Below are 57,671 nucleotides of genomic sequence, written 5' to 3'. Positions count from 1 at the left end.
CGCATGTCACCTTTGCTGAAGTAGAGTCCGAGATGATGGATGTGCTGAATCGGATCGCTGAACGGAATCGGGTCCGGATCGGATTGGATTTGAAAAAGGTAAGAGACGGTTACCGGATTGATCCGAACGATCCCGCCGTAGCTTCCTTGACCCGCGCCATAAGCAAGATAAGAAGCATCAATCCGCCATTGGCCGGAAAAAAGCTCGTTACCGATGCGAGCATTTTCGTCAATGCTCTCGGTATCTCCACGTTATGCTACGGGCCTGACCAGCGTTCTGCGCATGGGGATGTTGAATTTGTCGAAATAAGCGAGCTGGAGCTTACGGCCAAAGTGTATTTGCAGTTTATTCACGAATTTACATCATAGCGTAATAATCTCATCAAGTCGGGGAGAATACGGAGAAAATAGATTGATTGTTCATGGGATAGATATACTTTTTCACGAGGCCGCCTCATTTCGGTTGTTTGTAAGGTACAAACAACCGAAACGAGGCGGCTTTGTTGAGAGTAAAGAAAGTATAATTTCACTAAAACGCTAAACATAGTGGAGCAGCATAGCTGTTTACTTTACTTTTGTTACTTCTGATTTTTGTGCCAAATGTGTTTCGAACGGGGCAAGCCTGATTTTCAAAGGAAGAAGACATCAACGACCGTAATCTCACACTTCATTCCCTCCCACGCACAAACGTATGGATTGCATAATATCATGAATCGTGGTCTTTATTTCTATTTACCCAATATTTAGGGGTTCCACCATTCATGACATTGATTATATTTTGAACGGCTTTTACCCGGAGCTCAATCATCGACTGTTCAGAATACCAGGCAATGTGCGGGGTAAGAATGACATTATCTAGCTGCAAAAAGGGATGATCCGGATGTATCGGTTCTTCCGTTAAAACATCCAGGTAGGCTCCACCAATTCGCTCGTTAGTCAAGGCATCAATCAAGTCGTCTTCATGAATAATGGGTCCGCGAGAAGTATTAACAATAACTGCATTTTTCTTCATCTTGGATATGTTTTCTTTGTTAACCAGGTTTTGTGTTTCGGCGGTCAATGGAACATGAATTGTAATATAATCGGATTGAGTAAAAATCTGCTCAATGGAAGCCGGCTCCACCCCCGTTATTCTCATTTCGTATTCCGACACGTAAGGATCGTAAACCAATATGCGAAATCCAAAAGGTTTCGCTTTGTTCACCAGACTCCTAGGGATGCGGCCATAGCCCAAAACACCCAGTGTTTGTTCGGAATAACGGTACATCGGAACAGACGACTCAAAATCCCATATTCCGGTTTTAACCTTTCGGTTGAGATGTACAATTTTCCGTGCGCTGCTGAATAGTAACGCGAGCGCATGATTAGAGACCTCTTCAACTCCATAATCGGGGACATTGGCAACCATAATTCCTTTCTCTGTGGCAGCTGTTACATCAATGGCATCTACTCCGACTCCATAACTGGATATGATTTTGCATTTTTTCAGAGTTTGAATGGCCCTTCTTCCTATAGGAGCATATTGATTCAGCAGTCCATCTGCATCTTTCGCCAGATCGATAACTTCATCTTCCGAACGGCATTGACCGTATATAAACTTCACGTTGAATTCTGACAAACATTTTTCTTCTATTTCCAAGTTGCTGAACTCGTAATCCGTAACTGCAATTTTCCAACAGCTCATCATAAGACTCCTTTCTTGAAAAAACAAAATTTCTCATTTAATAAATCCCGGTAAAAACAAGGACAATGAAGGTATAAATGCGACCACGAAAATCATGAGTGTTAACAAGATAGCATAGGGGAGTGCGGCTTTGCTCACTTTTTCAAAACTTAACTTGCTGATCGCTGAAACGACATTAAGATTATCTCCAACCGGTGGAGTCAGAAATCCGACTTCCGAAGCAACCACGATAATGATTCCGAACTGAATGGGATCCATACCATAATGCTGAACGACAGGTAAAAGAATGGGGGTCAAAAGAATAATGGCTGAGAGCGTTTCCATAAACATGCCGATAAATACTAATAACAAAATGATCAAAGTTATGACAATCCATTCGTGTTGCGTGACGGATAGCAAAAATAAGGCAATTTTATCAGGAATATGTTCGATGACTAATATTCTTCCGTAAGTTGATGCTGTACAAACAATGATCAGAACAGTTCCTGAAATCAAAGTGACTCTCTTGAAAACATCTTTCATTTCTTTCCATTTGATTTCTTTGTACACAAATAAGCCTAAAAATAAGCTGCACGCCAACGCAACGCCCGCCGCTTCAGTCGGTGTGAAGATTCCGCCATAAATCCCGCCCAAGACCACAACTGGCATGAGTAATGTAAACTTGCCTTCATTAATATACTGTAACCGTTCTTTCCAACTGGCTTTTTGTTGCGTACCTTTATAACCCCGCTTTTTGGCAATTCCATAGCTTAGGGCAAATAAGGCGAGTGCAATAAGTATTCCGGGGATGACCCCAGCAATAAATAATTTGGCAATGGACGTATTAGCAACGATGCCATAAATCACAAGCGGTATGCTCGGAGGTATAATAATTCCCAATGTGCCGGCAGAGGCCACGACTCCGCAGCTATATCCGGTATCGTATTTTTCTTTCACCATAGCAGGTATCATAATCCCTCCGATTGCAGCTACGGTGGCCGGGCCCGAACCGCTTAAAGCGGCAAAAAAAGCGCAAGCGACAATGGATACACTAGCCAGTCCTCCATAATAATGTCCAACGAAAGACTTGGCGATATTGATTAAACGCCTTGATAGTCCCCCATATTCCATGACTAGACCGGCAAATATAAACAACGGGACTGCCAGCAACGTGAACCCATCTATGGTGGTGAACATACCTCGGGCAATAATATCCAGAGGCATTTTTTCAGTATAAAGCAACGTAACAACGGATGATATGCCAAGGGCAAAGGCAACCGGAACGTTAATCAGCAAGAGGATGATGAACGTTCCAAACAGGACGAGCATACTCAAAGATTTCACCCCCCTATAAAAATATTATTCTTCAGCACTTCTTCTGACGGTTTTCCTCCAAAAATCAACAATATGCTGTATTACCCTGATCGTCATTAAAAATGATCCTATCGGAAGTACAAGGTATATCATGTACATCGGAATACGGTTAGCCGGCGACAACTGCATCGTATTAAAAAGTTGGATCGTAATTTTAGAACTGTAAATCAATAAAAAAACCAGGAATGAGAGCCAGCAAAGCAAGGCCAAAAACTTCAAAACATTTTGCAGTTTCGTTGGCACGGCATCCACTAAAAACTGAAAACGAACATGAGTCCGATTTTTAACTGCGTAACTGGCACTAAGATAAACAAACCATATAAAAGCGTATCGGGAAATTTCTTCCGACCAAGTAAGTGACACGTTAAAAATAAACCGTGTTAATATTTGCAATACCGTTAACGACGAAAACAAAACCAGAAAAAAAGAAGCCAGCCAGGTTTCGATATTATTAAAAAAAGTTTTGATCATAACAGCCACATCATCTCCAAAAGCGGGATTTGGTCTGGAAATCGGAATTTCTAAAAAGAAACTGGACCTAAGTCAGTTTCTTTATAGAAAAACCATATATTTTACTGATTCATGTAGTCCAACAACGTGCTGTTCCCGGCCGCTTTCAAGACGGCTTTGATATCATTACTCCCAATAGTATTGGCATATTGCTTGTAAATAGGTTTGACCTTATCGACCCACACCTGGCGTTGTTCAGGGGATAAGTCAGCAACGACTGCTCCTTTTTCGCCCAATTTTTTCCGAATATCCGATTCAGAATTTTGATTTAAAGTTCTTTCAAGAGTAATTACCTCTTTTGCGGCATCTTGAATGATTTTTTGATTCTGAGGAGACAAAGAATCAAAAAACTTTTTGTTGATTATTATAGGCTCCGGGTCGTAAATGTGACCAGTTAAAGTAACATATTTATTGACTTCATACAATTTCATACTGTATATGATCTGCAACGGATTTTCCTGCCCATCGATCGTACCTTGCGATAATGACGTGAAAACTTCTGTAAAAGACATCGGAGTAACATTAGCGCCTAATTGTTTCCAAGCGGTGATATGTATCGGAGAATTCATTGTCCTTATCTTTAATCCGTTCAACTGATCAGGAGAAGTAATCGATTTTTTCGAATTTGTCAATTGCCTCCATCCGTTTTCGGAAAATCCTAGGCCTACGAGTCCTTTATCCTCCAATTTTTTCAAGAGATTACTGCCAACATCTCCATCCAACGTTTGATGTGCGGTTTTGGAGTCTTTAAAAATAAATGGCAGGTCAAACACCTGCAGAGCAGGTGAAAAGTTTCCAAGAAGCGCAGCGGAAGGGGCGGAAATAGTGATATTGCCTTGTTGAGTGCTCGCAACCGCCTCATCGTCCCCGCCTAATTGAGCATTGGGAAATATTTCTACATCAAATTTCCCGTTGGAATTTTTCTCAACCAGCTCCTTAAATTTTTGAAACATTGTATGCTTGGTCATGTCTTCCGATACTTCATGGGAAATGGTTATTTTCGACTTCTTGTTATCGGCTTGGTTTTTATTTTGTTCCTCTGTCGATTTCAAGCCTGTTTTATTACTACAAGAACTTAGCAGGAAAAGAATCAAGATAAAAACGACCAAATATTGTTTTTTCATAGTAATCCTCCTGAAAAATCTCATATTTTTTCTTCTAGAGAACCCCGTATTTCTCGTATACATCCTTCAATAACTTTCCATCCAGAAGTTCCTGCCTAGTATGATTTTCACTTTCCACTTTACTTAGCGCTCTATTGACAGTTTCCTCAAACACTCCAAAAGGAATCACCGCAACTCCATCATCATCCCCGAAAATAACGTCTCCAGGATGAACCAGTACACCGCCTACTTCGACGGGACAATCGTAATCGATTACTATCCCTCTGCCCTTTGAATCCACTGGCTTAAATCCGGTGCAATAAACGGGAAAACCTAGTTCAATAATTTTTTGAGTATCCCGAATCAATCCGTCAATAATAGCGCCGTTTGCCCCCCTCATCTTTGAAGCGGTAGACAGCAGCTCTCCCCACATTCCATTTCGCTTGGAGTGATTGGTCCCTGCCACTACCACTTCATCCGGTTTTATACTGTCGATAGCAGCAATCTCTTTTTCATAGGGATTGTCATGTATATGATAAACATCCGCTGCCAAAATGGTTTTGGCATACCCTATCACGATTCCCCCCAATTCTAACGGTCGTATGTCTTCCCGCATAGCTTGATTGAAGTACCCCAATTCGTCGAGTGTATCGCAAATTACTGCTGAATATAAGTTTTGTCTCATCAATTCGAACATTTTGTTTTGGTTAGTCATTTGATCTTCCTCCTAATAAAATGGTTTGGTTTAAAATCGAGAAGTCGCCGTCCGGTTCTAAATGTATGCGCTATCATATTTGTCTGTCGTAATCACCACGGCCTTGGATTTCTCTCAATTACATGCTTTTCATCCGCAGTAGGTAAACCCAATTTCTTCAATACTGTTCTAGTTGCATCGTACATGTTCCAAGCTCCTTCCATAAGTAAAGTGGTTTGTAATATCAAACAATGTTTGTGATTACGATTTTATAAAACAATTCAGCTTCTGTCAACATACTTATGCGATATATAATTACAGATTGGGAAGTTGTTCAAGACCCGTTTTAAACTACCACGCCTCCAACCCAAATAAAATAGACTTGGCCCGGTTGGAATAGGGCCAAGTCTGTTTATACATTTTTTATAATATCAGACTTTATAAGTTTTCAGCGGAGCTGAACAATTCTGATATTGCAAGAAAAGCTACCGCTAAGACACGAATGTATCTTCCTCGAAAGGGCTTCGATCAGAAGCTTTTCTTATTCCTTCAATTTTTGTGAGTAGCCCAATTTGCTTGCAATGAAATCTCCCGTTTTCTTTACCTTCATCGCAATGGAGTGTATGGAATCTGTCGGAAGCTCGGAAATGATTCCCGTTACACTCACGGCCCCGACTATACTCCCTGATGCGTTAAAAATCGGCGCACCTACGCAACGCACTCCCATTTCTTCTTCTTGGTCTTCAATGGCGTAACCTTGTTCACGGACGGTGATAAGCTCTTTATTTAAAGTTGCTATATTGTTAATGGTGTTCGATGTAAATGATTGAAATTGTTTGTCGGGAAATAACGCTCCTAGTTTTTCAGAGCTCAAATAAGCAAGTATCGCTTTACCCGAGCTCGTGGCATGAAACGCCTGACGTTTTCCTTCGAAAGTCGAAAACTGGATGAACCCGGGACCATTGACTTTACTGATGATTACATTCTCGTCATCCTGCAGTGCGCTTAAGTGCACAGTTAACTTCACATCTTCAGCGAGTCTTTCGAGATGGCTCTGGGCAAGCTCTTTCAAACTGAGACCTTTCGACCCGAGTTCAAGCAGCTTCGTTGATAATTGGTATTTGCCATCCTCTGTTTTTAAAACATATCCGAGGTTTTCCAGAGTTATCAGAATCATAAGCGCCGTTGTTTTCGGAATTTTCAAATCGGCACTTAAATCGGAGAGCCGTTCTGGGCCGTCTGACCCGGCAAGGCATTCAATAATTCGAAATGCCCGATCTATCGCGGGCACGTGGTATCGATTATTCATAAAATCCTCCCTTAACAATCATAAAAGAAGGTGCAGAGGTTGTACCTTATTAATGCATGCTTCATTTTGTAATTTTACGATTTTGCTTTAAAAAAGCAAGCACTTTTTATTGACAACCTAGTTGAGTAGGGAGTGTACACTTCAATGAGCACCAGGGCGGATAAGGCCAAATAATCGTTGGGGTCGACCAACCGTCCCGTATTGCAGGAACTCATTCGCTATTCCATGTTCAATTAAATATTCTAAGTAAGAGCGCGCTGTCGAGCGGCTGACTCCGGATAAATGAGCAATTTGCTCAGCGCTGCACGGATTCTCGGTTTGCATCATGCATTGCTTGATTCGTTCTAATGTTCTCAGATCGATTCCTTTTTGCTGCTGCTGTGCGGTCATCGGCTTGGCGGATCTGAACTTTTTTAACCCTTCCACAAATTGTTGATCCGGTTTGGCAGGGGATAGCAAATGATTTTTAAATAATCTGTATTTCTCTAATGTTCCCTTCAATAAATCGAGGTCAAATGGTTTTATCAAATAATCAAAAATCCCCAGTTGAAACGCTTCCTCAATAATATCAATTTCCTTGGCGGCGGTAATTAGTATCACATCGCAAGAAATTTTTTCAGACCGGAGGGCTCTTAATACCTCAATGCCTGAGCGGTCGGGCAAATAGACGTCGAGGACGAGCAGCTCCGGCTTCAGCCTTCTGGCCAGCTCCATTGTTTGTTCGTAATTGCCGGCAATTCCCGCGAGCTCGTAGCCTTCCTGCTGCTCAATATAGCTGGCATGTACTTTGGCGATCATAAAGTCGTCATCGATGACCAAGACTGGCAGATTGGGTTGCTTCATTGTACATTCCTCCTAATCGGCAAGCTTATGCGAATCATCGTTCCGTCCGAGGAGCTGTCGCAGGTGAGAAACCCACCCTGATTCGATACTAACCGGAATACATAGGCCAGCCCAAACCCGCGTCCTTCTCCTTTTGTTGTTGTCCCATCGTTGAAAAGTGTATCTTTAATAGCCGGATCGACACCGGGGCCGTTGTCCTTCACATGTATAAGCAGATCGTCATCTTCCTCTTTGAGAAATACCGTTACTGTTGGTGATTGTATTTTGATCGAGGACATCTGGATCGCTTCAAAAGAGTTTTCTATTGTATTCCCCAAAATGGTAACGATAATTTCGCGATGCGGGCACTTTTCAGGTATATACGATTCCGGACTGACGAGCAGCTGTATCCCGAGTTCTCTCGCCCGATGAGTTTTACCGATTAAAATCCCGACAACGGCTGAATCCCGAATTCTGGCTAAATAAAAGTGGATGGCGTCCTGATGTTCCTCGTTGATTTGATGAATAACCGCTTTAGCTTGATCATACTCGGATATTTGGATCAGACCGGCAATTAAATGCAGCTTGTTCATAAACTCATGTCTTTGGCTTCGCAAGGTATCTACGTACCTGCCAATGTCAGCAAGCCGCTCATCAATTTGCTCCAGCTGCATTTTATCCCGGAAGGTGCTTACCGCACCGATCACTCGCCCGGACAAGGTAACCGGAACGCGGTTAGCGATAACAAGCGTATTGCCGATGATGGTAGGCTGATCTCTCTGTGAAATCCCATTTTCAAGCACCTCAGGTAATCGGGTTATCGGGATGATGTCGGAAATATGCTTGCCGATCAGTCCATTGTCTTCCTTGCCCAGCATTTTTTTAGCTTCCCGATTGCAGGTTACGATGTTTCCTTCCTTGTTGACGGCGATAATCCCTTCGCAAATCGCATCCAGAATAGCGGATTGCTCTTGGGTTACGAAAGCGATTTCATGAGGCTCCATATTAAAAATCTGCTTTTTGATATGACCGGATAACAGGTAAGCGCCGATCAGGCCGAAGATGAGAGCGGCTGCTCCAATGACCAGTACTTTTTCAAACAAAACAAATAATTGGCTCCAAACGCTGTCAAGCAAAAAAACGACGGATACGAGACCGATTTGCTTATGGTTGCCATCAAAGATAGGGGCTTTTCCTCGAACGGAGTAGCCAAGACTCCCTTTGGCTTGAGTAATGCTTTCACGACCCTTTAAAACCGCTTCATTATCGTCTCCGACCATATGCTTGCCAATCTCGGCAGGGTTGGAGTGGCTGTATCGGATCAAGTTCATATTACTAACGACAATTACATCGGCCCCGACATTTTTCCATATTTGCTCTGTGATCGGCTGGATTGTCAACGAAGGATTGGCTTGTTCGAACGCTTCCACAATTTGCGGAAGTCCGGCTACGGTTTTGGCTACCCCCAACGCCTGCTCGCCCGTTTCCTTAAATTGTTTGTCCACGACAATATAGAACATGGCGGAAATGACCAGGATTAGCACAAACAAAATATTTAAGGTAACCAGCGCATTAATTTTACTTCTAAGCGTCATTTTCCTGAAACGGCTCATAAACGCGGCTCCCTCTGCAGAATATAAAAACGGAAATCATAACATTAGTTTAATGGGTATGGCGGATAGACGTAAAGACATAAATGCTTTCCATCGCGTTAACAATATCGCCAAAATAGTTAAAAACCGTCAATATTCATAATATAGCTAAAATATTTCAAATCCAAACGGGATGTATTATGATTTGTTGCAAGCGCTACCATTACACATCTGCAAAGGAGACACCATAATGAATCAAATGGGCTCACCGTTGACCGATAAGCCAATGATTGATCTGCAAGGGGTCACTAAAGAGTTTCTAAAGCCTTCGGGCGAGGTTCACACCGTTCTAAGCAATATTAATCTTCGTGTGCAAAAGGGTGAGTTCTGTTCTATTGTCGGGCCAACGGGATGTGGAAAATCAACGACGTTAAGCCTGATTGCCGGTTTTGAGAAGCCATCGCTTGGGAAAGTTCGAATTCATGGAGAGCAGCTGGAAGGGATTAATCGTCATGCTGCTTGTGTATTTCAAACGGAGAACGCATTTCCATGGAAAACGGTCATTGACAATGTGTCGCTCGGCTTAAGGCTAAAGGGTATGCACAAAAACGAGGCTTATCAGGAGGCAAGACGATGGATCGAGAAGGTGGGGCTGAAAGGCTTCGAAGGCCATTATCCTCATCAGCTCTCAGGCGGAATGAGAAAGCGTGTTGCTTTGGCGCAATGCTTGATCACCCAACCGGAGATATTGCTCATGGACGAATCATTTTCTGCGCTTGACGTGCATACACGGCATTTGATGGAAAACGAGCTTCTGAAAATTTGGGAAGAAACGTCTGCATCGGTTTTTTTTATTACGCATGATCTGGAGGAAGCGATTGCTCTGAGCGACCGTGTTATTGTACTAACCGCGGGCCCCGGCGCAACCATCAAGGGAGATTACAAAATTAACCTGGATCGGCCGAGAAATGTGGCGGAAATTCGTTTTGACCGACAGTTCGCGGAGCTGCATGAGCAAATTTGGAATGATTTAAGGGATGAGGTGATGGCAAGTTATGCAAGCGCAAACCATGCTTAATTCGCAGGAAGAGATTATGTCTCGGAAAAAGGAAATGAGAGCCAAAGCAGCAAAGATAAAAATGCGAAATTTGGCTTTGCAAATTATTGTTTTCATTGCCATATTCGGCTCCTGGGAAATTTTATCGGTTAAGAAAATCATCGATCCCTTCTTTTTCTCCAGTCCTTACTCCATTCTTAAGCAAATTGTGGAGTGGTTTATAAGCGGCACGAGCCAAGGTCCTATTTATGTACATTTTGTCGTTACTTTTGAGGAAACCATTATTGCATTTATTGTAGGAGTGCTGTTGGGAGTGATCGCCGGCTATGCCTTAGGCAGAAACGATATCCTCTCGGTTATTTTCGGGCCATATATCCAAATGTTGAATGCGCTTCCAAGGGTTGTGCTGGCGCCGATTTTTATCATCTGGTTCGGACTTGGCATGCCTTCGAAAATCGCTCTCGGCGTAACGCTTACCTTTTTCATCGTATTTTTCAACGCTTTTCAGGGCGTACGTGAAGTGGACAAAAATTTGCTGAATAATGCGCGTTTGCTTGGAGCTAACAAGAGACAGCTGGCTCAGCACGTCATTCTCCCTTCGGCGTTAACCTGGATTTTATCCAGCTTGCATTCCAGCTTCGGCTTTGCACTCGTAGGCGCGGTTGTTGGCGAATTTATTGGATCTACTAAGGGACTTGGTTTTCTTATCGCTCAAGCCCAGGGTGCTTTCAACACAACCGGGGTATTTGCGGGCATGGTTCTCTTATCGGTTACGGCTTTGGCAGCTAACTGGGCAGTTTCCAAACTGGAGAAACGTTTTATTGCATGGAGGCATATTCGTCAATAGTTATGGTTTTTCAAATTTAATTTATAATATAAAGGGGTAATGGCGATGAAATTCGGTAAAAGCACCAAGCTTGGTGCAGCAATGCTCATGTCACTTGGTTTGATTTTAACGGGATGTGGTACAGCGGATAAGCCAGCTTCCCAACCGGCCCCAAAAGGGAATGATCAGCAGGCTTCTGCTCCTGCTCCTGCTCCTGCTCCGGCACCGGTAAAGCTTCCCAAGGTAAATATTATGGTGGGTGGTTTGGAAAAAATTATTTACCTCCCGGCAAAGCTGACAGAAAGCTTAGGCTATTTCAAAGAAGAAGGACTTGAAGTAGAGCTTACGAGCCAGGCATCCGGGGTCAATGCGGAGCAGGCGCTTATTGCTGGTGAAGTACAGGGGGTTGTCGGTTTTTACGACCATACGATCGATATGCAGGCGAAGGGGAAATTTCTTCAAGAGGTAGTACAGCTGGCCACGAATCCTGGAGCGAAATTGATGGTTACGAATAAAGCGAAGGATCAGTACAAAACCTTGGCTGATTTGAAGGGTAAAAACATTGGTATTACCAGCTCTGGGGCTTCATCGCACTTTCTCGTCAACTATTTGGTGACCAAAGGCGGTAACTCGACAAAGGATTTTGTACCTTTGGCTGTAGGAGCAGGCGGAACTTTGGTCGCTGCCATGGAACAAGGGAAGGTGGATATAGCATGGGCCACTCAGCCTACTACAGCATTGCTTGAGCAAAGAGGCATTGCTACTACGTTCGTTGACATGGAGAGTCAGGAAGGCTCCAAACAAACACTTGGCGGTACCTATCCAGCCCCAAGCTTGTATATGGATGCGGATTACGTAAAGAAAAATCCGGAAGTGGTACAGCGTTTGGCGAATGCTTTTGTCAAAACATTGAGATACATGAGCACGCATAAAGCGGAGGAAATTGCCGAAAAATTACCGAAGGAATATTATGCAGGCGATAAAGATTTATATGTGAAGTCGCTCCAAGCGAGCCTAGCCATGTTCACTACTGACGGAAAGATGCCTGCAGGCGGACCGGAGAAGGTATTGGAAGTTTTAAACATATCTACTCCACAGCTTAAAGACGCCAAAATCGACCTTAGCAAAACGTTCACCAACGAGTTTGTAGATAAGGTAAAAAAATAATAGAAGAATCGTTTGATTCAAAGGCTACTACGCGATAGATTTATTAGAAAGGGGCGTTGTTGGCGCCTCTTTCTGCTTGTGGAAATACAGGTTTAATTAAGGGAGAGTGACGTTGTGAGCCGTATAATATCGCCCGGCTCCCGGTTGCGGGAAGCCATAACAACAGAAAAACCGCTGCAGGTAGTTGGAACCATTAATGCTTATACGGCCATGATGGCTGAGCGTGTAGGCTATCGTGCCATTTATTTATCCGGGGGTGGTGTGGCCAATGCTTCCTTCGGTCTGCCTGATCTTGGCATTACTTCTTTGAATGACGTTCTTGAGGATGTTAGAAGAATTACGAACGCGTCCTCATTGCCGCTGTTGGTCGATGCGGATACCGGCTTCGGAGGCGCCTTTAATATCGGTCGAACGGTAAGCTTGATGATTCAGGCCGGTGCGGCGGGAATTCACATCGAAGACCAAGTATCGGCCAAACGATGCGGCCACCGTCCGAATAAAGCGATTGTCAGCTCTTCGGAGACGGTAGACAGAATCAAAGCGGCTGTGGATGCCAAGACGGATTCAGCGTTTGTCATCATGGCGCGTACGGATGCACTTGCGGTCGAAGGATTGGATGCGGCGATCGAAAGAGCATGCGCTTGCGTGGAAGCCGGCGCTGATATGATATTCCCTGAAGCCGTGCTTACTTTGGACCAATACGATAAGTTCGTGAAGGCGGTCGGAGTGCCGGTATTAGCGAATATTACCGAGTTCGGACAGACCCCTCTTTTTACAGTCAATGAACTGGAGCAAGCGGGTGTTAGTTTGGTATTGTACCCATTATCCGCTTTTCGAGCTATGAATGCTGCTGCTTTGAATGTCTATCAGTCGATTCGCAGCGACGGGACGCAAAAAAACGTGGTGGAGCTTATGCAAACGCGTATGGAGCTATACGATTTTCTCGATTATCATGAATATGAGCAAAAGCTTGACCGGCTGTATAAGCAAAAAGACGAAGAAAAGCTATTATAATGAGTGTCGTTCAAAGGTACGCTGCTCGGATCAAGCTTACACGGAGGTAATTCTATGGCATTTCATATCAGCAACGATAGACCAGAACCGGATCAGGTTTTGCTGGATTTAGCCGACTATGTTTACGACTACGGGATAAATAGCCCAGAAGCCTATCGAACGGCACGATTATGCTTGATGGACACGCTCGGCTGCGGCCTTCTTGCATTAAGGTATCCCGAGTGCGCGAAGCACCTTGGACCCATTGTTCCGGGAACCGTGGTGCCTCACGGGGCAAAGGTTCCCGGAACCCAATATCAACTGGATCCCGTAACGGCAGCATTTAATATCGGCTGCATGATCCGTTGGCTGGATTATAACGATACATGGCTTGCCGCCGAATGGGGGCATCCTTCCGATAATCTTGGAGGAATTCTTGCCGTTGCCGATTATATCAGCAGAAACAATGTTGCCGAAGGGCTGGCCCCTCTGACGATGAAGGATGTACTCACCTTGATGATCAAAGCCCATGAAATTCAAGGCGTTATTGCCCTTGATAACAGCTTTAACCGCGTAGGGCTGGATCATGTGTTGCTTGTGAAGGTCGCTTCAACGGCGGTTGTAACGAAGCTGCTCGGCGGATCGAAGGAGGAGATGATCAATGCGGTCTCCAACGCATGGTTGGACGGTCAAGCGCTTCGCACATACCGTCATGCTCCGAATACGGGATCCCGTAAATCCTGGGCTGCCGGAGATGCCACCAGCCGGGCCGTCCGTCTCTCCATGATGGCTCTAAAAGGCGAGATGGGCTATCCTTCGGCGCTTACCGCTAAAACATGGGGCTTCTATGACGTGTTATTCAAGGGAAACGAATTCAAGTTTCAACGCTCTTATGGTTCCTATGTGATGGAAAACGTGCTGTTTAAGATTTCCTATCCAGCGGAATTTCATGCGCAAACTGCAGTGGAATGCGCGATAGCGCTGTATCCCGAGATAAAGGGCAGATGGGAGGATATCGATCATATCGTCTTGACCACACACGAGTCTGCCATTCGCATTATCGATAAGCAGGGACCGCTGCATAATCCGGCAGACCGCGATCACTGCTTGCAGTATATGGTGGCTATAGGCCTCATTTATGGTGAATTAACATCGGATCATTACGAGGATAAGGTCGCAGGCGATCCGCGAATTGATTGGCTTAGAGCCAAGATGATCACGCAGGAGGATGCCCGTTATACCCGCGAGTACCATGAGCCTGACATACGTTCGATAGCTAATGCTGTGCAAATTTTCTTCAAGGACGGCAGTAGTACGGAGAAGGTGGAAGTGGAGTTTCCGATCGGCCATAAGGGGAGACGTGCGGAGGGGATTCCGCTGCTGGAACAGAAATATGAGGCGAACCTGGCAACTCGTTTTCCGCGCAAGCAATCGCAAGCCATTATGGAGCTGTGCTTAAATCAACAGGAGTTGGAGCAAACGCCAGTCCATCAATTTATGGATCGGTTCGTGATATAAATGGATGATAGGGATTGGACGATTTTAAAGGTGCTTTACGAGCAGCGCAATATTACCAAAACGGCTCAGCTTCTTTTTATTTCACAGCCTGCTTTGACAAACCGTTTGCAGCAAATGGAAAAGGAATTTGGCGTTCAAATCGTTCAACGGAAAAGCAGAGGCATTGAATTTACACCTGAAGGTGAATACTTAGCCAAGTGCGCAGACGAGATGCTTTTAAAGACCAATAAAATAAAAGATCATGTTCTCAATTTACGCAATAAGGTCTCAGGAACGTTGAGGCTGGGAGTTTCAAATTATTTTACGCGAAACAAATTGCCGGGAATTTTAGAGTTGTTTAAAAATCAATATCCTGATGTGGAATTCAAAGTTGTCACAGGCTGGAGCCGGGATGTACTTAATTTGATCTATAATCAGCATGTTCATATCGGTTTTGTCAGGGGGGACTACCCTTGGGGAGACCGGAAGCAGCTTATATTTGAAGAGACCGTCTGTATTGCATCCAGAGAAGAAATAAATATGGATGATCTTCCTAACTTATCAAGGATAGATTATCAAACAGACTATTGGTTTAAATCGCTGGTAAACGATTGGTGGATAGAAAATTTCACGCATCCTCCAGTGATTGGCATGGAAGTGGATAAAGTCGAAACATGCCGGGAAATGGTTATTAGAGGGTTAGGTTATGCTATTATGCCCAGCCTCGTTCTTGAAGGCATCCCGAATATTAACAAAATCAATATTAGAGATAAAAATGGCAATCCAATATTAAGAAGAACGTGGATGTATTATCACGAAGAAGCGTTGGAGTTAAATCTGGTAAAAGCTTTTGTTCAATTTATGGAAGCTGTGGATTTGAGCGAACCGTTGTAGACGGCGATAAAAAATGGGGAAGGGATGATTCCTTTACCCATTTTTTTGTTTATAAATGTCCATTAATTATGAAGGGTAGAGGGCTGTTTACTTTCATTGGGCTGTGCCAATAATCTCATCGAGATATTGAATGATTTTCTCCGGATTCCCCGAATATTGCGCCGCACGCATGTTGTCCTTGTCCAGCTTGGCCAGCGCATTTCTAAGTACCTCCTGCTCCAGCGCCTGGGACACGACAACTACTCCATCGGCGTCACCGACGACGATATCGCCCGGATGTACGGGAGCGCCGCCGCATGAAATCGGAATGTTAATTTCTCCTCCACCAGCCTTGCCGCTGGCAACAGCAGTAGTTCCTCTGGAGAAAACAGGGAAATGGAGCTTCTTAATGCCTAGAATATCCCTAATGGTCCCGTCAACGATAATGCCTTTAATTCCTAACGATTGGGCCATCCCTACAACAAAATCCCCTGCAATGGCGCGGTATTCATCCCCTTTGGCATCCACAACCAGAATGTCCCCGGGCTTGGCTTCCCTGATCGCTCTCAGCACCGCCATGTTATCACCAACAGGCATTTGTACGGTCAAGGCTCTGCCGGCAATCCGGTATTCCTCCGTTAAAGGTTTAACTCGGGGATCCAAATTATTCATTCCCTGCATAGCATCGGAAATACAGGTTGTTGGAATTTGTTGAAATTGATCAATGATGTTGTGTTTCAAAGTAATCCCCTCCATAGAATAAACTCTCCCTTTGATTTTTAAGCCTCTATATAACTATATATTTTGTCTCCGATTAAATGAAATTCAAAATCTTGATGGCCAGCAATAAAGAATAAGTATTATTTTTTCTCTGCGGCTTGCTCTAAACTGAAACCAGCTTGAGCTTTCAATAACTATCTGGAGGTCGTTGATATGTCCCAATTTTCCATTCCATGCACAGTTTATAGAGGCGGTACTAGCCGAGGAATATTTTTTGTGAAAAGCAGCTTGCCCGAGGATGCGCAATTGCAGAAAAAGATTTTTCTTCATGGGATCGACGCTTATAACGTTAATCAAATTAATGGGCTAGGCAGCGGGACCTCCCACACAAGTAAAGTATGTGTCATCTCCCAGTCACTTTTGGACGGAGTGGATGTGGATTATACGTTTTATCAAATCGGAATCGGTGAAGAAATAATAGACGACAAGGGGACATGCGGTAATTTGATGGCTGCCGTCGGCGCTTTTGCTGTAGATGAAGGATTAGTTATAGCGAACCCATCCACTGACTATGTGAACGTGTCGGTATTTAACACCAATATCAAGAAAAAGCTTCAGCTGAAGGTGCCGGTTGTGAATGGCAGAGCGAGAGTGTCAGGCGACTATGTCATGCCTGGGGTATCGGGTACCGGAGCCCAATTTGCCGTCGATATTTTGAACCCTGGCGGTGCAAAAACGGGAAAGACTTTGCCGATCGATGTTCTATTCAGCATGGAAACGGACAGAAGAGCTTATGAGGTATCATTCGTCGATGTGGTTAATCCTTTTGTGTACGTAGCCGCTAACGATTTGGGTGTAAAAGGAACGGAGCCGAGCAGCGAGCTGACGATGAACGAAGGGCTGCTGGTAGAAATCGAAGCCATCCGCAGTCGGATGGCGATTCATGCGGGAATGGCCAAGTCCCCGGAAGAAGTCGCAGGCTCTGTTCCCAAAATCGCGTTGGTAGCGGAGCCGCAGGACTACGTCACTTCTGCCGGCAAGCTGATCAGGAAAGAAGAAGTCGATATTGTAGCCAGGATGCTCTCGATGGGGAAATTCCATCGAACTTTCGCCGGGAGCGGACTTTATAACCTTGCGGCTGCCGCCTTGCTGCAGGGGACCATACCCAATCGTTTTGCAGTTGAGAAGGACGGGGTTCAGGGCCAAATCATTCGAATCGGTCATCCGGAGGGGATTGCGGAGGTTCGCGTTTCATTGACGGAGGATGGCAAGGACGTTGTCTCCATTGGGCTAGACCGAACGGCAAGGAGAATTATGAAGGGTGACCTGTACATTCCTGAATAAACATTAAGGCATTAAGAGACGGAGGAAGCCAACCATGACATCAATACGAAATGATATTTATGCAGCCCGTTCCAATTTCACATTAAACGGGAAAACCTATTATTACTACCGTCTTCAGGCTTTGGAGGAAGCGGGTGCAGGCGCTATTTCCAGGCTTCCTTACTCTATTAAAATCATATTGGAATCCGTTCTGCGCCAATATGACGGGAAGACGATTACTATAGAGCATATTGAAAACCTTGCTCAATGGGGGACAGCGCAGATGAAGGAGAACGTTGACGTTCCCTTTAAGCCTGCGCGGATTGTACTGCAGGATTTTACCGGAATCCCTGTCGTCGTGGATCTGGCTTCTTTGAGAACAGCAATGAGCGATATGGGAGGGGACCCGGCGCTGATTAACCCTGAAATTCCTGTCGACCTTGTTATCGACCACGCGGAGCAAGTGGATCAATTCGGCACGCCGGATGCGCTTCAATATAATGTGGACCGGGGCTTTGAACTGAATTATGAGCGGTATAAGTTTTTCAAATGGGCAACGAATTCCATCGACAAATTCCGTGCTGTGCCGCCTTCAACGGCAATTATCCACCAAGCGAATCTTGAATATTTGACTCCTGTCGTTTATAGCGTTGAAGAAGAAAACGGTGAATATCTTGCTTACCCCGATACCTGTTTCGGTACGGATTCCCATACACCCATGATCAATGGCATCGGTGTGGTTGGCTGGGGAGTCGGCGGCATTGAAGCTGAAGCTGGCATGCTCGGTCAGCCCTCCTGCTTTCCAGCTCCTGAAGTGATAGGAATCCGCTTGAGCGGTAAGCTGCCTGCCGGTACCACGGGCACCGATTTGGCTTTGTACGTAACGAATCTTCTGCGCAAGAAAAAAGTAGTCGGCAAATTCGTCGAGTTTTGCGGTGAAGGAGTTGCTCACTTATCCTTGGCCGATAGAGCGACGGTTTCGAACATGTCTCCGGAGAATGGAGCTACGATGACGATGTTTCCAGTCGATCAGGAGACATTGAATTACATGCGTTTATCGGGACGGGAGGAGGAGCAGGTTCAGCTTGTCGAAGCTTACTGCAAAGCCAACGGTTTGTTTTATACGCCTGAATCTGAGGAAGCCGCCTATACAGAAATTATTGATCTTGACCTTTCAGTGATTGAAACAAGCCTGGCCGGTCCCAAACGGCCGCAAGACATCATCCGACTCTCGGAAGTGAAGGAGACGTTTACAAAAACATTGACCCACGAAACGGGGAATAACGGATATGGTCTGCCCAAAGACGAGACTGACAAAGAAGTGCTAGTTCACCATTCAGGCGGAGCGACGTCGAAGCTCCAAACAGGTTCTATCGTGCTTGCGGCCATAACGAGCTGCACCAACACATCGAACCCGAATGTGATGATCGGCGCAGGGCTTCTCGCTAAAAAGGCAGTGGAGAAAGGGTTGACCGTTCCCCCTTATGTGAAAACCAGCCTTTCACCGGGCTCAAAAGTAGTTACCGATTACTTGCGGAAAGCAGGCTTGCTGACGTTCTTGGAACAGCTCGGATTCTATCTCGTAGGCTACGGCTGTACGACTTGTGTGGGCAATTCCGGACCTCTTCCGGAAGAAATTGCAGACGCGATTGTCCATAATGATTTGATCGTATGCGGCGTTCTTTCCGGGAATCGTAACTTTGAAGGACGCATTCATCCTCTTATTAAAGCCAATTTCCTTGCTTCCCCACCGCTTGTAGTTGCCTACGCTATTGCGGGTACGGTAGATATAAATCTTCGAAACGAACCGATAGGCAAGGACCAGGAAGGGAAGAATGTATATTTGGCAGATCTATGGCCATCTGAAGCGGAGGTTCAAAAGATAATCGCCGAGTCCGTAACTCCAGAGCTGTTTAAATATCGCAACGAGCGGATTTTTACGGGAAATAGAGATTGGAATCATTTGGAAACCACCGAAGGTTTGCTGTATGAATGGGATGAGCAGTCAACGTATTTGCAAAACCCGCCCTTTTTTGAAAACATGCCCCTGGACCCTAGGGGAATCCGCCAGCTTCAAGGGTTACGGGTGCTGGCCAAGCTGGGAGATTCGATTACTACGGATCATATTTCCCCGGCAGGCGGTACGATCCCGCCTAATAGTGTCGCCGGGAAATATTTGATGGATCATGGCGTCCCAACAGGAGACCTGAGCTCTTACGGAGCTAGGCGTGGGAATCATCATGTCATGATGCGCGGGGGTTTTGCCAACATCAGGCTTCGCAATCAGGTAGCAGCGGGCACTGAGGGAGGCTTGACGACGTATTTTCCAAGCGGGGCGGTTATGCCGATCTACGATGCAGCCATGAAGTATCGACAGGATGACACGGGATTGATCATTATTTCCGGAAATGATTACGGTATGGGGAGTTCACGCGATTGGGCGGCGAAAGCTACTTATCTTCTTGGTGTTAAAGCGGTTATTGCACAAGGCTTTGAACGTATTCATAGAAGTAATCTTGCCTTGATGGGAGTTCTCCCTCTTCAGTTCAAGGAAGGAGAAAATGCCGATTCGATAGGTCTTACCGGCACAGAGGTTTTTGAAATTGAAATCGATGAAAGTATCAGGCCGCGACAAATAGTAGCTGTATCCGCGGTGGATGAGAAGGGAAACCAAAAGCGATTCGAGGCATTGGTGAGATTTGATAGCGAAGCGGAGATCGATTATTACCGCCATGGCGGAGTATTGCAAATGGTGCTTCGCAGCAAGCTGGCGCGGGCGAATAATCATTCCGACTAGTGGCATTTGATAAATCTTCGAGACCGTAGGCAGTAACGTGACCCTAACCTAAAAAAAATAAGACTCTAAAACCACTACTAATGTGGTTCTGGAGTCTTTTTTGAGCTTTCAATTGGTTGGAAAGTCGAAGGTCACCGTGCTCTATTGCAACATTTACCTGGAAGAAGCTTTATTGCAGATGATTATCATATGATAATCATATATTATATTAATTACTTGATGGTAGTATAATATATGATTATTTTAAGTAATTGCCCAATAAACCGAAAATATTGCCAAATATACATAATTTTCAAATAACTCATTGACAAATAATATATGATTATATACTATTGCTATATTATCATTTTGCGAATGAGAACTATTGGATTTTCTTTCAACGAAAGGGAAGGCGGAAGTGAATGAATAAGGAAAAAGAAAAAGGAGTCACTACGGAGTATATTTATAATTTGTTAAAGGAGCAGATTTTTGAGTGGAAATTATCTCCCGGACAAAAGATTAATATTGATCACCTGTCAAAGGAGTTAAATATTAGCCCAATCCCTTTAAGAGAAGTTCTTTCCCGTTTTCATTCCGAGAAGTTGGTCATACTTGAGCCTTATAAGGGATATCGGGTCAGTGGCATTTTGGACGATCAAAGTATGACGGATATGCTGGAAGCTCGAATTTTGATTGAGACGCACGCGATTCGCAATATAATCCGATTTAATCGTCTACATATATTGGATGGAATGACCCGTTTAATGGAGCAAATCGCTTCGATAAAGATGGGATCATCTTATAAGGAAGTTCTTGAGTTTAATCAATTAGATCATCTGTTTCACTTAACTATGGTAAAGGCAACGGAAAATTCATTTCTAACGGATGCGTACGGGGGCATGCATTGTCATCTGCACATCGCTCGTTTTTATCACGTAAGAGGTGAAGTGGATCAGTACGAGGCTTCAGCCGAGCATGAGGAAATTGTGGAGGCTATTCGATCCCGTGATATATATCGTGCTGAGGAAGCCGTAACTAACCACATCTGGGATGCCAAAAATCGTTTATTGCAAAAAAGGGATAAGGATTTAAAGAAGCTTTGATTTTCTTAGGAGAGAGTTTAATTATCTTGGATTCAGTTTGGATGGCCCAAGGATTATCTCTCTTTTATTACATAGAGTTTTGTAAGCGCTATCTTTGGGTTGGCTTGATTACTAGCTGGAGGTGATCGAGGAATTCACATGAGTTGTGGGACAAAGTGGTAAGCCATGTATTAGCCAAAATCAGGAGGGGTTAAGAAATGAAGAATACCAAAGCTATAGCTCTGATCGCAATATCAGCAGTTGCTTTAAGTGCTTGCAGTTCAACCAGTCCAGCGCCAGTTGCAAGTACGCCAGCTCCAGGCACATCGGCACCGACAGCGGCAGTACCCAAATTTGATCCTAATAAAAAAGTGTCTATTAAATATTCTTTCTGGGGCGATACAGATACAAAAGCTTTGCATGTTGCCGTAGTGGATGCATTTATGAAAGAGTACCCGAATGTTACGGTTGAGCCTGTGTACATTCCAGCGGAGTATTTAACCAAAATTCAAACCACATTCACTGGCGGAACCCAACCCGATCTTATCAATTTTACAGCTAACGATTTAATCTCTTTTGCTGCAGCTGGTGTATTAGAGCCACAAACCAAACTGATTAAAGGTGAATGGGATAAAGAGAACTTGGGCGACAACTTCGAGCGCTTGATGAAAGCAATGGAATATAACGGAGAGATATGGGCTTTGCCTCGGAATTCAGCTGGCAGAACAATCTTTTACAATAAGAGGATTTTTGACGAGGCTGGCGTGAAATACCCGGATAGCACCTGGACATGGGATACATTAATTGAGCAAGGAAAGAAGCTGACGAACAACAGCACCGATCCTAATAAGAAAGTGTACGCGATTGGCTTCCAAGGGGAAATGTCGGACATTGGCGCAAGCTACATTTGGCAAGCGGGCGGCGATTATTTTAGCCCAGACGGGAAAAAATTTATTCTTAACTCACCTGAAAGCAGAAAGGCATTCCAGTATTTACATGACCTTATCTATGTTCATCAAATTGCTCCGAACCCAAGCGTATATACAAATGGAACTCCGCAATCTTTATTCATGAATGAAAAAATAGCGATGCATTTTGACGCGGGATCGTTTATTGCGACCATGCAAAAGGCTAAATTCGAATGGAACCTTGCTTTGTTCCCTATGGGTCCCAAAAACCGTTTGGGAGCTTTATCACCTACAAGCTTAGCTATACCGAAAGCGAGCAAAAACAAAGAAGCGGCATGGGAATTAGCCAAGTTTATTAACGGACCAAAGGGGCAGGAAATTCTGATCAGCACCGGATTCTCGGCTCCTGTAAGAAAGTCCATACTTAACGACGAGAAAAAGTATTTGCCGGGCGATAAATTTAAAGTTGACCGTAAAGTCGCATTGGAAAGCTATACGGATCATTCTGGTGTAAAGCCTACCAATCCGATTTGGACACAAACCGATACCATTATTAAAAAATACCTCGGTCTCTATTTCTTAGATAAAAACGGTAAGATCGATGAATCATTGAAGCTCATTGAGAATGAAGTTAACGCAATAATGCCTAAGTAACCTTCCTTCTGGATGATGCAACAACAGATTTTTCCATTATCCGGGTTCAAGTTGTAAGTATAGTCGTTAGCGACCGGATAAGGATTGTAGCCCCTTCTTGTCCGGTTTCATAAATAAATATTGAGGGGAATGCAGCATGTCGAGGAAATTTTTGTTAAATGACACGATGGTAGCCTATTACTTTTTGTTGCCGGCCATAATCGGGTTTGGTATTTTCACCGCAGTTCCGTTGGTAACCTCTCTAGTTATTTCCTTCTATGAATGGAATACCTTATCGAGTCCGAAATTTATTGGGTTTGGGAACTTTATCAAAATTTTTACTGAGGATAAAATATTTTGGATTGCACTGGAAAATACATTCTGGTATGCGGTCGGTGTTGTTCCGTTAAGTATCGCCTTGGGATTGGCAGCGGCCTTATTGTTAAATCAAAAAATACTCGGCATTGCCCTGTGGAGAACGGTCTATTTCCTGCCAGTAATGACTTCGACAGTTGCTATTTCTCTGGTCTGGAAGTGGCTTTACAACCCTGATGTCGGTTTAATTAATGTGTTATTGAGGGAATTTGGAGTTCAGAATCCTCCTACATGGTTAACCAGCACAACTTGGGCGTTACCCTCGATCATCATTGTAACGATTTGGAAAACGATTGGCTATAATATGGTTATTTTTCTGGCAGGCTTGCAAAATGTGCCCAAGGAATTATATGAAGCGGCTGAGATTGATGGTTCGAGCAAGTGGAACATGTTTTGGAAAATTACGCTTCCTTTGTTGCGGCCTACTACCTTTTTTATAACGGTGATTTCGATTATCCACTCTTTTCAAGTGTTTGGATATGCGTTGATCATGACGGAAGGCGGTCCCGGCGCTTCGACAAACACGTTGGTTCTATACATCTATCAGCAGGGATTCAAATATTTCAATATGGGCTATGCTTCGGCTATTGCTTGGGTTTTATTCCTTATTCTTTTAATCGTTACTATGATTCAGTCCTATGTCAATCACCGAAGGGAGGCCGCTTAATCCATGGAAACTATCCAATCAACCGCAAAAGCGTCCATCGCCATAAAACGGTCGACCCTGAAACGAATTACAGATTTGATAACGTACGCGATTCTAATTACTTTTTCCGGAATTATGATCCTCCCTTTTATTTGGATGGTATCCTCTTCTTTGAAAAATTTGGATGAAGTAAGCGAAATTCCGATTCGTTGGATTCCTGAGACATTTCGTTTTAGCAATTATGTGGAAGTGTTTCAAAGCATCCCGATGGGACGGTTTATTCTAAACTCATTTTTTGTTGCTATCTCGGTGACGGTATTGGCGATATTGGTTTCTTCCTTGGCAGCTTATGCGTTTGCGAGACTGAATTTTAAAGGGAAAAGCACCCTTTTTCTATGCTTCCTGACAACCATGATGATACCGCAGCAGGTAACGATGATTCCCAACTTTTTGATTATGAAGGAATTCGGTTGGTTGAACACGTATAACGCATTGATTTTCCCCCAATTATTTACGGCTTTCGGGGTGTTTATGTTAAGGCAATTCTTTCTCTCTATCCCTGTTGAGCTTGAGGAAGCGGCAAGAATAGATGGGTGCAGCCGGTTTAGAATTTACTGGAATATCATGATTCCGTTGGCTAAGCCAGCATTTGTGACCTTGGGTATATTTATATTTTTGGGCGAATGGAATTCGTTTCTATGGCCGCTTATTGTTATAGATTCTGTAGCTCTACAACCGATTCAAGTTGGTTTGCGAACGTTCCAAGGAGAGTTTACCACTCACTGGCATCTTATGATGGCAGGAGCTTTTATAGCTGAATTGCCTGTTTTATTGTTTTACGTCTTTTGTCAGCGATACATTATTGAAGGCATTGCAACTTCAGGGATCAAGGGCTAGTAATGAAACTAAATTCTTAGGAGGTTTATTCATGAAAATCACGAAGCTGGAAGCTGTAATTATTGTAACGGAAGTTAAAAATCCGATGAAGGACGCGCTGCACACTTATGATGCGGGCACTCGAGTAGTAACCAAGATACATACGGATGAAGGTATTATAGGGTATGGATCTAGTTTTTTCGGTAGAGGAAAAGCGAGCGGAGCGATCTTGAAGCTGATGCTGGAATCAGAGCTGGGGCCGCATCTTATTGGGGAGGATCCACATTTTACTCGCAAAATCCGCAAAAAATTGTGGAGTATTGCTGACTATCACGGTGCAGAGGGTTTCTCGCATTTTGCCATCTCGGCTATTGATATTGCTCTCTGGGACATTATTGGAAAAAAAGCCAATCTGCCGACTGCGAAGGTTTTAGGCGCCGTTCGTGATCGTATCCCTGCTTATTGCATGGCTGGTTGGTATGTCGATACAGAAAAGGAATATGTGGCCAAATGCATCGAAACCGTGGAAGAAGGATTTAAGGCCATTAAACTTAAAGTAGGTAAATATTCTTTGGAGAATGATATCGAACGGATTAAAATAGCGCAAAGAGAAGTAGGGCCTGACATTAAAATTATGGTTGACGCCAATCAGGGATTTGATGAGAAGGAAGCGCTTCGTCGGGGAAGAGCCTATGAGCAGTTGGGAGTCAGATGGTTTGAGGAGCCATTGATCCCACAGCATAAGGAGAGTTCAGCAAGATTGGCCCGGGCGTTGGATATCCCAATAGCTATTGGAGAAAACTTTTATTCCAAATTCCAATTTTATGATGCGGTTCAAGCTGGAGCTGCCTCCATCTATCAACCTGATAACCGAAGAGCCGGAGGACCTACGGAATGGTTAGAAATCGGAGCTATTACGGATGTGGCTGGACATCATATCGCAAGCCATGGCGGCGGACCGGCAAATGTGAATATGCTGTGCGTTCTGCCTAATGCAATCTTCTTGGAAAGCGGTAGCTTGAAAAAAGAAGATGGGCTGTTGAAAACTCGACTGACCATGGTGGACGGGGAAGTTCTGCTTCCGGACGTACCGGGAATGGGAACGGATGTAGATGAAGAGTACATTGAGAAATATCGAGTCGACTAGAGGATTATTTGGGGAGGAGCTGGAGAATGTCTAAGCATACAGTGGAAGCGTTAGGGAATTTGGTTAACGGACAATGGATAATGGGATCAGAAACCTTTGACGTTCTCAATAAATATACCGGAGATGTGATTGTTAAAGTGACCAAATCATCTCGGGAAGACGTTAGTCATGCGATTGGCAATGCTTTGGAAACGTTCAAAACAACGAAGCTGATACCTTATCAAAGGTACGAGATTTTGATGAAAGCGGCCGAATTGTTTAAGCAGCGGAAAAAAGAGCTTGCCCTGACGATTGTTCGGGAAGGTGGCAAGGTACTAAAAGACGCCAGTATGGAGATTGAGCGGGGAATTCAAACGTTCATCGCATCTGCTGAAGAGGCCAAGAGACTGCAAGGGCATGAGGTTCCTATTCAAGGACAGCCGGGCAGTGATAATAAAATTGCCTTTACATTGCGTGTGCCTGTAGGTGTCCTGTGTGCGATAACGCCGTTTAATTTCCCTTTCAATTTAGTAGCTCATAAAATTGCGCCTGCACTTGCTGCAGGCAATACGGTTATATTAAAGCCGGCAGGCGTAACACCGCAAATTGCCGCTCAAATGGCAGCCATATTGTTGGAGGCAGGCCTTCCGCCGGGCTTTTTAAATATCGTAAACGGCCCTGGAAGAGAGATCGGCCAATATTTATTAGAGGACACCCGCATAGCGATGTATACCTTTACCGGGAGTACGGAGGTCGGCAAGCAGATTAAAGCAGCCTCCGGTATTCGCAAGGTGACCTTGGAGCTTGGAAGCAACTCTCCGAATATTGTTCATAAAGATGCACCGGATTTGGATAGAGCAGCCCAATTATGTGTGAACAAGGGCTTTACTAACGCAGGGCAGGCCTGCATTTCCGTGCAAAGGATTTATGTGCATCAAGACGTATACGCAGCCTTTGTTGAAAAGTCAATTGAAGCCGCATCGAAGCTGAGAGTGGGCGACCCCGAGCTTGATGAAACCGATATTGGGCCGATGATTTCCGAGAAGGAAGCAGCGCGAGCAGAGCTATGGATTCAGGAAGCTGTTCAACAGGGAGCAACGATCGCTCACGGAGGCCATCGGGAGGGTGCTATTTTATACCCAACCATTATGACCAATACGCTATCTTCAATGAAGGTGATGTGCCAGGAGGTTTTTGCCCCCATAGTTTGCATTACTCCCTATAGCGACATTAGTGAAGCGCTGAATGCAGCGAATGATTCCAATTACGGGCTGCAGGCTGGTATTTTCACATCCGACCTTCAGCTGGCTTTCAAGGCTGCCAAGGAATTGGAGTTTGGTGGCGTTATTATCAATGATGTGTCGACGTTTCGAGCAGATATTATGCCATATGGCGGTGTGAAGGATAGCGGATATGGAAAAGAAGGTCCGAAGTATGCCATCGAAGAAATGACGAATGAAAAATTAGTTGTTTTTGATATTTAGTCGAAGAGAGATGATCAGCATATGAGGGATACATGGTCTTATTTCCCATCAGGGAAAATTATATTCGGCAATGGTGCCATTCATAAACTAGGCGAGCTTTTGAAAAACATGAATGCCCGTAATATATTCCTCATTACCGATAAGGGAATCGTTCAATCCGGTATACTGAATACGGTTATGCATATTTTGGAGAAAGATAACTTCCAGGTTAAAGTGTTTGACGGTACAACTCCGGAACCTCCGGTTTCTAAAGTGTTGGAATGCTATGAATATGCCAAAAAGGAAATAAATGCGGATGTCATAATCGGGCTAGGTGGAGGAAGCAGCATTGATTTGGCAAAAGTAGTTGCTCTTCTGGTAGCGCACGGGGGACAGCCACAGGATTATTTTGGCGAGAACGCGATTCCATCTGCGATTGCCCCTTTGATAGCTATACCTACAACGGCAGGCACCGGCTCCGAAGTGACATCGGTAGCTGTCGTAACGGATACGGTTAATAACATTAAAGTTGGGATTTCCAACAATTATTTGAGACCGGCGGTTGCTTTATTGGATCCCGAGCTGACCATGCAGCTGCCTCCCTATGTAACTGCGTGCTCAGGCATCGATGCTTTAGCTCATGCGATTGAGGCCTACCTGGCCAAGGATTTTAAATATATCCAAGCGGAAGGCGATATTTTATTCCAAGGCTCGGCTCCGATAAGCGACACTCTAGCTTTACAAGCGATTGAACTTATTTCCAAGAACCTGGTAACGGCTGTCCAGCAGGGGACTAACCTGGAAGCACGCTCTAACATGCTTTTGGGGAGCTTGTTAGCCGGATTGGCTTTTTCCAATGCAGGTACGGCTGCGGCTCATGCGTTGGCCTACCCGATTGGAGGGTTATCCAAATCACCTCATGGAGAAGTAACAGGCCTTCTGCTGCCTTATGTTATTAGCTATAATGCCCGTACTACGGGAGATAAAATCAATAAGCTAGCACAAGCACTGCATATTCCTGCTCATAATCTCCATTTAGCATCGGACAAGATCCAGTTGGTCGTCTCTCATATCATTGATATTTTGCAGCAGATTGGATTGCCGACCCAGCTTCATTCGATTGGGATCAAGAGGGAGCAGTTGCCCGAAATTGCGGAAAAAGCGATACAAATTGAGCGGTTAATTCGAAACAACCCGCGCGCAGCCACCATAGGAGGCTTCATTGATTTACTTGAAAAGGCCTATTAATTTCGGGAGAGGATCTCATGAAGATTGTCATAACCAGACGTATTCCGGAAATCATTAAACAAAAGTTGGACGCGAACTACACCACCTACATGTGGCCAGAAGAAAATGTGCCGATTCCTTATGAGCTGCTGCTGGAACAAGTAAAGGATGCCGATGCCCTGTTCACCAACGTATCGGACCGAATAGATAAAAATGTATTTCAAGCGGCTCCGAACCTGAAGGTTGTCAGTACGATGGCAGTTGGTTATGACAATATAGATATTGGGGAAGCCACGGCAAGAGGCATACCTGTTGGGCACACGCCCGATGTTCTGTCGGAAGCAGTGGCAGATTTGACGTTTGCTCTCTTGCTATCAACTGCGCGAAAAGTAGTGGAGGCTATGAGCTTCATCAAGGCAGACAGCTGGAGAGGCTGGGGGCCAATGCTTTTGACCGGGCAAAATGTTTACAATTCCACAATCGGCATTATCGGGATGGGTGGAATTGGAAAAGGGGTAGCCAAAAGGGCTGCTGGTTTCGGTATGAGAATTTTATATCATAACAGGAGACGAAGAGAAGATATGGAGCAAGAGCTAGGTGTCGAGTACAGCTCGCTGGATAACTTGCTTCAGGCTTCCGATTTTGTAGTGATGCTGGCTCCTGCCACTTTGGAAACACGTAAGATGATCGGCGAAAGAGAGCTTTCTTTAATGAAGCCGACCGCTATTTTGATTAATACTTCCAGAGGAAGCAATATTGATGAAACGGCCCTTATTGCTGCATTAAAAAAACGCAAAATTTGGGGCGCGGGCTTGGATGTGTTTGAAGTCGAGCCGATTCGTGCGGACCACCCTTTGATTGGTCTTGAAAATGTAGTGCTGCTGCCGCATATAGGAAGCGCCACCGTTGCTACCAGGATGGAAATGGCCGAATTGACTGCTCGCCATATCCTTATGGGATTAAGTGGCGAAAGGATAAGAAATCTGGTAAACCCTGAAGCTTACAAGATGAGGGGTTAAGAGTTGAAGCCGTAAAAACAAACTCGTGGCTGTTGTAAACTACAGTTTTACAAGCTCACTAGACTGTAGATACAATGGCCTAAAAATATTTATTTAGAAACATTTGCATTTCGTAAAGAATCTTGATATAGTGCAAGTGTAAGTGGAATGGAAGCGCCTTCTGGCTTATCATTCTTAGGATCTGGCACCAACCATTTTTGCAGATGTAGTTCAATGGCAGAACTTCAGCTTCCCAAGCTGGTGGCGTGGGTTCGATTCCCATCATCTGCTTACTTAATCCGTGATTTTTCGCGGATTTTTTTATTACCAAGAAAAGGAGAATTGTAGCCATGAGTAATTACGAGAACAACTATTCCGAGAATTCATTCTGGGAGAAGTTAAAGAAGCATGCTATTGAAGCGGGGAAAAAGGTAGTATATAGCGCCCTTCTTGCCTTTTATGCGATTGAAAACCCTAATGTGCCTCTAAAGGATAAAATGAAAATTTACGGGGCTCTTGGTTACTTAATACTTCCCTTTGACTTGGTTCCTGATTTTATTCCGGTTGTAGGTTACGGAGATGACTTGGCGGCATTGCTCTTTGTGCTAGGGACGATTGCTAACCACTTGGATAACGATGTGAAGCAAAAAGCGGTTAACAAAATGAAAGAGTGGTTCGGGGAACTCGATCGTGGAGACCAGGAAATAATTGAGATTGATGCGAAGATTGTTGATGTGGAAAAAGGTATGGATGGAATGGCTTCGACTAAGCAGCTGACAGAAGATTAAGAAAACAGGGCATGTGGCATCACACAGAATGAGATTCGTCCGGTTATCGATAGCGTATTTCCCTTCGAAGACGCTATCGATGCGCTCCATTACCTGGAAAAGGGATCGTATTTCGGAAAGATTAGCATTAAGTTTTAGATTAACTAGTTTGGATATCAGGCATTTAATACTAGCACCCTTAGGGTGCTTTTCGTTTTTTTTATGTTCATCTACTACTGTCTGTATGGTTCCGCGGGAAGGGAATGTTGTTCATCGCTTTGTTAAGCCATAATGAAAATTCATGTTATTAAATGTAAATTCGGTTAACTTTTAAGGTAAATATTTGTAAAATGTAGTACACTGGAGATATAGTTCATTAGAACTATGTATCTGGAAGAAAAGCGTTATTTTAGTCAACAGGAGAAGATCATATGACCATTGATGCAGTAAAAACCAGGTTTCGTCATCAGGAGGAAAGCGTATACTCCCGTATTGGTGGGTTTACCCTTCCGGAGCAGTCTTTTGTAGGCACACATACGCTATATATTACGAATCAAGGCAGAATTTTTGCGCACGATACTGGCGGTCTTTTTGGTAATGAACGTGTAGAAGTATATGATGCGGCAAGCTTGGGTGTAAAGACTACCTTCAATAAGGATGTTGTCAGTCTCGTAAACGAGTCATTTCAAAGTCGAATGAGCTTTTCATTCTCAATGCCTGCATCAGAATTTATCCAATTATTTTCTAGCACTAGGAAGTCGATTTTTAAAATAAGTACCTCACCCCCGGTTCATTGCTACGTGCAGGATTTCTTGTTTCTCTACAAATTAAGAGAGTTCCGATTGGAGGCTAATACCTTAAAGTTGGATAAGTGGGAAATTCCTTTCCATCGGATAAACCAATTATCAATAGATCCTAACTGTATGGTTCATATCGGCGGTTCTTTTCGTGTGGAAAATAGAGAGGTAGCGGAGATTAAATTTTTCTTACCCTACATCGAGCATCTGAAGCAAATCGTAGAGAAGTACAATAATTCGCCGAAAATAAAAGACGTTATTGGAGACACGGGAACCTTGCATCCTGTAGCCTTGACCGGATTCATTAACAATGCGAAGCAACACAATACTTCATTGACTTTAGTAGCTGAGCCTCACAGAATTCGATTGCTGGATGAGGGAAGTTTACAGGTGGTTGAGGAATTCACGGTAAAAGATGATGCGTTCTTTTACTCTGCGGAGAGCCAGCAGCTCCTGGTCGTGAAGCAGAATAGAGCCTTCCGAGTAAAACTTTTAGATGAGATCACCCGGACTTATGTCACAAAGACTTATATCAAGCAGGATCATGCAGTAGTGACAAACGCAGGGAAGCTGTATGGCATTTGGCTTGGTGTAAACTATGAGGGGGAATCGGTAGATGTATTGTTTTCCCCAACTTCGCTTCGGCTCCTATTGGATAAAGGAATGACTTTGACTGATAGCATCTCCTATTCTGAGTTGGAAGGGATCATTGATGAGCGGAAGTGGTTTTTGCTGCATCGGTGGGAGATCGGATTACTTGTTTTTGATAGCGAAGAGAAGCGGGACAAGTCTACGGCAGGAAAGCGGATACCGAGCAAAAGTATGGAAGAGACCAGAGTGGGGTTCCTTGCCAATCTGCAGCCGTTCTATTTTGTGCATACGGAGAAGGAGCTAACTTTGTACCAATCCCCGCAGCTATGTCTTCAGCGGTTTCTTAATGCAGATATTAGCGACATCTCGGTTGCTGGATTAAGTACAGATACAGGATCGCCCTTTGTGGAAATAGAAATCGCTTCGGACAACCGTAAACATCGGATATCCCTTGCTTATGACGAAGTTCAAGGAATTATACATAAAGCTTATTATTATAAAAAAGCCGCCTTATTGCCGCAAACCGATCCGAAGCAGCTATTTTTGAGTTGGGGCCGTGTTGCTAATGATTTCGCTTTGTACCATCTATTCGGACAGCTGATTACAATTGAAGAGGGCATTAAAGAGATCAGCTTGAAGAAACAGAGCGTAGAAATAAAAAATAGGAACTTGGTAAATTTTTTATATCATAGCATCCAAGCCCAGAAGAAGAGGATGGACCAGATAGCCATCTACCTTCCAGCACTATTCGAACAAGAGGACCGCAAGCTGCTCTCCACCGTCGGGGTGTCTCTTGATGACCGTGCATATAAGCAGTTCCAACAGCAATTAATAGGAATCACCAGTCAATTAAAACGAACTTTGTATGAAACGGAGAGCGCGCTGTTAGCTGTATCTTTTGCTATTATCCCTAGGGTGAAGATGGAGCAATTTATAAATGAAAGAACAAGCAAGCGCTATAAAGCTGCGGCTGGTGTTGCGGTGCTAGGCCTCTTCCATCCCTTGGCACTCCCCGTGTCAATACCGGCTGCCGGCTTTATGGCATTGAATGCTTACTTTGCGAAGGGCGATATGATTAAGCAAGAAGATATTCGACATCAAAATGAGATGCACAGGCTTGACTTCTATTTGCTTAAGGCTCTGGACAGCTTTGATCATTTGATGAAGACACTGTACCCGTATTTTATAGCCGAATGCAATAGAGCGATGTATGCTTTTGTTCAACAGGTGGGAGCGTCTTATAAACCAGTTATAGAGGAACCGCCAATTAAGCAAGCGCTGTTTGAAAGGCTGGGGCAATATTATACGTTCAAGCAACTGCCCATCGATGAATCCGTTATAGTGAAAAAACATGATTTAATCGAAAAAGTTCACGAAACCGTTCAGCTTTGCGGACAAAATATATCCTTAATCAAACAGGAGGTTGACAGCCATGTTTCGGAATCCACTGCATTCTATAAATGATCCTTTTAAGGAAATGGAAACAAGTACAAAAGAGAGTGACCATGCATCTTCCATAGCAGAAACCCATTTTGTAAAACCCCATTACGTTGAGGGCTATGAAAGGGAGGATGGGGTATCTGTTGAGGGGTATTGGCGGGATGGCGATGGTGATACCTCTGAGGATAGGACCTTGGAGGATGGGGGCGGCTATGAGCAAACAAACCCTGACGACGATCTGACTAACAATTTAGATTAAGGAGGAACCATCTTGTATAACAACCCATTTCGTCCAGGCGGCTGGCAGCAAACGGACTCGTTCCTGGATATGAATCATAACGGTATTCCCGACCAGTATGATATAGCGATGGATTTAGACCATAATGGGATGCCGGATCACGCGGATATTTTATTCGATATGAACCACAACGGAATACCGGATAGTCATGATCTATTCATAGATATGGACCATAATGGCTTTCCGGATAGCACTGATCATTTCTTTGATATGGATCACGACGGAATGCCAGATCAGTACGATATATTCGTTGATCTCGATCATAACGGTTTTAATGATGGAAAGATTGGATTTTAGAAACTGCATATTCATGCATACTGCGGCTAATCCTGAGTGACAACTTGGGATGGCCGCTTTATCTTTTTTCATACAATTTTGGATAGATGTACATATTATTAATATAGGAAATTTTTATGAATTCTGAACAGGCCGAGGTGCTCTGGATGCAATCCCCAAATTGTGATGTATCGCCTATGAAGGACGAGTTAAACCAGCATTTGAACTATATTGCAGCTGAAATTCAGCATAGCATACGACTATTGGATGATGAAGCACATTGTCTTCTCAACGAATTTGATAAAGTAAGGGAAGCTTTCAATAAAGTGGAGTCTATAGCTGCTTCATTCTACTTGCAATGCTACCTGTCTTCTTTTACAAGCAGCTTTTCAGAGCTCTCTATAAGTATTCGACATTTGTCCGAGCGTCGGCATGGTGCACTGATTGTCATTCAGAGGAACGATAATTTGGATGCCTTCATCCATTCAGGTATTTCAATAGAAGGGACGCTTAGTCATTCGTTATTGGAATCTATCTTTTATCCTGGAAATAGGCTGCATGATGGGGCAGTATGGATCAAGTCTGACCGAATTGTTTCAGCAGCCAATATTTTACCGGTTTCAGCTTTATTAGTGGAAGAGGATACAAAAATGGGAACTCGACATCGTGCCGCGATAGGCTTGACGGAGAGGACCGATGCATTGGTGCTCATCGTCTCGGAAGAAACCGGAAGTGCATCCTTTGCTTATATGGGAAAGCTGCATCCCCTTAATGCGCTGGGTTCAGTGGTTGAGATTGCAGAGGCCACCCAATACATGAATATGGAGATTATGTGACGACTAGTATTGAGATGAATAATAAAATACCAATGTTCAATAAATGGATACATTTGCTGCATTGACAATATCCGACTATAATAGTATGATTTATTGTACTGTGTGCACCTTAACAATTGTATTGTTTCATTCAAACACATCCAATAAATGGAAAATATTATTTGTTATAACTGCTCTTCCAAGCTTGGATAAACGATATATTTAAATATCCGTGTATATAGAATAAGTAAGCTACGAAGGTGATGCCTTTTCTAACGGAAAAGGCGTTTTTATCATCTTGGAGGGACAAGCATGATTAAACTAACGCATCTACATAAAGAATATAGAACGAAAAAAGGTACGGTTATTGGTGTCGATAATGTGAATCTGACGGTCCATAAAGGAGCGATTTACGGTATCGTCGGTTATAGTGGAGCGGGAAAGAGCTCAGTGCTGCGCTGCATCAATTTGCTGGAGAGGCCTACTTCCGGCGAGGTGCTGGTAGATGGTGTGAATTTGATGTCTCTCTCCACAAGTGAGCTGAGGCTGGCGAGACAGAAGATCGGGATGATCTTCCAGCATTTTCATCTTATCAGCAGCAAAACCGTGTTTGATAATGTAGCCTTTGCATTGAAGGCGGCGGGCAAGCCAGCGTCCGTCATTGGTCAGAGGGTCCAAGAGCTGCTGCAGCTCGTCGGGTTAGCCGATAAAGCGGATAATTATCCCGCTCAGCTTAGTGGAGGGCAGAAGCAGCGGGTGGGGATTGCTCGGGCATTAGCGAATGACCCGCAGGTGCTGCTATGCGATGAACCAACCTCTGCACTCGATCCGATGACAACGCAGTCAATTCTGACGCTGCTTCGTGAGATCAACCAAACGTTAGGCTTAACGATTGTCCTCATCACTCATGAGATGGATGTTGTAAAGGACTTATGCCATCAGGTGGCAATCATGAATAATGGAAAAGTCATCGAAGAGGGATCAGTTTACGACATTTTTGCCAATCCGGAGCAGCCTCTTACTAAAGAATTTGTTCAGAACTCGTTGGAGTTTAAGCTCCCTCAGAAGCTATGGGATAAACGGGATCCTAATGGCAAAATTGTGAAGGTTATGTTCAAGAACGAAGCCGCAGAGCAGGCGATTATTTATGAAATGCTCAAAGCTATTCCTGTGAAGGCGAACATTATCCATGGCAAAATCGATTATATCGGAGACAAGCCCCTTGGGATGTTTATTATGGAAGTCACTGGGGATATCCATGAGATTGAGCATGCTCTGAAGTTTCTAGTGGACCAATCCTGCGGTGTAGAGGAGGTCGTAACCAATGAGTGATAATGGATTGATTAAGCTGTTGCCGGACATGCTTAAGGCGTTCTACGAAACCTTATATATGTGCGGTGTGTCGCTCATTCTAGCGATTATTATAGGTATTCCGCTGGGAATATTGTTATTTATTAGCGATAGAGGATTATTTGCGGAAAACAGGTTCGTTAATATGGTGCTGGGCGTACTGTCCAACGTAGTCCGGTCCATTCCGTTCCTCATTTTACTTGTACTGCTATTGCCCTTTACTCAATGGATTCTCGGAACGACGATCGGTCCATCGGCCGCGGCGGTGCCATTATCCGTGGCTGCTATCCCATTCTATGCGCGGCTTGTCGAAGCTTCCTTGAGGGAAGTCAGCAAGGGTGTCATAGAAGCAGCAGTAGCTGCAGGAGCGAGGCCGTGGCTGATTATCCGCGAGGTACTGCTGCCTGAAGCCAAGTCTGGTATCATCTCTGGATTGACGATTACAGCGGTTAGTCTGCTGGGCTTCTCAGCTATGGCCGGTACAGTCGGAGGTGGGGGTATCGGAGATCTGGCGATCCGCTTCGGGTACTATCGTTATGACAATCAAGTGTTATTTACAACGGTTATTCTACTAATCGCTTTGGTTCAAATTATTCAGTTCCTTGGTGATTGGGCTGCGCGCAAAGTGGATAAACGTTAATTATATAAAATTCACATCAAGAAGGAGTCCAAAATCATGAGAAAGAACCTTTTTATCATTATGGCTTTGACATTGGCCTTTTCATTGTTTGTAGCCGGTTGTGGCACCAAATCAGGAGCAGGTACAACGAATAACGCTGCGGGAAACACAGCGGCACCGAAAGAAGAACCTAAGAAAGCATTGAAAATCGGTGCTACTGCCGGTCCTTATAGCGACATGGTAACCAAAGCTATTAAGCCGATTATGGAGAAAAAGGGCTACACCATCGAAGTTGTTGAATTTAACGATTACGTTCAGCCTAACAAAGCGCTTGCGAACGGTTCATTGAATGCTAACCTGTTCCAGCACGTTCTTTACTTGAAGAAATTCGCTGCAGACAACAACCTTGATTTGAAGGAAGTTATCAGTGTACCGACAGCGCCAATGGGTCTATATTCCAAGAAGTTCAAATCGTTAGAAGAAATTAAAGAAGGCAGCACCTTAACGATTTCGAATGATCCTGCTAATCTAGCTCGCTCACTGGTTCTACTTCAAGACATCGGTCTTGTGAAGATGAAGAAGGATGTGGATCCGGCTAAAGTGTCCGAAAAGGATATTGAGGAAAACCCGAAGAAGCTTAACATTAAGCCTCTAGAAGCTGCTCAATTGCCTAGAACCATAGATAGCTCTGAATTGGCGTTGGTTCCTGGGAACTTTGCTCTTGCTGCTAAAATGGATCTTACTTCAGCTCTGAAACTGGAAAACATGTCGGAAAACTTCCGTAATATACTGGTTGTAAACTCGAAAGATATCGATACGCAGCTGGGTAAGGATTTGAAAGAAACGATTCAATCCAAGGATTTCGAAAAAATCATCGACGAGCAGTTCAAAGGCTTTTCTAAGCCTGAATGGATGAAGGCAGCTAAGTAAACTGAATACTCGGGAGAACCCGTCGAATCCCGTATATATCTATAAGAAAAAGGCTGCCCTTGGGCAGCCTTTTCTTTTTCTCATCTTTGATTAGAATGTATAATTTATTAGGCTTGAGTAGACCGAATTTATCTTAAAGCTGTTTCGTTTTTATAGTATCGGTTGAAGATTTCCTTCCCCACGGGGTACCGAGAAGAGGCAGCGCCCATCTGTCCAAACCATACCATCCGGCATTTTTCCAAGCAAGCACAAGCCAGGTAGCTAGAATGAACAGGATAGGATTTGTGCTTAAGGTTCCTGCAAATAGAAAGCTCGCATTCATAAACCCGCCGAAGAAAGCGGCAATTCCCGTTAATAGACCTAAGATCAGTCCAAGCCCCACAAGTAATTCGCCAAAAGCAACCATAAATCCGAACACCTTCGCATTAGGAAGCACGACACTTTCAAGGAAACCCGCATACCAGTCTGTAACATCTTTACCGGACTCTGCTTTAGCCAGTGCTCCCTTTACAAAGCCTTGCAGAGCGGTTCCAGCCTTGTCGCCAGTCCACGCATCGCTTGTTACCTTCTTCCAGCCTGAAGTTACCCAGGCATAACCTACATATAGACGGATGATTAACCAGATCCAGCCTGCTTGGGAGCTGTTGAACAAGAATCTCGAAAGCGGGTTTTCAGGAATAATCTGGTGAGTTGAATTTTCAATTTGCATCGCATAAACCTCCTTATAATATAAAACGTAACAACAATGGAATATATCGGATAAGAATATTGTAGCTGGATTGCTTTTGGTTTGGATGTGACAAAAATCACAGTGTAACGAAATAGATGCCATTTTAAGGCAAACATTTGATAGGCAGTACTATTAGATTAGAGAAACATCAGGTCAGAAAAGCCAAAGGTCTATTGGCTGCTGCACTCTTTGTATGGGCACTTATGAAAGTATATACAACTATTTGATGATAAAGTGCAATTGACTTAATGAATAAATTAACTAAAACTTCATATAACTTATAACTTAAAGATGCATTCAGAAGGAGGGGAAGATTCTTATAATCGTTTCAGTAAAAATTCATTAATGGGAGTGATTTGAAATGGAATTATTTATTATTCGTCACGGCCAATCCATAGGAAACACGGTACCGCATGATGTACCGGATGGGGAGCTGACGGAGCTTGGCATCAGCCAAGCAGCTAGAGTAGCGGAATGCTTGGCTGAGCGGAAATTTGACCAGCTTATATGCAGTCCTTTGATAAGGGCGATTGAGACGGCACAACCGCTGGCCAGAGCGTTGAAGCTGCCGATCCAAATATGGAAAAACACCTTCGAAGTAAGAAGCAAAGGGGTGTATCGGGGACCTACAGCGACAGAACTGAATCGACTGTACCCGGAAACACAGTTTCGAGATGATGTAGAGGCAGATGGATGGTATTGCAGCGGCGACGAGGATTCTCAAAAGGGTCATGCAAGGGCATCGGACATATGGCAGGAGCTGTTGGAGCAGTTCATGGGCCAGCGTGTGGCCTTGTTTGCCCATGGCGGGTTCAATCACCATCTGCTGCTTGCCATTCTCGGGCTGCCGCATGACAGCCCGATATATTTTGAGCAAAGCAATGGAAGCATTTATTGGGTAGGTGTGAATGAAGAACGGACCACGGTTCGTTTCATCGGACCAACTGAAGGCATATTGAGTGCCTGGGAGGGCTAACCGAATCGATTCGCTTCATGGGCAACTTGCTGTCCCATTGGGGATCAATGGCGATGCCCGTGACCTCCACTGTGATTATGACCATGGCCGGGATGCTCCCGGTGATGGTCGTCTGCTGGTGTGTGAAGATGCATGACTCCATGCTGGTGCATCCGGTTGTGAAGGGCTCGGTGAGCAGCAGTGAGGGTCATAAGCAAATGCTTATAGGCTCGGTCGTCCGCTTTTGTTGCCAAGGATTTGACATAAGCCGTAGAGCCTTCTATCTGCTCCAGTATGGTAACTGCGTCGTTGGCATCAAAGCATTTTTTTCCATCCACGATAATTGTCGCAGCACTGGAATGGGCTGCGATGATTTCCCCGTGCTCTGCATCCATCCCCCTTATACGCAGCGCGACCCAGCAGCTTTCCTTGACTGGAACCGACCAATGCCCCGCGTAGTATCCTTTTGTAGAATCAACTGTAAGTACTTCCCTCAGCTCGCCGTTACATACCAACTCAATCTTGGTTACAGGTACGGTAACTGTGGAAACCTCCCAGACCACATCAAGTGTTCCACCAGAAGCTGGCAGATGAATGATGGAACCCATCTCGCATCCGTTAATTTGGAACTCAAGCAGCGGACCGTAGGTTGCGAAGGTAACACCTTGACGTACTGCGTTCATCCAAGCGTCATAAGTGAAAGGGACATCCTTAATTAAAGCATAGGTGCGGATGGTTCCAACTGCAGTTGACTGTGACATCTTATCCGTTCCTCCGACGGCAGGCGCATGGTAACCGCAATTCAAATAACGATACCAGTCCGAAAGTGAATAAGGGTCGATCCCTTTGTTCTCGAAAGAGCACATCTCTATGGCATCGATTTCTCCAAGCACAATGGCTGCCGCTCCTTCTGCACGCGGGTTGGGCAGATGAGGCAGCACCGCCAAGCCGTTTTGTTCACGGCATTGCCGGGCCCACTGCGTTACAGTAGCTTCCAGCGCATCGCCAAGCGGGGATTCGTCAGGGCCACCTGTGCAGAGCGGCAGTATCATGCTCCCTTCATAGCCGAGCAAAGAGATATGTCCAAGAATATGCTGGCGGTTCTCGGTTCCCACCCGAACCAGATACTCGCCTGATCCTCCGTTCTCGGTGCTCCCTATTGTGGTTTTGCCATCAAAGTCCCCAATATTGCTAAACATTTCTCCCCATTGACTGGTTAGCAGGTTGATGACGTTAACTCCTTCTGCTTCGCCCTCCAGCAGAGCCGTTTGAGGAGAGAGAAAATGAACATGCGTATCGGCTGTAACCCAACCGCGCTGCCTCCAAGGCAATACGCGATCTAATTCGATTACGATGGAATCGGTGGAATCTGTCACAGTGAAGCGTTGGCGGACCGGACGGGTTTCGAATCCTTTCGTGACCTCTACATATATCTCTCCGAGTGGCAGCTTGTATTCCGCGACACCCGGGACATATGCGCTGAAGTGGTGACCCTGTACGTGTTCAGCGCCATAATCTTCAAACCAGTGCGGATTGGGCAGCCTATGTCCGTTGACAGGAGCTATATATTCGCCGGACTTCCCGTGTACGTGGAGCTTGGCGGCTATTGTGCTGCCGCTTTTTGAGTCCACGATCCGCAGGGTGACCCTGCGGGTAGCAGGCTCCAGCGGCTCGAATTCCGGCAGTGCTTCCAATTTACGCAGCTCAATAGCGCGCACAGGGCCATCCTCAAGAATCAAGTGGGCTTCAGGATGCGCAGTGTATTCAATAATCCATTCATTCAGTGTTGTCTGAGGAAGCGGAGGATTGGCATTGTTGAGCCACGCTGTGTGATTGTAATGAAGCACCGGGGATATGGCAATCACTTCACCCAAGTCGATGCGGATATTGGGGCTGTTCCCATAAGGATTTAATAAAGTTCCGTTCGCCGATTGATACCTTACTTTTTTGCGCGCCTCCCACTTAAACGGGAGCGTTGACAGATCCGATCGTGTGATACCGAAAATGAGGGCAGTTCCATCGATAGGCTGCATTGTCAATTCAGTCAGGTTTTTCTCGGGATACGGATTGGTGAGTGCAAACAGCCAATGATGCATCACGCCGCCGAATCCTTGGAAGGAGGTGCGAAGCTGGCTTTGTCCCCACGGAATCGAAGGCGATACACCCCGTGGAAGATCGCTATTGGCTTGCATAGTCCGCGGTTTGATATGTTTAACCGCCTCAAAGCTGTTTTCCCCCCACTTTACCTGAAACTCGCTAATTTGGTAACGTCTGCGGATTGGGAATACGACGGTACTATTATCGTCATAATGCAGCTTGTATTCACATACGGTTTCACCCAAGCGCGGGGTTCCTGACATAGGTCGAATAATACCGTCCTCTGCGGCGGCGTTTTCTTTGAAGTCTGCTGCATGAACGAAAACAAGCTGGCGGTCGTGCAAAGGCTGAGGGAATTTTATAGTGACCGGATCCTCTTTTAAAACAATGACGTTAGCGTTTTCATTATGGGGACCCAAAACAAAAGGGACTCCCCATAGCTCATGCTTCCCTGTTAAGAGAAGATGCTTATTAGCTACCAATCGTTCAGAGCCGTCCTGTGTATCCAGTTCTACAAGGTTTCGGTTATAAGCTGTTGTCAAGTCGATGGGGGCGAAACGGCGGTCCTCATTTCCGGGTACAGTATCCATAGTATCCCTCCAAAAATAAAAGTATAACTACATCATAATTTTATTTAATGATTAAGTAAATTCAATTATTTTGGTGGAAAGGTTGCTTATAGCTATAGCTTGCCTTGTTTTATCCAGGACAAAATTCGAAATGTGCCAAACAATGCCGTAAAGAGTAAAAGAATCAGGATAACAACCCAAATAACAAGCTGATTTATATGCTGCAGTCCGTTTGAATTATTTAGTACAAAAACTGAGATTCCAATAAAAAAAATGTACATGAAGATATTTGGAATAATCCATGCGACTCTGAGTTTCATGTTTGGTTTGTTCATAATTTCCACCTCCGTTGGGTACAAGCTGCTGCGAGTGGTTCCCTTACTTGGTTAGCTGCTCACATAGTTGGATATCTCAATCAAATTGAAGTCTGGATCACGGATATAAACCGATAAAATAGGTCCGACCGCTCCGGTTCTGGCAACAGGGCCCTCCTCGATAGCTACATGATGTTTATGCAAATGAGCCATCACATCATCCAGCGGCAGCTGTGTAATGAAGCACAGATCGATCGAACCTGGGGTTGGTTTATATGCTTTTGGTTCAAATTCATTGCCGTATTCATGCAAATTTAGTTTTTACGATCCGAATTGCAGAGCTTTGCGTCCGTCTCCGAAGGCTACGACTTCCATTCCTAGTACAACAGAATAGAATTCACAGGTTGCTTCTATATTTTTTACGGTAAGGACAAGATGGTCGATGCGGTTAATAATCATGAACTAGCACCTCTTTTCGAACTCGAAATGAACTATATTCACACTATACACGATATTTTACTTTTATTCCTATAGGGGGGTTGCAAACAGGCAAAGAGATTAATATTCCAAAATTTGATGATGGATTTTAGAAATTGTAGATAGTAAGTAAGCAATTTAAATGTTGGTTTTATCTATTGTTGATTTATTTTATCGATGATTTTCTATATAAAGGGGAATAGGAGTTCATACTCTATCGTTTTTGAAAACGCTTAATTTGAGGAAGAGGTGGAGAAGGCTTGAATATGTTGGGAAGAAGCAGGAGAGGGATATCTCGGACGATTGAAATAGTTCTGGTATTTACATTGATTTTCGGAAGTGTATGGCTACCGGCGAGCCCCACGGCTGCTGCTGTGTCAGGGACACCGGGTGGAGTGGACGCTGCTGCACTGCGATTGTGGCTGAAAGCCGATCAGGAGAATGTGACGCTTAGCGGAACGGATGTTACGGAATGGCGGGATAGCAGTCCGAAGAGTAACCATTTTATGAATGATGGTTCGACTCCGATTGGTGCAAGCGGTTCACGTCCAAAGCCGAAATTTAAGACCGTTAATAATGGATTGAATTTTCACTCATCGGTTGAATTTGTGAGAAGCGGTGGAAGCATTTTGCAGGATGCCAACGGCATATTCGCAGCCGGCGAATCTATAAGCCAAGCAAGTGTGTTTGCGATTACTGGGGGCGTTCCAGAGATTTTTAACACACTGCTTTTTGATCAGGCTATTAAGACAGGCAGCAATTTTGGGGCCGCTATCCCACACACGACCGGATCGGCCGCTGGTAAGGGATCCGTGCTTTGGGATTCAGGTACAACAACGACTGGAACAGGTTTACCGCGATTAAACGCAAGCAATAAGGTAGAAATAAATAAATACAACCTATGGGGCTTGCATTTTGAAGCAAATCCGGCGAGCGTTGGAACTGCAGTCTATCAGTCTGTGTTCCGCGACGGTCAGTCAGTAGGGGAATATTTGCAGACCCGTCTTCCCTTGGTTGGGATGCCGAATACCGCCATGTCAATAGGTTCGGCTGCCGCTGGAGGCTCAGGCTACAACGGTAATATCGGTGAAATGATCATATTCACCAACCGACTTACACCGATGCAGAAGCGTCAAGTGGAAACCTATCTAGCCATCAAGTTCGGTATTGGCTTGCAGGAAGGTGATTATTTGTCCGCTGGTCCTTCCCCTCAGGTCGTTTGGAATGCTGCGGCCAATGCTGATTATCGTAGTAGCATTGCAGGGATCGGGAAGGATCTGTTGGGGGCGCTGGATCAGCAGCAGAGCCGAAGCGCAGATATTCCAACAGACCAAGTAGTAATCAGCGCCAAACAGCCGTTATTAGATAAACAGTATTTGCTGTGGGGAGATAATGGAAGCGCAGGCTCGATGCCTTATGGTACGGAGTACAAGCGGTTGACTCGAAGCTGGAAAGCGCAAAATACAGGTAATGTGGGCGCCGTGCAAATAGCGATTCCGAGAAGTGTGATTCCTCTTGAAGGAGTGCTTCTGACAAGCAATAGCAGCGGTTTCGAGAATGAAGTAGCATCTCCGCTATCCTTGAAGACCATTCAAGGCATGGAGTATTATGCCGCTGATGTAACACTTGCTGATGGCTCTTATTTCACTTTCGCGGAGAAGCTGCCACAGGTTCTTTTGAATAGTTTTGAGGTGTGGGATGGGGCAGCCCCTGTATCACTAAATGAGACATTTGCTCCAAGCAAGACTAGCGGGTACGAGGCGGTTGTTTCGCAGGATACAGGAAGTGTCCGTGTGGAGGCGACAGCCACTGGTGGAGCCGCCATATCGATGACTTTGAGTAATTATATTACCGGCAACATTCCAGTAACCGTACTGGATCCTAGCCAAATATCTTTGGTTCCCGGTGTTAATAAATTGAAAATTAATTTATCAAGCGGTAGTGCGAATAATTCGTACCAGATTGATGTCATCCGAAGACTGCCTAAGGGTGAGCAAGGGCAAATTGGACTTTACGCAGGAACTGTAACTGCCAGCTCCTACCAGCCTAACACCAATTATGTTCCGGCTAATGTTGTAGATGGTATTTGGGGAGAGGATACAGCAAGCCAAGATAGCCGCTGGTCGGCTTCGGGACAAGGACAATGGTTGCAATTTGATTTGGGCCAGCCTGAGAAGGCTACTTACTTGGATATCGCTTTTTTGAATGCAAGAGATCGGTTGTCCAGTTTTGAAATATTGGGTTCGAATGAACCAGAGTTTACAACCAGCACCATTTTATTGCCTAAAAGAAGCAGTCGAAGTCTCAAAGCTACGGATAGTGTGATGCAGAGTTATGTTTTGACAAGCCCGACCACTGCGCGTTATTTACGACTTGTAGGGTATGGTAACAGTGCAAGCGGAAGCTCTGCAAACTGGAACAGTTTGATGGAAGTTAGGATCTACACGGGCACAGCCCCAGTAATCGAAGAGCCTAAGGATCCAAGCGGGCCTCCGGATGCAGGAGAGAACCCAGAAGTACCAACCCCTGAACTGACGAAAGTGAAGGTAAGCTCAGCGGAGCAATTACAGAATGCATTGGATCAGGCGGTGCAAGGGACGAATATTGAGCTTCAAAATGGGAGCTACGAACAGAACGGTCCGTTTGTTGTAAAAAATAAGACGGGTACCGTTGCGCTTCCGATTCGGATCACAGCTGCTGAGCAAGGGAAGGCAATCCTTACGGGAAACAGCTATATGCACATTGAAAATTCACAGTATATTGAGGTATCGGGGCTCGTATTCCGCAATGGAATTGGTACGGCTGAAGAGAATGCAGACCGGACTCTGAAGGATAGAGGGCTGGAGGGTTCCATTGTGAAGGAGGTACACCCGGGTCTGCAGCTCAGAAGCTCAAGCAACGTGTCAATCCTGCGTAATACATTCGCTCTGGATGAGACGGGGCAGCCGTTCAGGTTCGACTCTGCAAGTGGTAAGGTCTGGTGCTTAACCGCGGTTGAAGGCAGCTGCCGATATGGAACGGGTGACACTTATAATCCTAGTGGAGCCGTGTACACGGGGGATACCCCTCATACCAACTCCACCATGATGACTGACAACGGAACCAATCGCCATTATATACGGGTTGAAGGAGTAAGCAGCCATAACCGGATTGCTTATAATGAAATTGGCCCTAAGAAAGGCTTCGGCGCAGTTGTCATTTACGACGGAGAAGCAGGAAAAAATGTATCGGAATACGATATGATTGAGTATAACTATTTCCACGACATCGGTCCGCGTGTTTCTAACGGTTTGGAAGCTATACGACTCGGATTATCCGGTTTATCGCTTGCTTCGGGTCATGTGACGATCCAGAATAATCTATTTGATGGACTGAATGCTGAAGATGAGATTATTTCAGTCAAAAGCAGCGACAACATTATTCGTTATAATACCATTCGCAATTCTTATGGCGGTATCGTAGCACGTCATGGACACCGCAACAGCTTTTATGGAAATTTCATTATCGGAGACGGGAAAAAAGCTGGAATGGGCGGTTTCCGAATTTACGGTAATGAGCATAAAATTTATAACAATTACATGGAAGGTCTAACCGATAAGGTGATTGAGCTTGATGGAGGCACTCATGACGGAGGTCCTGACGGCGGAAGCAGTCCAACGGTTAAGTGGGGCGGTTCCGGTGCTTCGGAACAAACCGTTATGCTTGGAAACCTTGCTATTGATGATCCCTTAAGGGTTGAAATACTTCGCGGACATTGGCGGCAGTATAATGTTCAAGTCTATAATAATACGATAGTCAATGTCGGCAATAAGGCGGCCGCTTTCTCTTTTGGCGGTAGAAACTATCAACCGGTGGCAGCCCAAGTATACAACAATGTAGTATTCAGCAATGCGGGAACGATGTTCAATGAAATTAGTGCTGCACAGAACGTTCCGGCAAGCGAGCGCGCGGTTTATGCAGGCAACCTCGTAGAAGGAACGGCCAATCTGACCAATATAACTAGAAACATCAACGGTGGTTTTGAGAAGAAGGAGCTTAAGCTAGTCCGTAGTTCGGATGGAATGATCCGTCTATCAGCTCAGAGCCCTGCCCTTGATGCTTCCAAGGCTCCTTACATTGCTTTGGACGATATGGACGGACAAATCCGTTATAACGCTCCAGATGCAGGGGCTGATGAGTACATGCCTGGTGTTGCTCCAACCAGAAGAGCTCTTACTGTGGCGGATGTTGGGCCGAATGCGGGTCAGTCTCCACCTGTTCAAGAAGGCGATCCGGGCTTGAGCAGTCTGGTGCTGCGGTCTGATAGCGAGCTTGTCCCAGGGTTTAGCACTAATGAAGCCTACTATACGGTAACCCTTCAGCCTAATGTTAATAGCCTGACAATTGTTCCGAAGGCTTTGAATGGCAGTGGTTCTCAAATAACCGTATCCGTAGATGGTAAGAATCGTCAGACGGTTATAAGTGGTCAAGAGAGTCAAGTGTTAGAAATCGCTCAAGACGGCAGCATTATTGTGATTGAAGTGGCGCTTCCCTCAGGGAAGAACAAAGTGTATACGATTGTCGTACACCGTCAGCAAGTAACTCCACCAAGCGAAAACCAATTGGAGAAGATCCAATTTGATGCTGCTGCGTATCGAATGAAAGTCGATGAAACAAAAGCGACAGCTCTTAGCGCGGTTTTCAAAGACCACATCGAATCATTGGCAGGAGCAAGTATCTATACAATAAACCCTGCTATAGCCACAGTGGACGAACGAGGTGTATTGCGAGGGAAAACACTAGGTGAAACAGTGATAGTTGCAACGTATAAAGGGCACATTGCAACAGCTCCTGTGAATATATATACGGATGTTGTAGATCCTGTAACTCCACCAAGCGAAAACCAATTGGACAAAATCCAATTCGATGCTGCCGCATACCGGATGAAAGTCGACGAAACAAAAGCGACAGCTCTTAGCGCGGTTTTCAAAGACCGCATCGAATCATTGTCAGGAGCAAGTATCTATACAACAAACCCTGCTGTAGCGACGGTGGATGAACATGGCATATTGCGAGGGAAGACACTGGGTGAGACGGTAATCGTTGCAACCTATAAAGGACTTTTTGCAACAGCTGCTGTGAGCGTATATACGGATGCTATTAGGGGCGGTACGTCATCTTCTAGCAGAGGTGGCGGTTCATCGTCCGCAGCTGCACCGTCAACAACGGCTCCGACTGCGTCACCAGAACCAACAACTTCTACACCGACAAGCCCATCAACATCAGCTCCAACCGCACAATCCTCGTCTTTGACTGATGTTAAGTCGCATTGGGCAGGAGATGTGATTGCCAAGGCTGTAGAACGAGGCATCGTGGCCGGGTACCCAGACGGCAGCTTTAAGCCGGAAGAACCAATAACAAGGTTGCAGTTTGCTGCAATGCTAGTACGTGCGTTAAAGCTGAATAGCAATGAGCCGGCAGCCGTGTTCGCCGATCAATCCGAAATTCCGGGTTGGGCATCGAGAGAGCTTGCGGCGGCGACTCAAGCTGGAATTCTTCAGGGATATGAAGACCATACTTTACGACCTAATAGACCGATAAATCGGGCTGAGATGATCACCATGCTTATGCGGGCCTATCAGCAGAATAAGGGGACTTCGAACGCGGCAGCCTTTAGTGATGGCAATGAGATTCCACAATGGGCTCTACCCTTTATATCACAAGCGAAGGAATTAGGCCTTGTGCAAGGGCGGGAAAATAACCGTTTTGAACCAAATAATCTTGCAACCAGAGCCGAAGCTGTGATAGTGTTAATGCGAATGATAGAGCGGTAACGTAACGAAATAACGGGGGCGACTTGTCTGGAAAGACGGTCGGCCTTGTTGTTTTGTCAACCAGTTCAAAGACTTGCGGTAAAAGAAATGTTTGTTAATAACGTTATGTGATGGTCGCAGCTTGGATAGAAATGAAAGCAGTTTCAACACGGTCCTGAGGGGTAATTATTTATGAGTCTTAAAAGAATCGGTTTCAACAAACGCAGCATCATAGTCACCTGGCTCATTTCTTATATCTCCGTGCTTCTCGTCCCGATCATGATTAGCGGGATTATTTATGTTGCTACCTGGCATGTGGTGGAATCAGAGGTCAATCGTGCCAACGAATCGCTTCTCCAACAGATGGAGCAGGCAATTGACAATAACCTTGGAGGTATTGAACGATTAAGCGTTGAAATGACCCTTAGCAAACGGTTGGCCGCTTTCATTAACGCTTCCAAGCCGCTCACGGACAATGACCACTACGAATTGGTTAATATCGCAGACAACCTTCGTGTCTATAAAATGGCTAATGATTTTATCGAGCAGATCTATATTTACTATAAAAACAGCGATACTGTAATATCGACACGCGATCACATCAATACCCGTACTTTATTCGAAACGATACGCGAGAAGGAAGAGACGAGCTACGAGGAATGGAAGGCTTTCTTCGACAAGCGGTATATCCAGGAATACGCACCCGTAACGATTCGCGAGGATGGTAAATCAGTCAAAGCCGTAATGTACGCGAAATCGGTTATACTTGATAATCTGGATCTTCCCGGTGCGGTCATCCTGTTTATTATTAAAGATTCTAAGCTGCTGCAAAATATCACACCCTCTAACAAGGCTTCCGTCGCCGTATTGGACAAGGAAAACCGTCTGATCGCTTCGACTGGCTTCAAGAATAGTCCCGATTTTCTGAATTACGAAAGCTTATCCGGGAAAAAGGGGATGTTTTACAACGAGTTTTCCGGAGAAAAGCTGGCTGTCTCCTATACTACCTCGGACAATACAGGTTGGAAATACGTATCGTTGATTCCTGCTGAACAGTTTGACGAGAAAATGAAATATATAAAGACACTGATCTATGTCAGCTTGGTTCTGAGCCTTCTTAGCGGAGGGATTGTCACGTTCTTGTTTTTGAGGAAAAATTATAACCCGATCAGTGTATTAATCCAAAGCTTGTCTTTGAAATCAGGCATATCCTTCGATGAAGGATCGAACGAATATCGTTATTTGCAGGATGCATTAAACAACACCTTTGCCGAAAAGGAAAAAATCGATCAACGACTGCTGCAGAATCGCGATGCGATCCGCTCCCATTTCTTGCAGGGCTTGCTGAAAGGACGTTTGGAGCAGAACGTTCCCATTCATGAATCGCTCGCGGCTCATGATATACGGCTTGGATCCTCGCATTTTGCAGTCCTGTTGTTTCATATTGATCATTATGGCAAGTTCGAATCCGATGGTTATGTGGATCCGCAGAAGATGAAGCTTGTGCAATTTATTATTATGAATGTGGTGGAAGAGCTGGTCACCGATCGGCATTGTGCATTCACGACAGAAATGGACGATATGCAAGTATGCATCATAAATTTTAGTGCGGATCCCAATGCGGAGGAGCTGAAGCAAATTTCGGCGCAAGTGAGAGCCTTTTTGCTTGATCACTTCCATGTCCATCTAACGGTAGCAATCAGCGGCATTCATCAGGAGCTGTATGGAATTTCCCTTGCTTATCAGGAAACGCTGGCAGCGCTAGAATACCGTCTGATTATGGGGAGCGGGGAAATTATCAGGTATGGCGACCTTCCGAGTACCCGAACATCTCAGGAATCTACAAACTATTATTATCCCTTGCAGGTGGAGCAGCAGTTGATTAATTTCGTCAAGACAGGCGATTTTGAAAAATCGAATGCGATGATCGAGGAAATCATTGAGATTAATCTGGCGGATGCTTCCCTCTCCGCGCCGCTCGCAAAGTGTTTGATGTTTGATTTGATCAGCACGATGCTGAAAACGATGGATGAAATCGGTATAAACAACAAACAGGAATTCACCCAGCGGGAGAATCCGATTGATCGGTTAATAGGCTGTGAAACGATTAAGGAAATGAAGGTGCAGATTCGCGATGTGCTCAGCCAGGTTTGCCGATCGATCCAAGAGAACCGCGGGCAGGAGCACAACCAGCTGAGCCAGCAGGTGATTGAATATGTGAAGCAGCATTACAGCTCAGAAAACCTGAACATAAGTATGATAGGCGAAATATTTGGATTGACTCCTTCTTATTTGTCCAAGCAGTTTAAGGCCCAAACGGGCGAGGCGCTTCTGGATTTCATTAACAAAAAGCGTCTTGAGGAAGCGAAAAAGCTTCTTTCTCTGCAAACCTATTCGATTGTTGAAATCTCCAAAAGAGTGGGATATTCGGACATTAATACATTTAACCGTATATTTAAAAAATTCGAAGGGATTACTCCGGGTAAATACAAAGACATAACGTAATCCCCGTGATAATCAACCGTAAGGGCCGCCTAGTGCGGCTTTTACGGTTTTTGCATACCGAATATCGATTTTATAGCATGCTTAGTATCGATTTTAATGAGGTTTTCTTAGTTTTGAAGATTTCAAAATAGGAAGATCCGTTCCATAATAGCGCTAGGGTGTACAGCACACAGGGTGCACAATCAATTTACAATACGAAATTTGAATAGGGGGGATTGGCATGGGGAACCATTCCAACAAAAAGTCATTTAGTGTAGCGTTATCCGTTGTTCTGGCATCAACAAGTTTACTTGCTGCATGCTCCAAGGAGAACACGGGAGCTAAGGAGGCGCCGAAGTCTTCAGGGGCGGTAGTGACAGAAGCGGGGAAATACCCGATCAGCACGCAAGAAACGCTAACCTCTTGGGAGCAGATGGATACGAACTTGACTACGTTCTTCACTAACTTGAGCGAGTCGCCGTTCGGTAAACAATTAGAAAAAGAGACGGGTGTCAAAGTCAAATATACGCACCCAGCTGACGGGCAATCTAAAGAGCAATTTAATCTGTTGATAGCATCGAATAATTTGCCGGATGTAATCGAATATAACTGGAACACCTCATATCCAGGGGGGCCGGAGAAGGCAATCGCCGACAAGGTCATTCTTCCGCTTAATGATTTGATTGACAAGAATGCGCCCAACTTGAAGAAATTGCTGCAGCAGGATAAAGAGTTGGATAAGATGCTCAAAACGGACAGCGGTAAATATTATGTATTTCCGATGATTCGTCCTGACAATGGCTTGGTATTCCGGGGGCCCATGATCCGCAAGGACTGGCTTGATGAGCTGAAGCTTGGGGTACCAACTACGATCGATGAATGGTACATCGTGTTGAAAGCATTTAAAGAACAGAAGGGTGCTTCCGCACCGCTTACCGCTCAGTACAGCAACGAATTGAACATTCAAGATGCTTTCATCGGTGCCTACAAAACCGCCAACCGGTACTATATTGACGACCAAGGAAAGGTGAAGTTTGGCCCGATTGATCCACAGTTTAAGGATGCCTTAGTTCTATTGAGAAAATGGTATGCAGAAGGACTGATCGATAAAGACTTTGCACTGAACACTGATTCTAAGGCTCTCGACAACAAAATGATGAGTGATAGTTCGGGCGCAACCGTGGGGCTATTAAGCGGAGGTATGGGCAGATGGATGGAAACAGGGAAGAAGAAAAATCCGCAATTCCAACTGGTTGGAGCTCCTTACCCGACTTTGAAAAAGGGCGAGCGCGCTTTCATCGGACAGCGTGACTTTAAATACAATCCTGCAGCTAGTAAAGCTGTCACAGGAGCTGTCAAAAACCCTGAGCTCGCGGTCAAATGGCTGGACTACGCTTTTAGTGAAAAGGGCAGTATGCTGTTCAACTTCGGTACTGAGGGCGAAAGCTATACGATCAATAACGGTGCGCCTCAATTTAGCGAAAAAATTACCAAAAACGAAAAGTATAATCTACAGCAAATGGTATCTCAGTATACAAAACCAAATGGTCCGTTTCTTGGTAACAGCGCAAAAAGCTTCAACACATTCAAGGAGCAAGACGAAGCGGTAAAAGTATGGGGTGAAACGGATGCCGTCAAGCATGTACTACCGTTGTTCATCACTCCGACAGTGGAAGAAAGCAAGGAAGTAGCCAAATTGAATACGGCGATCACAAGCTACAAAGAAGAAATGTTCGTGAAATTTGTGATGGGCAAGGAACCTATCGAGAAGTTCGATGAGTATACCAATCGTATTAAAGAAATGGGCATTGATAAGGTGACCAAAATTTATCAAGATGCACTTGATCGTTACAACAAGCGATAAAATCAGCATCAGCGTCTTAGGGGAAACGTTAGCAGCAGCGGATTGGATGCGCCGTCTATAGTTTCCCTTCAAGAGGCTGTTATAGGATGGGCAGGGAGATGAAATGAACACAATCAATCAAGAAACGATGATTCCCTTTATTCCTAAAAAGCGGAGTAGGCTAGGAATCTTGATGGATATCCGAAAAAATAAGCTGTTATATGTCATGCTGCTTCCTGTACTTCTGTACTACGTTATATTCCACTATGCTCCCATGTACGGCGCTATTATTGCGTTTAAGGATTTCTCTCCAAGGCTGGGTATTTGGGGGAGCGACTGGGTAGGATTTGAGCATTTTCAAACGTTTTTTACCGGGCCCTACTTTTGGAGGACGATTAAAAACACCATTATGATGAGCTTCTACGAGCTGATATTTGGGTTTCCGGCTCCGATCCTGTTGGCTTTGCTGCTTAATGAAGTGAAACATTCCATATTTAAGCGTACCGTGCAGACGGTCACTTATATGCCGCATTTTATATCGCTAGTTGTTATTTGTGGCATGGTCAAAGATTTTACGTCCAGTGATGGCGTTATTAACGACCTGATTTCCCTATTTGGTGGTGAACGGTCCACATTTTTGCTCGAACCAAGCTTGTTCCGTACCATTTATATCTCCTCAGGCATCTGGCAGCATATCGGATGGGGTACGATTATCTATTTGGCAGCTTTGACCGGAATCGATCCGGAGCAGTATGAAGCGGCTAGAATAGACGGCGCAGGGCGTTGGAAGCAGATGGTGCACATTACGGTTCCAGGGCTGATGCCCACAATCGTGATTCTGCTCATTTTAGAAATTGGACGGATGATGAATGTCGGGTTCGAAAAAATCATTTTGCTCTACAACCCAAGCACATTTGAAACGGCTGACGTCGTATCTTCTTATGTGTACCGGGTCGGGCTGCAGGATTTCAATTATAGCTTCAGCTCGGCTGTAGGCTTGTTTAACTCCTTGGTTAATTTTATCCTGCTCATATTCTCCAACTGGTTAAGTAGAAAATTTAACGATACGAGCCTGTGGTAGAAAGGAGGAAGCTTAGATGCTGAACAGGGCAACATTCTCGGAAAGAGGCTTTGACCTCATTAATATGATTTTCCTGACCTTGCTAATGGTAATAACCATATATCCCCTTCTGTATGTGGCATTCGCCTCCGTGAGTGACGCTGGAAATCTGATGGCGCACAAAGGGATATTATGGCGGCCCCTGGGGCTATCGCTCGATGCGTATACGAATGTGTTCCGCAACCCGATGATCCTGAAGGGATACGGCAATACACTATTTGTAGTTGTGGTGGGTCTGCTGTTCAATATTTTACTTACAGCATTGGGTGCTTATGCGCTCTCTCGGAAAAGCTTGCAATATCGCAAGCAGCTAATGTTGTTTATCATTTTTACGATGTTTTTTAGCGGAGGGCTGATTCCTTTCTATTTGACTGTAAAAGGGGTTGGATTGGCCAATACGCTATGGGCGCTCATCATTCCGCAAGCAATTAATACGTTTAACCTGATTCTTATGAAAACAGCGTTTGAGGCAATCCCGGATGCCTTGGAGGAATCGGCCAAGATGGACGGAGCGAATGATTTTGTCATCTTGTTCCGGATTATCCTGCCGCTCTCCATGCCGGTTATTGCGGTTATGCTGTTATATTATGGTGTCAGTCATTGGAATTCATGGTTTAATGCGATGATTTTTTTACAGGATCGGTCGATGTACCCTTTGCAGCTTATCCTGCGTGAAATTTTACTTCAAGGGGAAGCAAGCTCGAACTTGGGAGCCGCTGATGGGGATGCTGCTATGCTCTCGGTTACATTGAAATATGCGACGATTATCGTGGCTACAGTGCCGATTCTGCTTATTTATCCGTTCTTGCAAAAATATTTCGTCAAAGGAGCGCTCATTGGGGCGATCAAGGGATAGGGAGCGAGCGGGAACAGTACAGAGGATAAGCATCGGATGACTCATCATTGATTTGGGGGCTGTTCTTTAGTCAATCGACTAGAGGACGGCTTTTTGTTTGTAGATAAGAACGTCCAAAAACCTGCATCTATACAGCCTTTTGGAAGTTTTATCGGTAGTCTTCGTGAATTCATATAAATGTGCATCTTTCTATTCGTTCTTAGCTGAAATCAGACCATTTTACATAAAATTGCTGTATTTTCGCAGCTATTCCTCTCAACAGCAAATTTCAGTAGAAAATAACTGCATGATTGCAGGATTTTGTGCAGGCTAATGATCGGGAGAGGGGCAAGCACCGATTTTGAGGTTGAGCCAAAGAGTAAAGCTGTGTAGTTTCGAAATTGGTATGATTCTTTAGTTTTTGATGATTTCTTTATTCAAGCTTTTACGTTATAAATGTAATCAGAGTGCGCACTCTACGCTTTTGAAAACGCTTTAATAGATCGGTGTCGAAGGGAATGTCGGTAAGGTCATTAAAATCATGCTGAAAAGGATGTGCATGGATGATATTACGTAAAAAGGCTTTCGCTTTCGTTTTATGTGTTTGTTTGCTCCTCACAATGCTTCCGCTGACCGTATTTGCGGTGGATGCCAAATTATCAGTCTCGGCGTCTGGTGTAACAGCTAGTAGCGATGATGGAAACGTACCTGCCAACACCGTGGATGGGAACCTAACCACCCGCTGGTCGGCGTCAGGTAACGGGCAGTGGATTCAGTATGATTTGGGCTCCAATAAAAAGGTAGCCTACATCAAGATAGCTTTTGTGAGCGGTGATACGAGAACGTCAACTTTCGATATCCTAACCTCGACTGACAACGTGAACTTTACAACCGTGCAGACTAACGTAGTGAGCAGCTTGAATACGAGCCTGCAAACCTTTGATTTTCCGGATGTGAGCTCGGCTCGTTATGTGCGTATCCTTGGCCACGGCAACTCCCTCAATGCGTGGAATAGCTACACCGAGGTTGAAATTTATGGGGATACAGCTATTACTACAGATGCTAAATTCCCAGTCACTGGAGCTTCTGTTACGGCTAGCTCCAATGATGGAAACGTACCCGCTAATACCGTGGATGGGAACCTAACCACCCGCTGGTCTGCGACCGGTAACGGGCAGTGGATCCAGTATGATTTGGGCTCCAATAAAAAGGTAGCCTACATCAAAGTAGCCTTTGTAAGCGGTGATACGAGAACCTCCACTTTTGATATCTTAACCTCGACGGACAACGTGAACTTTACGACCGTGCAGACTAACGTGGTCAGCAGCTTGAATACGAGCCTGCAAACCTTTGATTTTCCGGATGTGAGCTCGGCTCGTTATGTGCGGATCGTTGGACATGGCAACTCCCTCAACGCATGGAACAGCTACACAGAAGTAGAGATTTACGGCACGGATCCCACTTCCAATCCCGGCAATAACGTTTCTGTTTCTACCTCTGCTCAGTTGGCTTCAGCCATAGGCAGTGCTAGTGCTGGTACGACAATCGTACTCGCTAACGGTACCTACACACAAAGCGAGGCTTTTAAGTTAAATAACAAGGCCGGAACGGCTAGCAGCCCTATCACGATAAAAGCGGCAAATCAGGGACAGGCGATTATTTCCGGTGGCGCATTCCTCGAAATTAATAACTCATCCTACGTTATCATTCAGGGATTGAAGTTTACAAACACAGGAAATAACGCCCTTCTCTTAAATGGATCGAACAACATCCAGGTTACTCGGAATAAATTTGCTTTACCTGCAACCGGCGGAGCTCTTATCTGGCTTCAGGTCAGTGGAGTTAATAGTCATCACAATCGGATCGATCATAATGACTTCGGTAATAAGAGCGATACTAACCCGCTCATTGCTTACGAGGGAGACGGCAATGGGAACATCTCCCAATATGATGTGATAGAATATAACTATTTCCATGACGTTGGACCCTGGGTTGATAATGGGAAGGAAACGATCCGCCTGGGGCTGTCAGGAATCTCATTGTCCAATGGGTATAACACGATCCAGTACAATTTATTTGAGAATACGGATGGTGAACCGGAAATCGTTTCTGTGAAAAGCAGCAATAACACAGTCCGCTACAATACCTTCAAGACTTCAAAGGGAGGGTTAACCTCTAGACATGGCCATAGTAACAGCTTCTATGGAAACTTTTTTCTTGGCGACGGTGTCGAAACGGAAGAAGCAGGAATTCGGATTTATGGGAACGATCATAAGATATACAACAACTACATGGAGAATCTGACCAAGGATGCTATTATTCTCGATAATGGCAATTATGACGGCGGCTCCAGCGGGTATCCAGCGAATCCATCTGCCGATGATTTGAGAGCACAGTGGAAAATTTATCGCGCACAAGTCGTCAATAATACGATTGTGAACAGCACAACGGGAATTACTGTTGGTTCGGGCAAGACCTATGCTACTCAGGACAGCAGAGTAGCTAACAATATTATAAAGAATTCCTCCGGTATTCTTTATAATGAAATCGTGTCCACCAATACTGTATTTGAAGGGAACATAGGGAACGGCGGCACTCTGAAAAGTAACGCATCGCGAACAGCAGCCGAGATATTGGGCGTTGATCCGGCATTTACAACCATTAACGGATTACAAAAGCTGTCCTCTACAAGTCCGGCAATAAATTATGCCAAAGGGAGCTATCCTTTTGTTTTGGAGGATATGGATGGAGAAACTCGCTCCACTAATGATGCCGGAGCAGATGAACGTTCCGGTGCTACGAGCTTCCCCAACCATCCGCTGACAACAGCAGAGGTTGGACCAAGCGCGCCATAATCTAAGATTGGAATCCGCAAAAGTCTCAACTGTGCGGATTTTCCTATTCAGTCAATGCTCTACAGATGTGAATGAAGGCACTGAG

At 44.8% G+C, this 57,671-nt stretch carries 44 protein-coding genes, 1 tRNA gene and 1 pseudogene (1 of these 46 only partly in view); 34 read left to right on the top strand and 12 right to left on the bottom strand.

Annotation, left to right across the window (positions count from 1 at the left end):
* Window positions 1-368 carry the 3' end of a M20 family metallopeptidase gene (locus GC093_RS32420; protein ID WP_171656077.1) on the top strand. The gene continues 787 nt to the left of window position 1, outside the view, so only the last 368 of its 1,155 coding nucleotides appear in the window; the start codon falls outside the window, past its left edge; it ends in the stop codon at window positions 366-368.
* 337 nt (window positions 369-705) lie between these two features.
* Here GC093_RS32420 and GC093_RS32415 read toward each other — a convergent pair whose 3' ends face one another.
* The 8 genes from GC093_RS32415 to GC093_RS32380 all read right to left on the bottom strand — a co-directional run bounded on the left by GC093_RS32415 (window position 706) and on the right by GC093_RS32380 (window position 9,087).
* A complete protein-coding gene (locus GC093_RS32415) occupies window positions 706-1,683 on the bottom strand; it encodes a C-terminal binding protein (RefSeq protein WP_171656076.1) in 978 nt (325 codons plus the stop codon).
* A gap of 33 nt (window positions 1,684-1,716) precedes the next feature.
* Complete coding sequence (locus tag GC093_RS32410; protein ID WP_246315785.1) at window positions 1,717-2,991, bottom strand: TRAP transporter large permease; 1,275 nt, start codon at window positions 2,989-2,991, stop codon at window positions 1,717-1,719.
* A 30-nt stretch (window positions 2,992-3,021) separates the two neighbouring features.
* Entirely contained in the window at window positions 3,022-3,507 is a 486-nt protein-coding gene (locus tag GC093_RS32405; RefSeq protein WP_171656074.1) for a TRAP transporter small permease, read from the bottom strand.
* 101 nt (window positions 3,508-3,608) lie between these two features.
* The gene (locus GC093_RS32400; protein WP_171656073.1) at window positions 3,609-4,670 is read right to left on the bottom strand and encodes a TRAP transporter substrate-binding protein; all 1,062 of its coding nucleotides are present in this window, start codon (window positions 4,668-4,670) and stop codon (window positions 3,609-3,611) included.
* A gap of 34 nt (window positions 4,671-4,704) precedes the next feature.
* The gene (locus tag GC093_RS32395) at window positions 4,705-5,364 is read right to left on the bottom strand and encodes an RraA family protein (RefSeq protein WP_171656072.1); all 660 of its coding nucleotides are present in this window, start codon (window positions 5,362-5,364) and stop codon (window positions 4,705-4,707) included.
* Between the two features lie 520 nt (window positions 5,365-5,884).
* Entirely contained in the window at window positions 5,885-6,652 is a 768-nt protein-coding gene (locus GC093_RS32390) for an IclR family transcriptional regulator (protein ID WP_171656071.1), read from the bottom strand.
* 141 nt (window positions 6,653-6,793) lie between these two features.
* Window positions 6,794-7,495 carry a response regulator gene (locus GC093_RS32385; RefSeq protein WP_171656070.1) on the bottom strand — a complete coding sequence of 234 codons (702 nt, stop codon included), beginning with the start codon at window positions 7,493-7,495 and terminating at the stop codon, window positions 6,794-6,796.
* Complete coding sequence (locus GC093_RS32380) at window positions 7,492-9,087, bottom strand: ATP-binding protein (RefSeq protein WP_171656069.1); 1,596 nt, start codon at window positions 9,085-9,087, stop codon at window positions 7,492-7,494. The genes GC093_RS32385 and GC093_RS32380 overlap by 4 nt, the downstream gene beginning before the upstream one ends.
* 229 nt (window positions 9,088-9,316) lie before the next feature.
* Between GC093_RS32380 and GC093_RS32375 the strand changes: the two genes are divergently transcribed.
* The 6 genes from GC093_RS32375 (at window position 9,317) to GC093_RS32350 (ending at window position 15,500) form a co-directional block, all read left to right on the top strand.
* Window positions 9,317-10,144 (top strand): ABC transporter ATP-binding protein, encoded by an 828-nt coding sequence (locus tag GC093_RS32375; RefSeq protein ID WP_216624980.1) that lies wholly within the window; start codon window positions 9,317-9,319, stop codon window positions 10,142-10,144.
* Entirely contained in the window at window positions 10,122-10,970 is an 849-nt protein-coding gene (locus tag GC093_RS32370; protein ID WP_171656068.1) for an ABC transporter permease, read from the top strand. Before GC093_RS32375 ends, GC093_RS32370 begins: the two co-directional genes overlap by 23 nt.
* A gap of 45 nt (window positions 10,971-11,015) precedes the next feature.
* Window positions 11,016-12,116, top strand: coding sequence for an ABC transporter substrate-binding protein (locus GC093_RS32365; RefSeq protein ID WP_171656067.1), 1,101 nt, complete (start codon window positions 11,016-11,018; stop codon window positions 12,114-12,116).
* A 114-nt stretch (window positions 12,117-12,230) separates the two neighbouring features.
* Window positions 12,231-13,130, top strand: a complete 900-nt coding sequence (gene prpB, locus GC093_RS32360; protein ID WP_312886657.1) for a methylisocitrate lyase — start codon at window positions 12,231-12,233, stop codon at window positions 13,128-13,130.
* A gap of 54 nt (window positions 13,131-13,184) precedes the next feature.
* A complete protein-coding gene (locus GC093_RS32355; protein WP_171656066.1) occupies window positions 13,185-14,627 on the top strand; it encodes a bifunctional 2-methylcitrate dehydratase/aconitate hydratase in 1,443 nt (480 codons plus the stop codon).
* Window positions 14,628-15,500, top strand: coding sequence for a LysR family transcriptional regulator (locus tag GC093_RS32350; protein WP_171656065.1), 873 nt, complete (start codon window positions 14,628-14,630; stop codon window positions 15,498-15,500).
* A 93-nt stretch (window positions 15,501-15,593) separates the two neighbouring features.
* Here GC093_RS32350 and GC093_RS32345 read toward each other — a convergent pair whose 3' ends face one another.
* Window positions 15,594-16,220, bottom strand: a complete 627-nt coding sequence (locus GC093_RS32345; protein WP_281365350.1) for an RraA family protein — start codon at window positions 16,218-16,220, stop codon at window positions 15,594-15,596.
* A 192-nt stretch (window positions 16,221-16,412) separates the two neighbouring features.
* Here GC093_RS32345 and GC093_RS32340 point away from each other — a divergent pair, with 192 nt between their 5' ends.
* The 20 genes from GC093_RS32340 (at window position 16,413) to GC093_RS32245 (ending at window position 37,515) form a co-directional block, all read left to right on the top strand.
* The gene (locus tag GC093_RS32340; RefSeq protein ID WP_171656063.1) at window positions 16,413-17,543 is read left to right on the top strand and encodes a PrpF domain-containing protein; all 1,131 of its coding nucleotides are present in this window, start codon (window positions 16,413-16,415) and stop codon (window positions 17,541-17,543) included.
* Between the two features lie 34 nt (window positions 17,544-17,577).
* Window positions 17,578-20,319, top strand: a complete 2,742-nt coding sequence (acnA, locus tag GC093_RS32335; RefSeq protein ID WP_171656062.1) for an aconitate hydratase AcnA — start codon at window positions 17,578-17,580, stop codon at window positions 20,317-20,319.
* 401 nt (window positions 20,320-20,720) lie between these two features.
* Window positions 20,721-21,401, top strand: coding sequence for a GntR family transcriptional regulator (locus GC093_RS32330; RefSeq protein WP_171656061.1), 681 nt, complete (start codon window positions 20,721-20,723; stop codon window positions 21,399-21,401).
* 197 nt (window positions 21,402-21,598) lie between these two features.
* Window positions 21,599-22,942 (top strand): ABC transporter substrate-binding protein, encoded by a 1,344-nt coding sequence (locus tag GC093_RS32325; protein ID WP_171656060.1) that lies wholly within the window; start codon window positions 21,599-21,601, stop codon window positions 22,940-22,942.
* A 136-nt stretch (window positions 22,943-23,078) separates the two neighbouring features.
* A complete protein-coding gene (locus GC093_RS32320) occupies window positions 23,079-23,963 on the top strand; it encodes a carbohydrate ABC transporter permease (protein WP_171656059.1) in 885 nt (294 codons plus the stop codon).
* 3 nt (window positions 23,964-23,966) lie between these two features.
* Window positions 23,967-24,839: a carbohydrate ABC transporter permease gene (locus GC093_RS32315; protein WP_171656058.1), complete on the top strand. Its 873-nt coding sequence runs from the start codon at window positions 23,967-23,969 to the stop codon at window positions 24,837-24,839.
* Between the two features lie 31 nt (window positions 24,840-24,870).
* Window positions 24,871-25,965 (top strand): mandelate racemase/muconate lactonizing enzyme family protein, encoded by a 1,095-nt coding sequence (locus tag GC093_RS32310; protein ID WP_171656057.1) that lies wholly within the window; start codon window positions 24,871-24,873, stop codon window positions 25,963-25,965.
* Between the two features lie 26 nt (window positions 25,966-25,991).
* Window positions 25,992-27,428: an aldehyde dehydrogenase family protein gene (locus GC093_RS32305; protein WP_171656056.1), complete on the top strand. Its 1,437-nt coding sequence runs from the start codon at window positions 25,992-25,994 to the stop codon at window positions 27,426-27,428.
* 21 nt (window positions 27,429-27,449) lie between these two features.
* Window positions 27,450-28,655: a hydroxyacid-oxoacid transhydrogenase gene (locus tag GC093_RS32300; protein WP_171656055.1), complete on the top strand. Its 1,206-nt coding sequence runs from the start codon at window positions 27,450-27,452 to the stop codon at window positions 28,653-28,655.
* A 17-nt stretch (window positions 28,656-28,672) separates the two neighbouring features.
* Window positions 28,673-29,653 carry a 2-hydroxyacid dehydrogenase gene (locus GC093_RS32295; protein WP_171656054.1) on the top strand — a complete coding sequence of 327 codons (981 nt, stop codon included), beginning with the start codon at window positions 28,673-28,675 and terminating at the stop codon, window positions 29,651-29,653.
* A 199-nt stretch (window positions 29,654-29,852) separates the two neighbouring features.
* A tRNA-Gly gene (locus GC093_RS32290) sits at window positions 29,853-29,923 on the top strand.
* Between the two features lie 59 nt (window positions 29,924-29,982).
* Window positions 29,983-30,420 carry a YkvA family protein gene (locus GC093_RS32285; RefSeq protein WP_171656053.1) on the top strand — a complete coding sequence of 146 codons (438 nt, stop codon included), beginning with the start codon at window positions 29,983-29,985 and terminating at the stop codon, window positions 30,418-30,420.
* Window positions 30,421-30,438: 18 nt separating this feature from the next.
* A complete protein-coding gene (locus GC093_RS36515; RefSeq protein WP_171656103.1) occupies window positions 30,439-30,558 on the top strand; it encodes a zinc-binding dehydrogenase in 120 nt (39 codons plus the stop codon).
* Between the two features lie 272 nt (window positions 30,559-30,830).
* Window positions 30,831-33,251 carry a hypothetical protein gene (locus tag GC093_RS32275; RefSeq protein WP_171656052.1) on the top strand — a complete coding sequence of 807 codons (2,421 nt, stop codon included), beginning with the start codon at window positions 30,831-30,833 and terminating at the stop codon, window positions 33,249-33,251.
* Window positions 33,220-33,486 carry a hypothetical protein gene (locus GC093_RS32270; protein WP_171656051.1) on the top strand — a complete coding sequence of 89 codons (267 nt, stop codon included), beginning with the start codon at window positions 33,220-33,222 and terminating at the stop codon, window positions 33,484-33,486. The genes GC093_RS32275 and GC093_RS32270 overlap by 32 nt, the downstream gene beginning before the upstream one ends.
* Before the next feature lie 12 nt (window positions 33,487-33,498).
* Window positions 33,499-33,822, top strand: a complete 324-nt coding sequence (locus GC093_RS32265; RefSeq protein ID WP_171656050.1) for a hypothetical protein — start codon at window positions 33,499-33,501, stop codon at window positions 33,820-33,822.
* 146 nt (window positions 33,823-33,968) lie between these two features.
* Complete coding sequence (gene cdaS / locus GC093_RS32260) at window positions 33,969-34,637, top strand: sporulation-specific diadenylate cyclase CdaS (protein WP_171656102.1); 669 nt, start codon at window positions 33,969-33,971, stop codon at window positions 34,635-34,637.
* A 291-nt stretch (window positions 34,638-34,928) separates the two neighbouring features.
* Window positions 34,929-35,948: a methionine ABC transporter ATP-binding protein gene (locus GC093_RS32255; protein ID WP_171656049.1), complete on the top strand. Its 1,020-nt coding sequence runs from the start codon at window positions 34,929-34,931 to the stop codon at window positions 35,946-35,948.
* On the top strand, window positions 35,941-36,606 hold the full coding sequence (locus tag GC093_RS32250; RefSeq protein ID WP_171656048.1) for a methionine ABC transporter permease: 666 nt from the start codon (window positions 35,941-35,943) through the stop codon (window positions 36,604-36,606). Before GC093_RS32255 ends, GC093_RS32250 begins: the two co-directional genes overlap by 8 nt.
* Before the next feature lie 36 nt (window positions 36,607-36,642).
* Window positions 36,643-37,515, top strand: a complete 873-nt coding sequence (locus GC093_RS32245) for a MetQ/NlpA family ABC transporter substrate-binding protein (RefSeq protein ID WP_171656047.1) — start codon at window positions 36,643-36,645, stop codon at window positions 37,513-37,515.
* Between the two features lie 133 nt (window positions 37,516-37,648).
* Here GC093_RS32245 and GC093_RS32240 read toward each other — a convergent pair whose 3' ends face one another.
* On the bottom strand, window positions 37,649-38,224 hold the full coding sequence (locus GC093_RS32240) for a DoxX family membrane protein (RefSeq protein WP_171656046.1): 576 nt from the start codon (window positions 38,222-38,224) through the stop codon (window positions 37,649-37,651).
* A gap of 382 nt (window positions 38,225-38,606) precedes the next feature.
* Between GC093_RS32240 and GC093_RS32235 the strand changes: the two genes are divergently transcribed.
* Window positions 38,607-39,221 carry a histidine phosphatase family protein gene (locus GC093_RS32235; RefSeq protein WP_171656045.1) on the top strand — a complete coding sequence of 205 codons (615 nt, stop codon included), beginning with the start codon at window positions 38,607-38,609 and terminating at the stop codon, window positions 39,219-39,221.
* A gap of 44 nt (window positions 39,222-39,265) precedes the next feature.
* Here GC093_RS32235 and GC093_RS32230 read toward each other — a convergent pair whose 3' ends face one another.
* Together GC093_RS32230 and GC093_RS32225 are read right to left on the bottom strand one after the other, a co-directional pair.
* The gene (locus GC093_RS32230) at window positions 39,266-41,887 is read right to left on the bottom strand and encodes a CehA/McbA family metallohydrolase (protein WP_216624979.1); all 2,622 of its coding nucleotides are present in this window, start codon (window positions 41,885-41,887) and stop codon (window positions 39,266-39,268) included.
* A 365-nt stretch (window positions 41,888-42,252) separates the two neighbouring features.
* Window positions 42,253-42,636 (bottom strand): annotated as a pseudogene (locus GC093_RS32225) (VOC family protein).
* A gap of 287 nt (window positions 42,637-42,923) precedes the next feature.
* Here GC093_RS32225 and GC093_RS32220 point away from each other — a divergent pair.
* The 6 genes from GC093_RS32220 (at window position 42,924) to GC093_RS32195 (ending at window position 57,586) form a co-directional block, all read left to right on the top strand.
* Window positions 42,924-48,470, top strand: a complete 5,547-nt coding sequence (locus GC093_RS32220; protein WP_246315781.1) for an S-layer homology domain-containing protein — start codon at window positions 42,924-42,926, stop codon at window positions 48,468-48,470.
* A gap of 171 nt (window positions 48,471-48,641) precedes the next feature.
* Window positions 48,642-50,954: a helix-turn-helix domain-containing protein gene (locus GC093_RS32215; protein WP_171656043.1), complete on the top strand. Its 2,313-nt coding sequence runs from the start codon at window positions 48,642-48,644 to the stop codon at window positions 50,952-50,954.
* 220 nt (window positions 50,955-51,174) lie between these two features.
* Window positions 51,175-52,797 (top strand): extracellular solute-binding protein, encoded by a 1,623-nt coding sequence (locus GC093_RS32210; RefSeq protein ID WP_171656042.1) that lies wholly within the window; start codon window positions 51,175-51,177, stop codon window positions 52,795-52,797.
* 103 nt (window positions 52,798-52,900) lie between these two features.
* A complete protein-coding gene (locus tag GC093_RS32205) occupies window positions 52,901-53,857 on the top strand; it encodes an ABC transporter permease (protein ID WP_171656041.1) in 957 nt (318 codons plus the stop codon).
* A gap of 16 nt (window positions 53,858-53,873) precedes the next feature.
* Window positions 53,874-54,752 (top strand): carbohydrate ABC transporter permease, encoded by an 879-nt coding sequence (locus GC093_RS32200; RefSeq protein ID WP_171656040.1) that lies wholly within the window; start codon window positions 53,874-53,876, stop codon window positions 54,750-54,752.
* Window positions 54,753-55,294: 542 nt separating this feature from the next.
* Window positions 55,295-57,586 (top strand): chondroitinase-B domain-containing protein, encoded by a 2,292-nt coding sequence (locus GC093_RS32195; protein ID WP_246315762.1) that lies wholly within the window; start codon window positions 55,295-55,297, stop codon window positions 57,584-57,586.
* Window positions 57,587-57,671: the final 85 nt, after the last annotated feature.

This window comes from Paenibacillus foliorum, assembly GCF_013141765.1.
GTDB lineage: Bacteria > Bacillota > Bacilli > Paenibacillales > NBRC-103111 > Paenibacillus_S > Paenibacillus_S foliorum.
The sequence above is the reverse complement of the archived record's forward strand: the minus strand, read 5'-3'. Positions and strand labels throughout refer to the sequence as shown.

What these genes read in the sequence shown, in the direction of transcription:
- GC093_RS32240 (WP_171656046.1), bottom strand. Translation starts at nt 38,224, where the DNA reads ATGCAAATTGAAAATTCAACTCACCAGATTATTCCTGAAAACCCGCTT.
- GC093_RS32245 (WP_171656047.1), top strand. Translation starts at nt 36,643, where the DNA reads ATGAGAAAGAACCTTTTTATCATTATGGCTTTGACATTGGCCTTTTCA.
- GC093_RS32230 (WP_216624979.1), bottom strand. Translation starts at nt 41,887, where the DNA reads ATGGATACTGTACCCGGAAATGAGGACCGCCGTTTCGCCCCCATCGAC.
- GC093_RS32210 (WP_171656042.1), top strand. Translation starts at nt 51,175, where the DNA reads ATGGGGAACCATTCCAACAAAAAGTCATTTAGTGTAGCGTTATCCGTT.
- GC093_RS32340 (WP_171656063.1), top strand. Translation starts at nt 16,413, where the DNA reads ATGTCCCAATTTTCCATTCCATGCACAGTTTATAGAGGCGGTACTAGC.
- GC093_RS32350 (WP_171656065.1), top strand. Translation starts at nt 14,628, where the DNA reads ATGGATGATAGGGATTGGACGATTTTAAAGGTGCTTTACGAGCAGCGC.
- GC093_RS32235 (WP_171656045.1), top strand. Translation starts at nt 38,607, where the DNA reads ATGGAATTATTTATTATTCGTCACGGCCAATCCATAGGAAACACGGTA.
- GC093_RS32295 (WP_171656054.1), top strand. Translation starts at nt 28,673, where the DNA reads ATGAAGATTGTCATAACCAGACGTATTCCGGAAATCATTAAACAAAAG.
- GC093_RS32415 (WP_171656076.1), bottom strand. Translation starts at nt 1,683, where the DNA reads ATGAGCTGTTGGAAAATTGCAGTTACGGATTACGAGTTCAGCAACTTG.
- GC093_RS32250 (WP_171656048.1), top strand. Translation starts at nt 35,941, where the DNA reads ATGAGTGATAATGGATTGATTAAGCTGTTGCCGGACATGCTTAAGGCG.
- GC093_RS32320 (WP_171656059.1), top strand. Translation starts at nt 23,079, where the DNA reads ATGTCGAGGAAATTTTTGTTAAATGACACGATGGTAGCCTATTACTTT.
- GC093_RS32315 (WP_171656058.1), top strand. Translation starts at nt 23,967, where the DNA reads ATGGAAACTATCCAATCAACCGCAAAAGCGTCCATCGCCATAAAACGG.
- GC093_RS32255 (WP_171656049.1), top strand. Translation starts at nt 34,929, where the DNA reads ATGATTAAACTAACGCATCTACATAAAGAATATAGAACGAAAAAAGGT.
- GC093_RS32375 (WP_216624980.1), top strand. Translation starts at nt 9,317, where the DNA reads ATGAATCAAATGGGCTCACCGTTGACCGATAAGCCAATGATTGATCTG.
- GC093_RS32195 (WP_246315762.1), top strand. Translation starts at nt 55,295, where the DNA reads ATGATATTACGTAAAAAGGCTTTCGCTTTCGTTTTATGTGTTTGTTTG.
- GC093_RS32390 (WP_171656071.1), bottom strand. Translation starts at nt 6,652, where the DNA reads ATGAATAATCGATACCACGTGCCCGCGATAGATCGGGCATTTCGAATT.
- GC093_RS32365 (WP_171656067.1), top strand. Translation starts at nt 11,016, where the DNA reads ATGAAATTCGGTAAAAGCACCAAGCTTGGTGCAGCAATGCTCATGTCA.
- GC093_RS32405 (WP_171656074.1), bottom strand. Translation starts at nt 3,507, where the DNA reads ATGATCAAAACTTTTTTTAATAATATCGAAACCTGGCTGGCTTCTTTT.
- GC093_RS32355 (WP_171656066.1), top strand. Translation starts at nt 13,185, where the DNA reads ATGGCATTTCATATCAGCAACGATAGACCAGAACCGGATCAGGTTTTG.
- GC093_RS32205 (WP_171656041.1), top strand. Translation starts at nt 52,901, where the DNA reads ATGAACACAATCAATCAAGAAACGATGATTCCCTTTATTCCTAAAAAG.
- GC093_RS32200 (WP_171656040.1), top strand. Translation starts at nt 53,874, where the DNA reads ATGCTGAACAGGGCAACATTCTCGGAAAGAGGCTTTGACCTCATTAAT.
- GC093_RS32330 (WP_171656061.1), top strand. Translation starts at nt 20,721, where the DNA reads ATGAATAAGGAAAAAGAAAAAGGAGTCACTACGGAGTATATTTATAAT.
- acnA (WP_171656062.1), top strand. Translation starts at nt 17,578, where the DNA reads ATGACATCAATACGAAATGATATTTATGCAGCCCGTTCCAATTTCACA.
- GC093_RS32410 (WP_246315785.1), bottom strand. Translation starts at nt 2,991, where the DNA reads ATGCTCGTCCTGTTTGGAACGTTCATCATCCTCTTGCTGATTAACGTT.
- cdaS (WP_171656102.1), top strand. Translation starts at nt 33,969, where the DNA reads ATGCAATCCCCAAATTGTGATGTATCGCCTATGAAGGACGAGTTAAAC.
- GC093_RS32380 (WP_171656069.1), bottom strand. Translation starts at nt 9,087, where the DNA reads ATGAGCCGTTTCAGGAAAATGACGCTTAGAAGTAAAATTAATGCGCTG.
- GC093_RS32385 (WP_171656070.1), bottom strand. Translation starts at nt 7,495, where the DNA reads ATGAAGCAACCCAATCTGCCAGTCTTGGTCATCGATGACGACTTTATG.
- GC093_RS32370 (WP_171656068.1), top strand. Translation starts at nt 10,122, where the DNA reads ATGCAAGCGCAAACCATGCTTAATTCGCAGGAAGAGATTATGTCTCGG.
- GC093_RS32220 (WP_246315781.1), top strand. Translation starts at nt 42,924, where the DNA reads ATGTTGGGAAGAAGCAGGAGAGGGATATCTCGGACGATTGAAATAGTT.
- GC093_RS32285 (WP_171656053.1), top strand. Translation starts at nt 29,983, where the DNA reads ATGAGTAATTACGAGAACAACTATTCCGAGAATTCATTCTGGGAGAAG.
- GC093_RS32300 (WP_171656055.1), top strand. Translation starts at nt 27,450, where the DNA reads ATGAGGGATACATGGTCTTATTTCCCATCAGGGAAAATTATATTCGGC.
- GC093_RS32270 (WP_171656051.1), top strand. Translation starts at nt 33,220, where the DNA reads ATGTTTCGGAATCCACTGCATTCTATAAATGATCCTTTTAAGGAAATG.
- GC093_RS32395 (WP_171656072.1), bottom strand. Translation starts at nt 5,364, where the DNA reads ATGACTAACCAAAACAAAATGTTCGAATTGATGAGACAAAACTTATAT.
- GC093_RS32400 (WP_171656073.1), bottom strand. Translation starts at nt 4,670, where the DNA reads ATGAAAAAACAATATTTGGTCGTTTTTATCTTGATTCTTTTCCTGCTA.
- GC093_RS32310 (WP_171656057.1), top strand. Translation starts at nt 24,871, where the DNA reads ATGAAAATCACGAAGCTGGAAGCTGTAATTATTGTAACGGAAGTTAAA.
- GC093_RS32325 (WP_171656060.1), top strand. Translation starts at nt 21,599, where the DNA reads ATGAAGAATACCAAAGCTATAGCTCTGATCGCAATATCAGCAGTTGCT.
- GC093_RS32275 (WP_171656052.1), top strand. Translation starts at nt 30,831, where the DNA reads ATGACCATTGATGCAGTAAAAACCAGGTTTCGTCATCAGGAGGAAAGC.
- GC093_RS32215 (WP_171656043.1), top strand. Translation starts at nt 48,642, where the DNA reads ATGAGTCTTAAAAGAATCGGTTTCAACAAACGCAGCATCATAGTCACC.
- GC093_RS32305 (WP_171656056.1), top strand. Translation starts at nt 25,992, where the DNA reads ATGTCTAAGCATACAGTGGAAGCGTTAGGGAATTTGGTTAACGGACAA.